At 63.7% G+C, this 57,671-nt stretch carries 37 protein-coding genes, 1 tRNA gene and 2 pseudogenes (1 of these 40 cut by a window edge); 9 read left to right on the top strand and 31 right to left on the bottom strand.

What is annotated here, in order from left to right:
• The 8 genes from SFHG_RS01925 to metG all read right to left on the bottom strand — a co-directional run.
• Nucleotides 1-87: the 5' end (the start) of a 6-pyruvoyl trahydropterin synthase family protein gene (locus tag SFHG_RS01925; protein ID WP_042432726.1), read on the bottom strand. 333 nt of this gene lie to the left of the window's left edge; only the first 87 of its 420 coding nucleotides appear in the window; the start codon lies at nucleotides 85-87; its stop codon lies off the left edge, out of view.
• 432 nt (nucleotides 88-519) lie between these two features.
• Nucleotides 520-1,173, bottom strand: a complete 654-nt coding sequence (locus tag SFHG_RS01920; RefSeq protein ID WP_042432724.1) for an HAD family hydrolase — start codon at nucleotides 1,171-1,173, stop codon at nucleotides 520-522.
• 210 nt (nucleotides 1,174-1,383) lie between these two features.
• Nucleotides 1,384-1,459, bottom strand: a tRNA-Ala gene (locus SFHG_RS01915).
• A gap of 102 nt (nucleotides 1,460-1,561) precedes the next feature.
• Nucleotides 1,562-1,894, bottom strand: coding sequence for a Veg family protein (locus SFHG_RS01910; protein ID WP_042432722.1), 333 nt, complete (start codon nucleotides 1,892-1,894; stop codon nucleotides 1,562-1,564).
• A 332-nt stretch (nucleotides 1,895-2,226) separates the two neighbouring features.
• On the bottom strand, nucleotides 2,227-3,132 hold the full coding sequence (rsmA, locus tag SFHG_RS01905; protein WP_042432720.1) for a 16S rRNA (adenine(1518)-N(6)/adenine(1519)-N(6))-dimethyltransferase RsmA: 906 nt from the start codon (nucleotides 3,130-3,132) through the stop codon (nucleotides 2,227-2,229).
• Entirely contained in the window at nucleotides 3,125-4,171 is a 1,047-nt protein-coding gene (locus SFHG_RS10560) for a flavodoxin family protein (protein WP_052297767.1), read from the bottom strand. The genes rsmA and SFHG_RS10560 overlap by 8 nt, the downstream gene beginning before the upstream one ends.
• A complete protein-coding gene (locus SFHG_RS10335; protein ID WP_081468879.1) occupies nucleotides 4,168-5,244 on the bottom strand; it encodes a TatD family hydrolase in 1,077 nt (358 codons plus the stop codon). Before SFHG_RS10335 ends, SFHG_RS10560 begins: the two co-directional genes overlap by 4 nt.
• Before the next feature lie 186 nt (nucleotides 5,245-5,430).
• A complete protein-coding gene (metG, locus tag SFHG_RS01890) occupies nucleotides 5,431-7,017 on the bottom strand; it encodes a methionine--tRNA ligase (protein ID WP_042432717.1) in 1,587 nt (528 codons plus the stop codon).
• A 240-nt stretch (nucleotides 7,018-7,257) separates the two neighbouring features.
• Here metG and SFHG_RS01885 point away from each other — a divergent pair, with 240 nt between their 5' ends.
• Nucleotides 7,258-8,418 carry a coiled-coil domain-containing protein gene (locus tag SFHG_RS01885; RefSeq protein WP_052297766.1) on the top strand — a complete coding sequence of 387 codons (1,161 nt, stop codon included), beginning with the start codon at nucleotides 7,258-7,260 and terminating at the stop codon, nucleotides 8,416-8,418.
• Nucleotides 8,419-8,662: 244 nt separating this feature from the next.
• Here SFHG_RS01885 and SFHG_RS01880 read toward each other — a convergent pair whose 3' ends face one another.
• The 5 genes from SFHG_RS01880 to SFHG_RS01860 form a co-directional block, all read right to left on the bottom strand.
• Nucleotides 8,663-10,150 carry a DHA2 family efflux MFS transporter permease subunit gene (locus SFHG_RS01880; protein ID WP_052297765.1) on the bottom strand — a complete coding sequence of 496 codons (1,488 nt, stop codon included), beginning with the start codon at nucleotides 10,148-10,150 and terminating at the stop codon, nucleotides 8,663-8,665.
• Between the two features lie 199 nt (nucleotides 10,151-10,349).
• On the bottom strand, nucleotides 10,350-11,147 hold the full coding sequence (locus SFHG_RS01875; protein ID WP_202898036.1) for a M48 family metallopeptidase: 798 nt from the start codon (nucleotides 11,145-11,147) through the stop codon (nucleotides 10,350-10,352).
• Between the two features lie 3 nt (nucleotides 11,148-11,150).
• Nucleotides 11,151-11,999, bottom strand: coding sequence for a 16S rRNA (cytidine(1402)-2'-O)-methyltransferase (rsmI, locus tag SFHG_RS01870; RefSeq protein WP_042432714.1), 849 nt, complete (start codon nucleotides 11,997-11,999; stop codon nucleotides 11,151-11,153).
• A complete protein-coding gene (locus SFHG_RS01865; RefSeq protein WP_042432712.1) occupies nucleotides 11,999-16,651 on the bottom strand; it encodes a 2-hydroxyacyl-CoA dehydratase in 4,653 nt (1,550 codons plus the stop codon). The genes rsmI and SFHG_RS01865 overlap by 1 nt, the downstream gene beginning before the upstream one ends.
• A 15-nt stretch (nucleotides 16,652-16,666) precedes the next feature.
• Nucleotides 16,667-17,401: a TetR/AcrR family transcriptional regulator gene (locus SFHG_RS01860; protein WP_081468878.1), complete on the bottom strand. Its 735-nt coding sequence runs from the start codon at nucleotides 17,399-17,401 to the stop codon at nucleotides 16,667-16,669.
• 452 nt (nucleotides 17,402-17,853) lie between these two features.
• Here SFHG_RS01860 and SFHG_RS01855 point away from each other — a divergent pair, with 452 nt between their 5' ends.
• Together SFHG_RS01855 and SFHG_RS01850 are read left to right on the top strand one after the other, a co-directional pair.
• The gene (locus tag SFHG_RS01855; RefSeq protein ID WP_042432709.1) at nucleotides 17,854-18,696 is read left to right on the top strand and encodes a MetQ/NlpA family ABC transporter substrate-binding protein; all 843 of its coding nucleotides are present in this window, start codon (nucleotides 17,854-17,856) and stop codon (nucleotides 18,694-18,696) included.
• Between the two features lie 136 nt (nucleotides 18,697-18,832).
• Nucleotides 18,833-20,197, top strand: coding sequence for a PFL family protein (locus SFHG_RS01850; RefSeq protein WP_042432706.1), 1,365 nt, complete (start codon nucleotides 18,833-18,835; stop codon nucleotides 20,195-20,197).
• Nucleotides 20,198-20,347: 150 nt separating this feature from the next.
• On the opposite strand, the gene ettA is transcribed toward SFHG_RS01850, so the two are convergent.
• Both ettA and SFHG_RS01840 read right to left on the bottom strand, forming a co-directional pair.
• Nucleotides 20,348-22,027, bottom strand: a complete 1,680-nt coding sequence (gene ettA / locus SFHG_RS01845; RefSeq protein ID WP_042432703.1) for an energy-dependent translational throttle protein EttA — start codon at nucleotides 22,025-22,027, stop codon at nucleotides 20,348-20,350.
• A 199-nt stretch (nucleotides 22,028-22,226) separates the two neighbouring features.
• Entirely contained in the window at nucleotides 22,227-23,078 is an 852-nt protein-coding gene (locus SFHG_RS01840) for an SDR family NAD(P)-dependent oxidoreductase (protein ID WP_052297764.1), read from the bottom strand.
• A 309-nt stretch (nucleotides 23,079-23,387) separates the two neighbouring features.
• Between SFHG_RS01840 and SFHG_RS01835 the strand changes: the two genes are divergently transcribed.
• A complete protein-coding gene (locus SFHG_RS01835) occupies nucleotides 23,388-24,038 on the top strand; it encodes a pyridoxamine 5'-phosphate oxidase family protein (RefSeq protein WP_238318242.1) in 651 nt (216 codons plus the stop codon).
• Between the two features lie 176 nt (nucleotides 24,039-24,214).
• On the opposite strand, the gene SFHG_RS01830 is transcribed toward SFHG_RS01835, so the two are convergent.
• The 7 genes and pseudogenes from SFHG_RS01830 to gltB all read right to left on the bottom strand — a co-directional run bounded on the left by SFHG_RS01830 (nucleotide 24,215) and on the right by gltB (nucleotide 36,518).
• A complete protein-coding gene (locus SFHG_RS01830; protein ID WP_042432700.1) occupies nucleotides 24,215-24,766 on the bottom strand; it encodes a low molecular weight protein-tyrosine-phosphatase in 552 nt (183 codons plus the stop codon).
• A 550-nt stretch (nucleotides 24,767-25,316) separates the two neighbouring features.
• Nucleotides 25,317-26,003: pseudogene (locus SFHG_RS01820) on the bottom strand (IS3 family transposase); the annotation flags it as partial.
• A gap of 157 nt (nucleotides 26,004-26,160) precedes the next feature.
• Nucleotides 26,161-26,451 carry a transposase gene (locus SFHG_RS01815; protein WP_042432695.1) on the bottom strand — a complete coding sequence of 97 codons (291 nt, stop codon included), beginning with the start codon at nucleotides 26,449-26,451 and terminating at the stop codon, nucleotides 26,161-26,163.
• A 242-nt stretch (nucleotides 26,452-26,693) separates the two neighbouring features.
• On the bottom strand, nucleotides 26,694-28,985 hold the full coding sequence (locus SFHG_RS01810; RefSeq protein ID WP_052297762.1) for a DGQHR domain-containing protein: 2,292 nt from the start codon (nucleotides 28,983-28,985) through the stop codon (nucleotides 26,694-26,696).
• The gene (locus SFHG_RS01805) at nucleotides 28,972-29,826 is read right to left on the bottom strand and encodes a DNA adenine methylase (protein ID WP_042432693.1); all 855 of its coding nucleotides are present in this window, start codon (nucleotides 29,824-29,826) and stop codon (nucleotides 28,972-28,974) included. Before SFHG_RS01805 ends, SFHG_RS01810 begins: the two co-directional genes overlap by 14 nt.
• A 479-nt stretch (nucleotides 29,827-30,305) precedes the next feature.
• A complete protein-coding gene (locus SFHG_RS01800) occupies nucleotides 30,306-31,796 on the bottom strand; it encodes a glutamate synthase subunit beta (RefSeq protein WP_042432690.1) in 1,491 nt (496 codons plus the stop codon).
• Nucleotides 31,797-31,799: 3 nt separating this feature from the next.
• Complete coding sequence (gene gltB / locus SFHG_RS01795; protein ID WP_081468877.1) at nucleotides 31,800-36,518, bottom strand: glutamate synthase large subunit; 4,719 nt, start codon at nucleotides 36,516-36,518, stop codon at nucleotides 31,800-31,802.
• 365 nt (nucleotides 36,519-36,883) lie between these two features.
• Between gltB and SFHG_RS01790 the strand changes: the two genes are divergently transcribed.
• Nucleotides 36,884-39,220, top strand: a complete 2,337-nt coding sequence (locus SFHG_RS01790; protein WP_042432687.1) for a hypothetical protein — start codon at nucleotides 36,884-36,886, stop codon at nucleotides 39,218-39,220.
• An 8-nt stretch (nucleotides 39,221-39,228) separates the two neighbouring features.
• Here the strand turns inward: SFHG_RS01790 and SFHG_RS01785 are convergent, their stop codons facing one another.
• Complete coding sequence (locus SFHG_RS01785; protein WP_042433564.1) at nucleotides 39,229-39,972, bottom strand: TlyA family RNA methyltransferase; 744 nt, start codon at nucleotides 39,970-39,972, stop codon at nucleotides 39,229-39,231.
• Between the two features lie 1,265 nt (nucleotides 39,973-41,237).
• Between SFHG_RS01785 and SFHG_RS11175 the strand changes: the two are divergent.
• A pseudogene (locus tag SFHG_RS11175) lies at nucleotides 41,238-41,348 on the top strand (hypothetical protein); the annotation flags it as partial.
• 62 nt (nucleotides 41,349-41,410) lie between these two features.
• Here SFHG_RS11175 and SFHG_RS11170 read toward each other — a convergent pair.
• The 5 genes from SFHG_RS11170 to SFHG_RS01760 form a co-directional block, all read right to left on the bottom strand.
• Nucleotides 41,411-41,719: an IS3 family transposase gene (locus SFHG_RS11170; RefSeq protein WP_262362172.1), complete on the bottom strand. Its 309-nt coding sequence runs from the start codon at nucleotides 41,717-41,719 to the stop codon at nucleotides 41,411-41,413.
• Nucleotides 41,638-42,693, bottom strand: a complete 1,056-nt coding sequence (locus tag SFHG_RS01775) for an aspartate-semialdehyde dehydrogenase (RefSeq protein ID WP_042432686.1) — start codon at nucleotides 42,691-42,693, stop codon at nucleotides 41,638-41,640. The genes SFHG_RS11170 and SFHG_RS01775 overlap by 82 nt, the downstream gene beginning before the upstream one ends.
• Before the next feature lie 270 nt (nucleotides 42,694-42,963).
• Nucleotides 42,964-44,244: an aspartate kinase gene (locus SFHG_RS01770; RefSeq protein WP_042432683.1), complete on the bottom strand. Its 1,281-nt coding sequence runs from the start codon at nucleotides 44,242-44,244 to the stop codon at nucleotides 42,964-42,966.
• A gap of 374 nt (nucleotides 44,245-44,618) precedes the next feature.
• Nucleotides 44,619-45,950: an NCS2 family permease gene (locus tag SFHG_RS01765; RefSeq protein WP_042432681.1), complete on the bottom strand. Its 1,332-nt coding sequence runs from the start codon at nucleotides 45,948-45,950 to the stop codon at nucleotides 44,619-44,621.
• Nucleotides 45,951-46,303: 353 nt separating this feature from the next.
• Nucleotides 46,304-47,542 (bottom strand): MFS transporter, encoded by a 1,239-nt coding sequence (locus tag SFHG_RS01760; protein WP_042432678.1) that lies wholly within the window; start codon nucleotides 47,540-47,542, stop codon nucleotides 46,304-46,306.
• Nucleotides 47,543-47,733: 191 nt separating this feature from the next.
• Between SFHG_RS01760 and SFHG_RS01755 the strand changes: the two genes are divergently transcribed.
• The 3 genes from SFHG_RS01755 to SFHG_RS01745 all read left to right on the top strand — a co-directional run bounded on the left by SFHG_RS01755 (nucleotide 47,734) and on the right by SFHG_RS01745 (nucleotide 50,720).
• Nucleotides 47,734-48,690 carry a zinc dependent phospholipase C family protein gene (locus SFHG_RS01755; RefSeq protein ID WP_042432676.1) on the top strand — a complete coding sequence of 319 codons (957 nt, stop codon included), beginning with the start codon at nucleotides 47,734-47,736 and terminating at the stop codon, nucleotides 48,688-48,690.
• 56 nt (nucleotides 48,691-48,746) lie between these two features.
• Nucleotides 48,747-49,688 carry a trimeric intracellular cation channel family protein gene (locus SFHG_RS01750; protein WP_081468875.1) on the top strand — a complete coding sequence of 314 codons (942 nt, stop codon included), beginning with the start codon at nucleotides 48,747-48,749 and terminating at the stop codon, nucleotides 49,686-49,688.
• 402 nt (nucleotides 49,689-50,090) lie between these two features.
• Nucleotides 50,091-50,720, top strand: a complete 630-nt coding sequence (locus tag SFHG_RS01745; RefSeq protein WP_042432672.1) for a DUF47 domain-containing protein — start codon at nucleotides 50,091-50,093, stop codon at nucleotides 50,718-50,720.
• 92 nt (nucleotides 50,721-50,812) lie between these two features.
• On the opposite strand, the gene SFHG_RS01740 is transcribed toward SFHG_RS01745, so the two are convergent.
• The 3 genes from SFHG_RS01740 to recJ all read right to left on the bottom strand — a co-directional run bounded on the left by SFHG_RS01740 (nucleotide 50,813) and on the right by recJ (nucleotide 57,461).
• Nucleotides 50,813-51,472, bottom strand: coding sequence for an MBL fold metallo-hydrolase (locus SFHG_RS01740; protein WP_042432670.1), 660 nt, complete (start codon nucleotides 51,470-51,472; stop codon nucleotides 50,813-50,815).
• Between the two features lie 228 nt (nucleotides 51,473-51,700).
• The gene (locus SFHG_RS01735; RefSeq protein ID WP_042432667.1) at nucleotides 51,701-54,112 is read right to left on the bottom strand and encodes a RelA/SpoT family protein; all 2,412 of its coding nucleotides are present in this window, start codon (nucleotides 54,110-54,112) and stop codon (nucleotides 51,701-51,703) included.
• Entirely contained in the window at nucleotides 54,096-57,461 is a 3,366-nt protein-coding gene (recJ, locus tag SFHG_RS01730) for a single-stranded-DNA-specific exonuclease RecJ (RefSeq protein ID WP_042432664.1), read from the bottom strand. Before recJ ends, SFHG_RS01735 begins: the two co-directional genes overlap by 17 nt.
• Nucleotides 57,462-57,671 lie beyond the last annotated feature (210 nt).

Below are 57,671 nucleotides of genomic sequence, written 5' to 3'. Positions count from 1 at the left end.
ATGACCGTGCAGGTTCTCGCACTTGCCGTGGTAATCGGTCAGGAAATGCGCAGCGTCGAAGCTGCTCTCCGTTTTCAGCCCATACATAGCAAAAGCCCTTCCATCAAGCGAAAACCGCCGTCGGAAAGGCCCTTCTCGAAATGCGCGACAACCTGCAACGATGCAGCGGAAGCTGTTCACCCCCGCCGATAAAATCGCGCCGTCGCGCAAAACGCCCGCCACGATCAGCGGGCAAGGTACCTAGTTTTGTTTACCGACAGGAGGTTTTCGAACTGTCCATCAATCACGCGGCAAGTATACCGCCCCAAAGCCGCAAACAACGCCGCATCCGCACTTCCGCACGATAACCGCAAGCGCTAGAGCAGCGCCACCAGACACTTCAGCGGACACTTAAGAGACGTAGCACTTAGGGGACGTAGCGTTAAGTGTCCGACCTCATGGCGCTACCGGATTGGACACTTAACGCTACGTCCCCAATGTGTCCGCCCGAAGTGTCCGATGCCCCGCAGATGCCGAAAGCTAGAGCAACGCCAGCGTGCTTGCGATCAGCTCGTCCCAGGTGTGCGAAACGAACGAGGGGCGCTCGGCTGTCAGGGTGGGCTCGTTGAACATGCCCCAGGTCACCGCCGCGGTGCTCGCACCTGCCGCGTTACCGGATTGCAGGTCGAACGGGGCGTCGCCGACGTACAGGCACTCGCTGGGATCGAACCCCAGCAGCTCGCAACCGCGGACCACCGGCTGGGGATCGGGCTTCGGACGTTCGATATCGTCCCAGCCCACGCAGCAATCCAGATACGACGCGGCGCCCACCACCTCGAGCCCGCGCCAGGCAACCGCATGGCGCTTCGACGTCACCACACCCAGCTTCAGGCCCGCGCTTGCGAGCTCCGCCAGCGCCTCAACCGTTCCGGGGAACGCCTTGATCATCTTATCGTGCACCGTTTTGTTGTGCGCTCGATACGCTTCGCAGAACCGCTCCTGCAGCACCGGGTCGTCCGTGTAGTCCTTGACCTGCACGGCCAGCGGCTGCCCCACCTTCTGCAGATATTCCTCGTCGCTAAGCTGGCGGCCCAGCACCGCAGGGCCCGCATAGTGAAAGCTTGCCAAAAGCAGCTCGCGAGAATCAACCAGCGTGCCATCGTTGTCGAACAAAACCGCCTTCAGACCAGCCATGATGCTCCTTCAGTAGTTAAATGGGCCTGCGCCGCAAACCGGCGGGCAGGCAGCAACGAAAGATACCGCCTTGCATTAGCGCTATCAAAACCGCTCTCGCCGATTCTCGTCGATTTGGACACTTAGTGCTACGTCCCCAAAGTGTCCGAGCCCACGCGCTTTTGGGAAAGAAAAAGGCCGCCGGTGGGACCGACGGCCTTTGCATTTCCATGGTGGAGATGATGGGATTCGAACCCACGACCCCTACGTTGCGAACGTAATGCTCTCCCAGCTGAGCTACATCCCCATGGGTATTGCGCTTTGCGCGAGAATGTATTTTCCTCGTTCAAACGCTGTTTGTCAAACACTTCTTCGCGGGCATCCGCAAAAAGTTCACGGTTGAAACCGCTTACGACAGGACACGTTCCTCCATGAGAGGAGACTCCACGCCCGGCTCGTCGCCTTCGGGAACGAAAGGCTCGAACAGCGGCTCGCCGTTCTGCGACAGCTCGACCATGCCGGTGAGCACGTCGACGTACTGGTACGACTGACGGGCGGTGCGGCCGCGCTTGCGATCCACTTCCATGATGAACAGCTGCGGGTGCACCTGCATGAGCGTGCCCTCGCTCTCGACGATCTTGGAGCGGCCCATGTTGGCGCGCACTTTCAGGCGTTGACCGACGAAATCGTGTAACGTATCATGAATGGAGTCGACGATTTGCGCTTGTTTCGCTAAGTCCATAGTTGCTCTTTCCTACATAACACACAGATAACAGCTCAAAATTGTATCATGCGGGTCAATGCACGCTTACTTCTCCATGTTTTGCACCTAATTCCATAGCAGTTCGCACACAATGGCCATACTCCAGGTGCGTTTTAGCTTGAAGACAGCGGTTTGACGGGGCACATGGCAACGCTAACCTTCCCGCGACCGCCGGCTTTAGAGCCGGAGAAGCGCTGCTACGGCAAACTAACCCGCACCTGCCAGACTGCTGCAGACTCGCTTTCCCAACCCTGCATCACGCAAAAAGGGCCGCTATGCACGCGGCCCAAGTAGCATATCGATTTCCATCGCTAACCCTGATGCAGCGCCAGCAGCGCCTTGCCCATGTTCACGAACTCGGCAAGAGACAACGTCTCGCCGCGTCGTTTGGGGTCGATGCCCGCTTGCTCGAACAACTCGGGCAGATGCGGGGCCACCGCAGCGCCGCCGGCCCCGCGGCCGGCGAAGTAGGTTTTGCATGAGTTCGACAGCGTTTTGCGGCGGCTGGCGAACGCAGCGTCGGCCATGGCGCAAGCAGCGCGCACCACTTCCCCGTCAAGCGGTTTGCCCTGCTCATCGAGCACGGGCGTGCGGTTCAGGCGGATGACCGCGCTGTCCACGCGCGGCGGCGGGAAGAAGTTGTTCGGGCTGACCGGGAAGCGCCCCGCCGGCTGCGCATACAGCCGCAGCTTCACGGTATAGGCGCCGTAGTTCTTCGTGCCCGGCTCGGCGGCCATACGGTCGGCCACCTCCTTCTGCACCATCACCGTTGCCGACTCAAGCGATTCGATGCGCTGGAAATAATCAAGCACCACCGTTGCGGCAACGGCGTACGGCAAGTTCGCCACCAGCTTGTTGGGGGCGTCTTGCCCGTCAAAATCGGAAAGCTGCAGGTCAAGCGCGTCTTTCTGGATAAGCGTGAACGAATCCCGCCACGGCTCCAGCGTTTCGGCCAGCACCGCAGGCAGGTCGGTATCGCGCTCGATGGACGTGACATGCTTCGCGTTTTGCAGCAGGGCCATGGTGAGCGTGCCGATGCCGGGGCCGATTTCAAGCACGTTGTCCGCGCCCTCGAGCTCGGCCAGCGCCACGATCTTCGCCACGATGGCCTCGTTGACCAGGAAGTTCTGCCCGAGCGAGTACTTCGCCGAAAGCCCGTGATCTGCCAGCACCTGCCGAGTGACCGAAAGGTTGGCCAACGACGATACGCTACCCACGGCGCTTCCCCTGCTTGCCGCGACCGCCGCCCTGCTTCGAGCCGCCCTTGCCGGACTTGCCCTGCCCGCCTTTGCCCTTGGGGGCATGCGGGTTCTCGTGCTTGGCCTGCACCGTGCCGTTCGTGCCGCGCTTGGCGTTGGCGTGCTTCTTCTGAGCCGAACGCTTGCGACCGTGCTGCGCCGCATCGATGCGACGGCCGTCCTCGTCAAGCTGGATGACCTGGCGCTCGGCGCCGTTCTCGCCCAGGTTCAGGCGCGCACGGTTCTGGCGGCGTTGCGCCTGAGAGGCCAGCTGAGCGGCGAAATCGTCCTCGGCAAACGTCTCGGGCTCGAACTCGTCGGCCTGCTCCGCCGGTTCATCTTCGGCAGGGAACCCCTGATCGCCAGCGCCCTGGTCGGCCATCTTGCCCCCGGCAAAGGCGCGCACCACGGGCCCCTCGACGGAATACTCGTCGGCCTCGTCGACGATCTCGCCGGATTCATCGATCTTGCCGACCCAATCCAGCACTCGCTCCAAACGGAAGCCCGCCACAGCGGCGGCAGAGCGGACGCACCCCACAAGCGGGTCGAAGCCGTGCGGATCGCCGCCCTCCCCCACCACGTGCAGCGTGCAGGGGCGCTTACGCGCACGGGTGCGCGTCCAGAAGTACGGCTGGAAACGATCGAGCATGCACTTGAGCTGCGAAGACGGGCCGGCGAAATACACCGGCGCCACGACGATCAGCTCGTCGGCATCCTCGAGCAGCGGGTAGACGTCGTCCATGTCGTCACGGATGGCGCATCGACGCGGCGCCTCGTCCTCGGCGCGCTGCTCCTCGAAGGCCTCATCCTCGGCGGCCTCCTGCTCGGTCATCGCGCCCTGCGCCTTGCGCTTGCAAAAATCGCAGGCGTTGCAGCCGGCCACGTCGAGCGTGGACACGGGCGCCAGGTACACCTCGTCTTCCGGGCACTCCTCGATGCAGCTTTCGAACAGGAGGTCCGCAAGCGCGCCGCTTCGCCCCTCAACGCGAGGCGAGCCGACGATGATCAGGCGTTTCATTCGCAATTCCTTTCAGTTGCGGCGGTTTGCGCATGTTCGATCTGCCAGGCCGTGGGCGGGCGGTCCAACAATGCGCGCGCGTTTTGCGCGATCTGGGCCAGCATCTCGTTTCTGGCCTTCTCGGTTTCGCACCCGAGCACCTCCGCCATGCACGCCGCGGTGAACACGGTGTGCGCGGGGCCGCACGGCACGCCGCGCATGGGCTCGGGCGTCATGTACGGCGAATCGGTTTCGGTGAGCAGCAGGTTGCGCGGCGTGCGCGCGACCGCATCGCGCGTGTCCTGGCAGCGCTTGAACGTGAGCGCGCCGCCTAAAGCAACGAAGCAACCGCGGTCGACCCAAGGCTCGAGCGTCTCCCAGTCCAGATCGAAGCAATGCAGCAACGTGCCCGCCTCGGGGAAGCCCTCCTCGCGCAAGATGGCGAACGCCTCGTCATGCGCCTCGCGCACATGCAGCGCTGCGGGAAGGCCCGTGGTATGCGCCAGGCGGATTTGACGGCGAAACGCCTGCCGCTGATCCTCGCGCGGTGACAGGTCGTAATGATAGTCCAGGCCGATTTCGCCCACGGCACATATGCGCGGGTCGGCCAGGCGATTGACCAGGCGAGATTCCATGGCGTCATCGTAAAAGCGCGCATTATGCGGATGCACGCCGGCCGCCAGGCGCAGGCGCGGCAGCGGACGCGATGCTGCATCGTCGGGCAGCGCGAAGCATGCGGGATCGGCACCGTCGGGCAGATGCGTCAGCTCGTCGCCGCCGGCTGTCAACACCTCGCGCGTGCGCTCCACCGCTTCCGGCAGACGCGACTGCGCTTGGGCGTACCAATCGCCGATGCAATCGAACACATCCGGGGCATCTTCCTGCACATCGATGATGTCGCAGACGAAATCCACGCCCCACGCCGCGCAGCGCGCGAACTCCAGTGCCGGATCGGCAAGCAGGTGCACATGCGCGTGCGTGTCCGCCACCGGACCGGCAAGCCGCGGCGGCTCCACCAGGCGAAACTTTCCATGCTTGCGTTTCTGCCGAAACAGCGCGTCGACGAAAACCGGTTGTTGCTCTTCCTCGGCCATGCATCCCTTCCCTATATGTACATGCAGCAGGGCGAAGGGTCTCCCCTTCGCCCTGACACTTAACGCTACGTCCCCGAAATGTCAGGACTTGAAGTGTCGCGATGTGCGGCGCGGCGAAGGAGGCTCCTTCGCCGCGATCCACCGCAGCATCAAGCGCTCCACCTGCCTTTAGCAGGCGGAACCCTTTTATTCCTCGATCTGGATCTCGTCCATGTTCAGACGCGGGAACAGCGGGTCGCCCACGGTGACCGTGTTGCCGGCGGGCAGCTGGCCCCACTTCGTGGCGTCCTCGACGTCCACCACGTCGGCGACCTTGCCCAGGCTCAGGCGATCGAAGACCTCGTTGGAGGTGTTCGGCATGAACGGGGCCATGTACAGCGCGATGATGCGGATGGCCTCGAGCGCGTTGTAGATGACGGCGGCCAGGTCGCCCTGCGTCTCCTCCTTCTTCGCCAGGTTCCACGGAGCGCTTTCCTCGACGTAGAGGTTCACGCGACCGGCAAGCTCCTGCACCGCGGCGGCGGCGCCGGTGAAGTCGACCTGGGACATGCAGGCGTCGTACTTCGCGTACAGTTGCTCGACGATGGGCAGCATGGGGTTGGCAACGCGCTCGGCGGCGTCGGCCGGCACGGCGGGCACCTTGCCGTCGAAGTACTTGTTCGTCATGTTGAACACGCGGCTGCACAGGTTGCCCCAGGTGTTGGCCAGGTCGGCGTTGTACACCTGCACCATGCGCTCCATGGAGATGTTGCCGTCATGGCCGAACTGTACGTCGGACATGAAGTAGTAGCGGTAGGCATCCACGCCGAAGATCTTCACCAGGTCGGCGGGCTTCATGCCGTTGCCCTTGGACTTCGACATCTTCTCGCCCTTGGTGAGCAGGAAGCCGTGGCCGAACACGGTGTGCGTGATAGGCAGGCCGGCGGCCATGAGCATGGCCGGCCAGATGACGCAGTGGAAACGCGTGATGTCCTTGCCCACGAAGTGGTACTGCATGGGCCAGCGCTGATCGAACTCGCCGGCGCGCTGCTCGTCGCCGTAGCCGATACCGGTCAGGTAGGCCAGCAGGGCGTCGGCCCACACGTAGGCCACGTGGCCCTCGTCGAAGGGCAGCGGCACGCCCCAGTCGAAGGTGGAACGGCTGATGGACAGGTCCTTCAGACCGCTCTTCACGAAGGTGACCACCTCGTTCTTGCGCGTTTCGGGGCGGATGAAGTCGGGATTCTCCTCGTAGAACTTCAGCAGCGGCTCCTGGAACTCGGAGAGCTTGAAGAACCAGTTCTCCTCGCCGCCGGCCTTCTGCACCGGGCGATGGCAGTCGGGGCACACCAGCTCGCCGTCCTCGTTCTTCTCAAGGTCGGACTCGGCGTAATAGGTTTCCTCGTGCACGCAGTACCAGCCCTCGTAGCTGCCCTTGTAGCACCAGCCCTTGTCGAACAGGTCCTGCCAGAACTTCTGCACGGTGCGGGTGTGGCGCGGCTGGGTGGTGCGCACGAAATCGGTGTAGGTGATGTCGAGCAGGTCCCACACGTTGCGGAACGCCGGCTCCATGGAATCGCACCAGGCCTGCGGGGTCATGCCCTTCGACTCGGCGGTATCGGCCACTTTCTGGCCATGCTCGTCCATGCCCGTGACAAACGCCACGTCGTAGCCGTTCATGCGCTGGTAACGCGCGACGGTGTCGGCGGCGACGGTGGTGTAAGCCGTGCCCAAATGGGGCTCGGCGTTCACGTAATAGATGGGCGTGGTGAACGAGTAGGTTCCCTTTGACATGGTGCTTCCTTTTGCTCGCGGCCGCAGTCGGGCGAATGATGCCCCGCCAACCTAGGTTTTCGCAGTGCCCCCGATTGTACCACGCGGGGACGGCGCGAAGCTTGCCCCCAAGTCCGCCACCACGCAATCATCGGGCGATCCGGCGGGCTCGAGCGCTTGTGCACGTTTAATGAGCGGCACGTTTTGAACATATCCGACCGGTATAATCAATGCTAATTGTTATAAATCGAAGGATGGCGGATGTTTTCTAACAAACTTCAAACGAACCCGAGCAGCCGCCCTCGCCACCGCTTGCCGCTGGCCGTCGCCTTGAGCGCGACGCTGGCCTTCGCAAGCGTGCCGGTCGCGGGCATGGCTCAGCGAACCGCATGGGCAGAGGACATCGACACGAACGTGCAGGCCGACGCCGCACAGCAAGAGGTCGAGCGCACTGCCGCCGAATACGACCAGGCCATAAGCCGCATCGACGACCTGAACCGGCAGATCGCCGACAACGAGGCGCGCATCGCTGAGATCGAGGAGACCCTTCCCACCCAGCAGGAGCGCAGCTCCGCTGCAGCGGTAAAGCTGTACAAGACCCAGGCTTCCACGCCCGGCTTGCTGGAAATGGTCCTCGGCTCCGATAATATCGTGGATTTCCTCACGTCGCTTGAGTATGTGTCCCACATCTACAGCAGCAACCAGGCCGAAATCAAGCGCCTTGGCGAACTGAAGGACGAGCTCGACCAGACGCATCGCGACCTATCGCAGGCGAAGAAGGACGCCGACGCCGAGGCGGCCAACGCCGAACAGGCGCTTTCCGCCGCCCAGCAGGCGCGCCAGGAAGCCCAGCGCAAAGCGCAGGAGGAAGCCGCCCGCCAGGCTGAAGAGGCCGCAAAGGCCGCCGAAGCCGAGGCCGCGAAGGCCGAAGCCTCTAAGGAGGCCGACAAGCAGGAGCAGGCAGATTCCGCCAGCGCCCCGGCTGCCGCCGAAACAGCGGGCGGCTCTTCCGCGGGCACCGTGGAGGCGCCCAGCGACGACGGCGCCGACTGGGCAAGCGAGCGCGACGTGTTCGTGGCGCAGTGGGCCGGCCGCATCGACGCATATCTGGCTGGTTCGCCCATGGCGGGCACGGGCAAGGTGTTCGCCGAGGCCGCTTGGGATTACGGCGTGGACCCGCGTTGGTCGCCCGCCATCTCCAACACCGAAAGCTCCAAGGGCCTGTACTGCTCCGGCAGCTGCAACGCCTGGGGCTGGGGCGGCTGCAGCTGGGGAAGCTGGGAAGAGGCTATCCGCGACCACGTTGCCGGCCTTGCCCGCGGCTACGGCTACACCATCTCGGTGGAAGCGGCCAAAAAGTACTGCCCGCCGAACTGGGAGCACTGGTACAACGCAACGCTTGCGCAGATGAATATGATCTAATAAGAAACCCGGCCACGAGCCGGGTTTCTTATTGCATGGCGCGACCGGCCCCGTCATACGCGCTGGGTTTTCCTTATTGGGCGCTGGGCTCTTCGGCACGGCACACCGCCCTGCCGCCATCGAGCCCTGAGCCATTTCGTCGCTGAATCTGCCAGGCACTCGCCATCACGTACCGGGGCTTTCGTGCCGAGGTTTCACCATCCGCCGCCAAACACCAGGCAACGGCAAGCCGGCCCGATTGCCTCTAGCGCTTCCCTTTCGCCGGCAAGACGAACATGCCCAGCACGAACGCCAGCACGGGGACTCCGCATTGCAGCCAGAAGCTGGAGTCGAAGCCGCCGAGGTCGACGCCCAGCGCGTTTTGCGAGGTCAACGCCATGGCGGCGATGAACACCGATGCCGAAAGGCTTCCGATGAGTTGTCGCGCGGACGTGATGATGGCCGACGCCTGCGCCAGCTCGTCGGGATCGAGCGTGGTGCACGCCCATGCCGTCAGCGGCATCATCAGGCACGCGATGCCCGTTACGCGAACGCCGTAGAGCACCGTGACAACCCATTCGGGGGCGCTGGCGGGAATAAGGGCAAACGCCACCGTGCCCGCAAGCACCGTGATGCAGCCTGCCACGATAAGCGGGCGCGGGCCGCGACGGTCCAGCAAGCGCCCGGTGATGGGGTTCATCACGCCCATCATGATGGCGCCGGGCAGAAGCGTCAGGCCCGACACCGTGGCCGAAAGCCCCTGGATATCCTGCACGAACAGCGGCACCATGATCGACGGCGCCATGAACATCATGTGCGCGCAGATGACGATGAGCGTGGAGACGGCGAACGTCTTGTCGCGAAAGCATTGCAGCCTCAGGAACGGTTCGGGAACGCACAGCTGACGGCGCGCGAACACGACAAGCCCGGCCACGCCCAGCAACAACGGGAGGATGAAGCCCGCGCCCACGGACCCGCCCGATTCCAGCATGGTGGCAGCGATCATCACCAGCACGAAGCCGCCGGAATATAGAAGCGCCGACACCAGGTCGAAATGGCCCGGATGGTCGGGGCGCCGCACCACGTCGTCGAGCAGCAGAACCGTCAGAACCATCACCGCAAGCGCGATGGCGCCGAGCATCCAGAACATGGAGCGCCAGCCCCACGCGTCGATGAGGAAGCCGCTGATGGTCGGGCCGATGGCGGGCGCGAACCCGATGATCATGCCCACGATGGCCGTGGCCTGGCCGTACTGGCTTTTCGGATAGATGTTCAGCGCCACCAGCTGCACAAGCGGCAGGCAGATACCGGCGCCGCCCGCCTGCAGCAGGCGCGCCGCCAGCAGGCAGGGATAGTTCGGCGCGAAGATGGCCGCAGCGCACCCGATGGCGAACGACGCCATGGACGCGAAGAACAGTTTCTTGGAGTCAAACCGGTTCATCAGATAACCCGTCATGGCGCTGATCAGGCCCAATACGAAAATGTATGCCGTGGTGAGCAGCTGGCCGGAGCTTGCGCCGATGCCGTACTCGTGCATGACCGCCGGCAGCGCGGCGATCATCATGCTTTGGGAGATGCACGCCGCCGTGGTACCCGACACCATGATGCCCAGCACCAGGCGACGCTGCCGCGGGGGCAAGCCGTCGCGCTCGGGTTCGGAATCGGGTTCGGGATCGGCTACAGCTGCCTGCGCAGCGGTTTTCAAACGAGACGCGTTCGCCGCGTCTCCGGAATAGGTTTCGTTCGTATCCATACCGCGATGGTAGCAGTTGCAGCGCACCCGCAACCATCCGCGCACGAAACGCGCACGGAAGGAGGCCTTCCAGGCAAACAAAGGACGGAGAGGGCGTCCAGGACGGATGCTCGGAAAACGGAAGCCTTCTCCCAAACGTCTCCCCCGCCCACGATCGCCTCGCACATCGCCAACGGGAGAGGTGCCGGAGCAGCGCCCCCTACCGCAGTTTGTCGCGACGCTGCTTCCAGTCGGGCATGAAGCGGTCCATGAGCTGGTGGAACCTTGGGCCGTGGCCGCGTTCCAACAGGTGGCAAAGCTCGTGCACCACCACGTATTCCAGGCATTCCGGAGGGTAGAGCGCCAAGCGCACGTTGATGCAGATGCGGCCCGTGGAAGGTTGGCAGCTGCCCCAGCGGCTGGTCATGTTGCGGTATGCCAGCTGGCCAGCCTTCACCCCCATGATGGGCTCCCATGCCGCCACCAACGCCGGCACGCAGGCCTGCACCACCGCGCGCCACTGCGCCACCTCGGCTTTCGACGCCTGCGAGGCCTGCGCCATGGGCGTGGCGGACACGCGCTCCATCTGGGCTTCTATCCAATCGTGCTTGCGACGCACGAAATCGGCCACATCGGCCGGCGACATCCAGGCGGGCGCGGATGCGTCCACATGGCCGCCGTCGCGGGCGATGCGCAGGTTGAGGTTCTTCACCTTTTTGCGTTGCAAGCGCACTTCGATGCCGTCAACGTAAAGCACCTCGGGCGCCATTGCGCGCGCGGGCTTGCGACGCACGATTTGCGAACCCGCCTTCCCTGCCCCGACCACCGTGCGCCCGGCACCCGACGAACGTTGTCGCGGCGCAACCTTCCCCGCATCGCCGCTCCCGCGACCGGAAGCGGCCGAACGCCGCTGCGACGCGGCGCCCCGCTCGCGCGAGCCGCCCGCCGCCTGACGCTTGAGCTCGCCCGGGTCCACGCGGCGCGTGCGCACCGGGCCGGAACGGTTATCGCTGGCCACGCCCTACGCCTCCAGCGCGATCTCGTACGCGGCGTTGCGCGGCAGGCCGAACTCGGCTGCCAGCGTTTTGGCGATGTCCTTGTTGCGCGCGCCCTCGGCCTTGAGCTGGGCGGCACGGACGCGGGCGGAATCCTCGGCGCTTTCCTGAGCGGCCTGCCCCTCCGCCTCGCTGGGCCCGTCGATCACGATGACGATCTCGCCCTTGATGCCGCCGGCCGCCTCGCGTGCGGCGAACTCGTCGCGCAGCGCGGGCAGCGTGTCGCGCACCACTTCCTCATGCAGCTTCGTGAGCTCGCGGCACACGGCCGCCTCGCGTAGCGGGAAGGCCTCGGCAAGCGCCGCCAGCGCCCCGGCGATGCGGTTCGGGCTTTCGTAATAGATAAGCGCCGCATCCAGCGTGCGCACCGCATCGAGCGCCGCCTTCTGCTCGCCGGCCTTGCGCGGGAAGAAGCCGCCGAAGTAGAAGCGCGGGTTCGTGCAACCGCTGGCCACATACGCCGTGGCCGTTGCCGTAGGCCCGGGCAGCACCTCCACCGGCGCGCCCGCCTCCCGGCATGCGCGCACCAGGCGCAGACCCGGGTCGGACACGCCCGGCATGCCGGCATCGCTGCAGTACGCGATGACCTCGCCCGCCTCCACGCGCGCCACGATACCGTCAGCGCGAGAGCCGATGAGCGCCTCGTCAAGACGTTCCAGGCGCTTGCCGATGCCGAACGCCGCCAACAGCTTGCCGGTGACGCGCGTATCCTCCGCGCACACCACATCGGCGCTGGTCAGCGCGTCAAGCGCGCGCTGCGGCATGTCGCCCAGGTTGCCGATGGGCGTCGGGCAGATGATCAGCTTGCCAGCCATCACGCCCTCGTTTCCTGCACATCGAGCGCGCCGGCTTCCTCGACCGCCGGCGTTGCAGCCGCCGTGCGGGCGGCGCGGGCCTCGGCCTCCTTGTCGGCCAGGTTGCTCTTCGCCACCGCGATCATGAGCTTGATGCGGTTGAGCTGGTTGACCTCGGACGCACCGGGGTCGTAGTCGACGGCCACGATGTTGCTCTCCGGGTAACGGCGGCGCAGCTCCTTGATGACCGCCTTGCCCACCACGTGGTTCGGCAAGCAGGCGAACGGCTGCGTGCACACCACGTTCGGCGCGCCCGTGCGGATGAGCTCCACCATCTCGGCCGTGAGCAGCCAACCTTCGCCCATGGAGTTGCACAGGCTCAAGATCTCGCTCGCGTACTCGGCCAGCTCGTAGATGCTCGCCGGCGGGTTGAAGCGCGTGGACTCCTCGAGCGCCTTGGTCACCGGCGCGCGCAGGGCCTTCACCACCTGCAGGGCGATCTTGCTGCCGAACGCGCCCTTGGCCGAACGGCCGAGCGGGTCCTTCTGGAAGATGCCGCCTGCCGCGCCGAACAGGAAGAACTCGATGAGCCCCGGCACCACGGCCTCGCAGCCCTCGCGCTCGATGACGTCGACGATCTGGTTGTTCGCCGTGGGGTGGAACTTCACCAAGATCTCACCGACCACGCCGACGCGCGGCTTGGTTCCCTCGCCCTGCAAGGGCAGCGTGTCGAAGTCCTCGACGATCTGCTTGACCGTGCGCTTGAACTCGCCGCGCTTCACGCCGCGCGCAAGCTGGCGCTTGCACTCGGTCATCCAGTGGTCGAACAGGGCGTTTGCGCTGCCGGGCTCAACCTCGTAGGGACGCGTGCGGTACAGGCACATCATGAGCAGGTCGCCGTACTGCAGCGCGGAAACCGCCTGGTAGAGCATGGCCGGCGTGATGGAGAAGCCGGGGTTGACCTCGCCCAAGTCCTTGAAGCTGATGGCGATGACCGGGATATGCGACAGGCCCACCGACTTGAGCGCCTTGCGGATGAGCGAGATGTAGTTCGTGGCACGGCAGCCGCCGCCGGTCTGCGTGATGAGCACGGCCAGCTTGTCGGTGTCGTACTTGCCGGACATGACCGCTTCCATGATCTGGCCCGTGACCAGGATGGACGGATAGCAGATGTCGTTGTTCACGTACTTCAGGCCCGCGTCCACCGCACCGTGGTCCACGGAGGGCAGCAGCTCCACGTTGTAGCCGAAGCGCTCGAAGATGGGCACGAGCAGCTCGAAGTGGTACGGCGCCATCTGCGGGGCCAGGATGGTGTAGCCCGCATCGCGCATCTCCTCGGTGAACTGGGCGCGCGGGAACTCCGTCGAGGCACCGCTTTCGCGCTGCTTGAACTCGGCCTGCACCTCGGGCGCGGCCTTTTCCGTGAAGCTTGCGGGCGGCTTGATGGCGGCCGCCGCGGCCTGCACGGCCTCGGCATCGGCGCCGCCGGCCTGCTTGCCCGCCGCGCGCTCCTCGGCCTCGGCCAGCAGCTGCTCCACGTCCAGGCTGCATGCGCCGCAGCCCGCGGCGTTGCGCGCCTGCTCGGCAGCCCGGGCCTCGGCCTCCTCATCGGCCTGGTCCTTCAGGGCCGCAAGCAGGCTGCGCACGCGGATGCGCGCGGCGCCGAGGTTCGACACCTCGTCGATCTTCAGCACGGTGTACACCTTGCCCGCCTGCTCCAAGATCTCCTGCACCTGGTCGGTGGTCAGCGCGTCAAGGCCGCAGCCGAAGCTGTTCAGCTGGATGAGGTCGAGGTCCTTGCGCTCCGACGCCACCTTCGCCGCGGCGTACAGGCGCGTGTGGTACATCCACTGGTCCACCAGGCGGATGGGGCGCTCAAGCGTGCCCAGGTGCGCGATGGAGTCCTCGGTGAGCACGGCCAGGCCGAAGCTTGTCAGAAGCTCGGGGATGGCGTGGTTGATCTCGGGGTCGTTGTGGTACGGGCGGCCGGCGAGCACGATGCCGTGCGTGTGGGTCTTCTCCATCCACAGCAGCGTCTCGGCGCCCTTCTCGCGGATATCGGCCTTGAACGCCTCGTCCTCGGCCCATGCGGCGTCGACCGCGGCGTCGACCTCGGCCTGCGTGGGCGCTGCCATGCCCTTGCCGCACAGTTCGGGATGCGCCTGGATCAGCTCCACGAACAGGCGCTTCTTCAGGTGCTCCTTCTTATCGTAGGGCAGCCACGGGTTCAGGAACTGCGTGTCGGAGTCGCGCAGCTCATCGATGTTGAGACGCAGCGCCTCGGCGTAGCTGGCCACGATGGGGCAGTTGAAGTGGTTGCCGGCGCCCTCGTCCTCCTGGCGCTCCCACTTGCTGCAGGGGAACCAGATGAAGTCGGGATGCTTGTCCAGCAGGTTCATGATGTGGCCGTGCGAGAGCTTCGCCGGGTAGCACACGCTCTCCGACGGCATGGACTCGATGCCGGCCTCATAGGTTTTCTTCGTGGACGGGTCCGAGAGCACCACGCGCCAGCCCAGCTTCGTGAAGAAAGTGAACCAGAACGGGTAGTTCTCGTACATGTTCAGCGCGCGCGGAATGCCCACGGTGCCGCGCGGCGCATCCTGCTCCGCCAGCGGCGTGTAGTGGTCGAACAGGCGCTTGGACTTGTACTCGAACAGGTTGGGGACCTTGTCGGCCTTCGTCGCCTGGCCAAGCGCGCCGGCGCCCTTCTCGCAGCGATTGCCCGTGATGAAGCGGCGATGCTTGCCCGTGGCCTCGTCGACGCCGAAGTCGTTGACGGTGAGCAGGCAGTGGTTCGAGCACGCCTTGCAACGCACGGTCCTGTGCGTGGGGGCGAGCGCCTCGAGCGCATCAAGGGACAGCAGGCCGCTAACCTGGAAATCCTGACGGCTGAAGCGGTCGCGGGCCAAAAGCGCCGCACCGAACGCGCCCATGTTGCCGGCGATGTCGGGACGCACGGCGTTCACGCCTGAGAGCTGCTCGAAGGCGCGCAGCACGGCGTCGTTGAGGAATGTGCCGCCCTGCACGATGACCTTGTTGCCCACGTCGTGCGGATCGCGGATCTTGATGACCTTGAACAGGGCGTTCTTGATGACCGAGATGGCCAGGCCCGCGGCGATGTCGCCGACGGTGGCGCCCTCCTTCTGCGCCTGCTTCACGCGGCTGTTCATGAACACGGTGCAGCGGCTGCCCAGGTCGACGGGGTTTTCCGCGCCGATGGCGGTCTTCGCGAACTCGGACACGTCCAGGTTCAGGCCGCTGGCGAAGCTTTCGATGAAGCTGCCGCAGCCCGAGGAGCACGCCTCGTTGAGCATGATGTGGTCGATGACGCCGTCTTTCACGCGCAGGCACTTCATGTCCTGGCCGCCGATGTCCAGGATGAACTCCACGCCCGGCAGCATCTCCTGCGCGCCGCGCAGGTGCGCGACCGTCTCGATCTCGCCCGAGTCCACGCGCAGTGCCTCAAGCAGCAGGTGCTCGCCGTAGCCCGTGACCGTGGAGTGGCCGATGGTCACCAGCGGGTTGCCGGCGGCGTCGCGCGGAAGCTCGCGGTAGAGTTTGGCGATGGCGGCCTTCGCGCAGCCGAGCACGTCGCCCTTGTTCGACACGTAATGGGTCCACAGCAGCTCGCCGTCCCGGCCGATAAGCGCGGCCTTGAACGTGGTGGAGCCGGCGTCGATGCCCAGGAAGGCGGTGCCGCGGTAGCCGGCAAGGTCGCCGCGGGGCACGCGCTCACCGGCGTGGCGGGCGTTGAACTCGTCCAACTCGGCCTGGTCGGCGAACAGCGGGGGCAGGCGCACGACCTCGCTGCCCTGGATGTCGCCGAGGTTCTTCAGGCGCTCGAGCACGTCGGAGAGCAGCTCGGCCTTCACCGTCTCGCTGGCCGCGCCGGCGATGGCGCAGCCGCCGGCCACGAACAGGTGGGCGTTTTGCGGGACGATGCGGTGCTCCTCGTCCAGATTCAGCGTTTCGTAGAAGCGTTTGCGCAGCTCAGGCAGGTACTGCAGCGGACCGCCCAGGAAGGCCACGTAGCCGCGGATGGGGCGGCCGCACGCCAGGCCGGAGATGGTCTGCGTGACCACGGACTGGAAGATGGACGCGGCGATGTCCTCGCGGCGCGCGCCTTCGTTAAGCAGCGGCTGCACGTCGGTTTTCGCGAACACGCCGCAGCGGCTGGCGATGGGATAGATGGTGGTGGCATGCTGCGCCAGCTCGTTGAGGCCACCGGCGTCAGTGTTCAAGAGCGCCGCCATCTGATCGATGAACGCGCCGGTGCCGCCGGCGCACGTGCCGTTCATGCGCTGCTCGATGCCGTTGTCGAAGTAGATGATCTTCGCGTCCTCGCCGCCCAGCTCGATGGCCACGTCGGTTTTCGGGATGAAGGTTTCGACGGCGGTTTTGCTGGCGATGACCTCCTGCACGAACTCGATGCCCAGCCATTGGGCCAGAAGCAGGCCGCCCGATCCGGTGATGGCGATGGTCATGCGCTTGTCTCCGAAGTCGCGCGCAGCCTCGGACAGCACCTCGACGATGGTGGCGCGCACGTCAGCGTGATGACGGCGGTACACCGCGTAGCGGATCTGGTCCGCGTCATCCAAGATGGCAAGTTTGACCGTGGTGGATCCCACGTCGATGCCGATATGCAGGTTCTCGTTCTGGTTGTTCTCGCTCATGTTCCGCCTAATTCCTTACAGTCGAATGGGGTCGCCGGGTTTGATGAAGAACAGGCGCATGGCCACAAGGGCCATCTCCTGCGAGCTTTCCTTCATGCCCGTTTCGATCCAATGGGTGATTACCCCTAGATACGCGCTGGCGTAGAACGCCACATAATATTGCACGAACGGCGAGGGGTCGTTGCGGTAACGCTCGTGCAGGATGGTTTGGATGATCTCGGTGCACACGGCGTCGCGCACGCGCGGGCCGAAGCTCGGGTCGCCTTTCGGGCCCATGATCGCGTGCAGGAAGTCGCCCTGTTCGCGCAGGTAGTCGAACAGGCCCACCAAAAACGGCATGGGCTTCTTGTTCACGCGGTAGCGCAGCACGTCCTTCAGGCTGAGCCGCTGCATGCATGACTGGAGGCTTTCCAAGTCGTCCATGATGTCGTCCTCAAGGGCGGCGAGCAGGCCCTCCATGTCGCCGAAGTTGTTGTACAGCGTGCCGCGGTTGAGGTCCGCGCGGGCGCACAGGTCGCTGGCGCTGAAGTTGGTCAGGCCGCGTTCCTCGATCAGCTCGACGAGCGCATCGCGCAGCGCGCGCTTCGAGCGCGTGATGCGCCGATCTTCGACGGCGAACGGCGCGGGCTTGGCCGCCTCAGGCTTCGCTTCCGAACAGGCTGCGGCGGGCGATGCGCCGGTTGCCGGCCTCGCTGCGGCAGGCTTTGCAGCCGTCGCCGAATCGGAAATCGAACTCCGTTGCGTGGGCATATGCCCCCCTTCCTTGCGTACGCGGGTTGCGAATGCGCGCAGGCTCGGATCGTGACGGCCGGCGGCGCTGTTTCACGTGTTTTAAACAACGCGAGCAATAATGGACAAAGTGTTCAATAGGATTATTTTACCGGCCGCGCAATCGGGAAGCAACGAGCGCAGCACGCCTGCAAACGAGTCCCGCAACCTCTACATATATATAGATGAACGGTATGGTTTTCAGTGCCGCGATGCCGATGGCGGTCGCCCTGCCACCGCTCACCCCGTTCTACATCATAGCCGACTGGGTTATCGTTTTCACAGATAGCTTCCGCCCGTCTTTTCGTATGAGCAAAGCTATTGCCCAAAAATCCCCGCTCGGTATACTAGGCGTCACGCAAAACAAGGCGTCACTGCCCGCCCGCAAACTCGCGGTGCAGCCCAGGCGCAAATCGATGGGAGGGAGACCCTACATGAAGAAGTCCGCACTGAAGAAGCTCGCGGCGTTCGCCGCCGCAGGCGTCCTGGCCGCCGGCGTCCTGGCCGGTTGCGCAGGCTCCGGTTCCAACTCCGGCTCCGACGACAAGACCATCACCGTCGCCGCAAGCCCCACCCCGCACGCCGAGATCCTCACCAACGCCGTGGCCGATCAGCTCAAGGAGCAGGGCTACACGCTCGAGGTGAAGGAGTTCACCGACTACATCCAGCCCAACACGGTCACCGAGGAGGGCGAGGTCGACGCCAACTACTTCCAGCATCAGCCCTACCTGGATTCCTTCAATGAGGAGAAGGGCACGCACCTGGTCTCCGTCGAGCCGATCCACTTCGAGCCCTTCGGCCTGTACGCCGGCAAGACCGCTTCCCTTGACGCCCTGGCCGACGGCGCAACCGTCGCCGTGCCCAACGACACCACCAACGAGGCTCGCGCCCTGCTCCTGCTGCAGCAGGAGGGCCTGATCAAGCTGGCCGACGGCGCAGGCATCACCGCTACCGCCAAGGACATCGTCGAGAACCCCAAGAACCTGCAGATCAAGGAGCTTGAGGCCGCCAACATCCCCAACGCCCTGAAGGATGTCGACATCGCCTGCATCAACGGCAACTACGCCCAGGCCGCCGGCCTGTCCGTCGAGAAGGACGCCCTGGCCGTCGAGGCCACCGACTCCCTGGCCGCCGAGACCTACGCCAACGTGCTGGTCGTCAAGGACGGCAACCAGGATTCCGAGAAGATCCAGGCTCTGGCCAAGGCCCTGAAGTCCGACGCCGTGCGCGACTTCATCAACAAGACCTACGAGGGCGCCGTCGTCCCGGTCTTCTAAGCCGCAACAACGAACCAATCGCGAAAGCGGGCCCACGGGCCCGCTTTTTCGTTGCCCAAAGGCTCCCCTGCCCGACCAATGCGGCTGCAATTTGCTATCCTGTTGCAAAAGAATCGCCCGTTAAAAGGACAGCATCATGCAAATCACCCCGGAAGAAATCGCCGAAACGCTTGCCATGGTCAGCAAGCAGCACCTGGATATCCGCACCATCACGTTGGGCCTGAACCTGCGCTCCTGCACGGATTCGGATATCAACACCATGGCGCGCAAGGTGTACGACAAGATGACGAAGGCCGCAGAGCAGCTGGTGCCCACCGCCGAGCAGCTCGAGCGCGAGTTCGGCATCCCGATCGTGAACAAGCGCATCTCCGTCACGCCCATCGCCGAGATTTGCGCCGCCGTGCCCGACACCGACCTGTCGCGCATCGCCGTGGCCATGGACAAGGCCGGCGCCGAGGTGGGCGTCGACTTCGTGGGCGGCTTCTCCGCGCTCGTGCACAAGGGCGCATCGGCCGCTGACAACAAGCTGATGGACTCCATCCCCAACGCGCTTGCCGCCACCGAGCGCGTGTGCTCGAGCGTCAACGTCGGCTCCACGCGCGCCGGCATCAACATGGACGCCGCGCTGAAGATGGCCGGCATCGTCAAGCAGTGCGCCGAGCTGACCGCCGACCGCGACTGCATCGCCGCCGGCAAGCTGGTGGTGTTCTGCAACGCCGTCGAGGACAACCCCTTCATGGCCGGCGCCTTCCACGGCTCGGGCGAGGCCGACGCCGTGGTCAACGTGGGCGTTTCCGGCCCGGGCGTCGTGCGTCAGGTGCTGGCGAACATGCCCAAGGACGCCGACATGACCGAGATCGCCGAGGCCATCAAGGCCACCGCGTTCAAGATCACCCGCGCCGGCGAGCTAATGGCCCGCGAGGCCAGCCGCCGCATGGGCGTGGCGAAGGGCATCCTGGACCTGTCGCTGGCCCCCACCCCGGCCGAGGGCGACTCCGTGGCCGAGATCCTGGAAGCCATCGGCGTTGGCCAGTGCGGCGGCCCGGGCACCACGGCCGCGCTCGCCATGCTCAACGACGCCGTGAAGAAGGGCGGCGTCATGGCCAGCTCCAGCGTCGGCGGCCTGTCCGGCGCGTTCATCCCCGTGTCCGAGGACGCCGGCATGATCCGCGCCGCCGAGTCCGGCGCGCTGTGCCTGGAGAAGCTCGAGGCCATGACCTGCGTCTGCAGCGTCGGCCTGGACATGATCGCCATTCCCGGCGACACGCCGGTCGAGGCCATCTTCGGCATCATCGCCGACGAGTGCGCCATCGGCATGATCAACAACAAGACCACCGCCGTGCGCGTCATCCCCGCAATCGGCAAGAAGGTCGGCGACAAGCTGGACTTCGGCGGCCTGCTCGGCTATGCGCCGGTCATGCCCGTGAACACCCACGCCGGCACCGTGTTCGCCCATCGTGGCGGCCGCATGCCCGCCCCCATCAACTCGCTGAAGAACTAACGGACGCGGCAAGCACCACCCGAACGCAAGCGGGGATTCCGAACACTCGGAATCCCCGCTTTTCTTTTGCCGCCGCTACAGCAACGCAAAAAAAGGCTCCCGCGGCCTTTGGGGTCGCGGGAGCCGTTCGTTCGCGTTTGCGCGCTTAACCTAGTCCCTGGTCAGCTTGCGGTGCAGGCGGTGGGGCTTTGCGGCCTCCTCGCCCAGGCGCTCGATGCGGTTCTTCTGGTAGCTCTCGAAGTTGCCCTCGAACCAGTGCCAGTTGCCCGGGTTCTCATCGGTGCCCTCCCACGCCAGGATGTGCGTGGCAACGCGGTCGAGGAACATACGGTCATGGCTGGTCACCACGGCGCAGCCCGGGAAGCGCAGCAGCGCCTCCTCAAGACTGGACAGCGTTTCCACGTCCAGGTCGTTGGTGGGCTCGTCGAGAAGCAGCAGGTTGCCGCCCTGCTTGAGCGTCAGCGCCAGGTTCAGGCGGTTGCGCTCGCCGCCGGAGAGCACGCCCGCGGGCTTCTGCTGGTCGGAGCCCTTGAAGCCGAAGCTGGCCACGTACGCGCGGCTGGGCACCTCGGTTTCGCAGACCATCATGTAGTCCAGGCCGCCGGAGACGACTTCCCACACGTTCTTGTCGCCGTCGATGCCCGCACGGCCCTGGTCGACGTAGGAAACTTTCACCGTCTCGCCGAGCTTCAGGCTGCCGGAGGTGGGCTGCTCGATGCCCATGATCATCTTGAACAGGGTGGACTTGCCCACGCCGTTGGGACCGATCACGCCGACGATGCCGTTGCGCGGCAGCTCGAAGGACAGGTCGTCCATGAGCACACGGTCGCCGAACTGCTTGTGCAGGTGCTCGACCTTGAGGACCTCGGCGCCCAGGCGCGGGCCGGCCGGGATCTGGATCTCGGTGAAGTCGAGCTTCTTGGACTGCGCGGCCTCGGCGGCCATCTGGTCGTAGCGCTCCAGACGGGCGCGGCTCTTCGCCTGACGCGCCTTCGGGGAGCTGCGGACCCACTCGAGCTCGCTGGCCAGGCGCTTCTGCAGCTTCTCATCGCGCTGCTTCTGGCCCGCCATACGCGCGGCCTTGGTCTCCAGGTACGTGGAATAGTTGCCCTTGTACGGGTACAGGCTGCCGCGATCGACCTCGCAGATCCACTCGGCCACGTTATCCAGGAAGTAACGGTCGTGCGTGACGGCCAGCACGGCGCCGGGGTACTTATGCAGGAACTTCTCCAGCCACAGCACGGATTCGGCGTCCAGGTGGTTGGTGGGCTCGTCGAGAAGCAGCAGGTCGGGGGCCTCGAGCAGCAGACGGCACAGCGCCACGCGACGACGCTCGCCGCCGGAGAGCACGTTCACCGGCATGTCGGGGTCGGGGCACTGCAGCGCGTCCATGGCCTGGGACAGCTGGCTGTCCAGGTCCCAGCCGTTGGCCGCGTCGATGGCGTCCTGCAGCTTGCCCATCTCCTCCATGAGCGCGTCGAAGTCGGCGTCGGGCTCGCCCATGAGCGTGCCGATCTCGTTGAAGCGGGCGATGTTGGCCTTCACGTCGGCGAACGCCATCTCGATGTTCTCCAGGACGGTCTTGTCCTCGTCCAGCGGCGGCTCCTGCTGCAGGATGCCCACCGAGTAGCCGGGGGTCAGGCGCGCGTCGCCGTTGCTGACCTCCTCGATGCCGGCCATGATCTTGAGCAGCGTGGACTTGCCCATGCCGTTCGGGCCCACCACGCCGATCTTCGCGCCGGGGTAGAACGACAGGGTGACATCATCGAGGATGACCTTGTCGCCGTGCGCCTTGCGCGCCTTGTACATTTGGTAGATGAACTCTGCCATGATGCTCCTTTATGTTTGACACGGCGGCATTGCCCGCCGAAAAAGCCGTTCCTTTGATTTAACCATATACTGGCGGAAAGGCATATCACCCTTCTCCAAATGCACGCGAACGCGGGCCCTTCTCCCCATGCGAGTTCGACGCCAGAAAACCCGAGTTCAAGAGTTCCTTTTGCTAAGCGCGCGAACCTGGACGACTCCGCTACTTTCCGGGTTTTTGCAGGGCGGACGCCGCGGCGGCGGCCCAAGTGCGCGGAACGAAGCGGCTGCCGAACACGATGACCTTCGCCAGCACGCCCGGGCAGCACAGCAGGCGGTTGCAGCCCAGGGCCCGGATAGCCGCGCGAGCCACGCGCGGGGCGCTGATGGTCATGCGCGCCAACGCTGTTCCGCCCGCGTCGGCGTTATCCCAAAACGGCGTGCGAACAGGCCCGGGGCACAACGCGGTCACATGCACGCCGTACGGGCGCAGCTCCATATGCAGCGCGCTTGAGAACGACTGGACGAACGCCTTCGAGGCGTAATACGTGGACATGTACGGCCCGGGGACGAACCCCGCCACGCTGGCCACGTTGAGGATGCCGCCATGCCCGCGCTCCGCCATGCCGGGCGCGAACGCGTGGCAAAGCTCCATGAGCGCCATGTCGTTGGTTTGCACAAGCGCGCGTTGGCGTTCCAGGCTGCTTTCCGCGAAGGGCGCATCGTAGCCGAAGCCGGCATTGTTCACGAGCGTCTCCACCTGCAGGTTCGCCGCCTGCACCTGCGACGCCAGCGCATCGACGGCGCCCGGCCGCGCGAAGTCGACAACGAAAACGTGCGTGTCAACGTCGAAGCGCTCGGCAAGGTCCTTCGCCAGCTCCTCGAGCTTGCCCCGATCGCGTCCCACCAGAGCCAATGTGCCGCATTCATGGGCGAGTTGCGCGCACAGCTCGCGGCCGATGCCGCCCGTCGCGCCCGTGACCAGCGCGCAAAGCGCAGGAGGCTCCCCTGCGGGAGCCGCCCCGCCGACGCCTGCCCCGCCATGGAGGCCTTCCATGTTCTCCGGCAACACCATCTGCGCCAACTCCTTCGCCACCTGCCGCCGCGCGGCCGTTCTCCATCATGTAGCAAAGCATAGCAGGTGCAGCGACTGGTTTTAGGGCTTCCGTGCGTTTGCGCGCTTTTAACGCGGGGCCGTTCACTTACCGTGGAAAAACCGCCAACGCACCGTTTCCCGATGTGCACGCCTTCGCAACCATGTGTTGTTGGCGCTTTGGGCGAACGCCGCGCACAACCGCCGCCATGGAACGTACTATGGTGAGAAACACAAGCGCCGCCCTTCGTGCGGCCGGCACAACGCAGGCGTTTCACCACAGGAGCACACATGAACTTGCAAAACATCCCCGCCGTCTATCCCGAGGGCGCAGCGGCGCAGCAGCAGGCCGCCGCCATGGCGCAAGCCGCGCAGGCACAGCAAATCGCCGGCATGGCCCAGGCCAGTGCCGCAGCGCAGGCCGCCATGCCCGTTTCGCATCGCCCCATGCGACAGGCGGGCCGTCAGCTTCGCAGCACCACGCAACTGCATTCGGTGGTCGAGGCTTGCCAGACGGTGCGCATCGCGTGCATGGACGAGGAGGGGCCGTTCATCGTGCCCATGAGTTTCGGCTACGACTGGGCCGACCCCGAGGAAATCGACGCCGACGCACCGCGCCTGGCGCTGTGGGTGCACTCGGCCGGCGTCGGCCGAAAGGTGGACGCGTTCAACCGGGAGCCGCGCGTGGCGATCGAGATGGATGTGCAGGATGGCCTGATCACAGGCACGTACGCCTGCGCATATTCGTACGCGTACCGTTCCATCATGGGCACGGGCACCATCCATCACATCCAGGGGATCGAAGCGAAGCGCTACGGCCTCACGCGCATCATGCAGCACCTGGCGCCCGAAGCCTCGACCGACTTCACCGACCAGGCGCTCGCCCGCGCAAACATCTACTGCATCGACGTCGACCGCTTCACCGGCAAGCAACGAGCATAGAAAGCGATTTCGCAGGAACGAGAACGGGGCCGCTGGCATATCTGCCGACGGCCCCGTTTCTACGGGAATTTCCCTTTACGCGCGATGGCTTTTGCGCCCAACCTTTTGGCCCCGTGTCTCCCCGCTTGCCAAAAGACCCCTTGCACGCAAGCCCTTCTGCGTATGCAAACTCCCCACTATTGCGCCCGGCACCAGGTCAGAAGGCCTTTGCAGCCGGCCAACACGTCGCGGTAGGTGTCGTCGAAGTTGCCGGTGAACCAGGGATCGGCCACGTCGGCGGCATTCGCGCCGGCTTGCGCGATCGCATGGGCGTCCTGCGCGTCGGGCAAGACCTTCCCGTCCTCGCCGACCAGCCCCGCACCGGGCGCGAACGCGAGCAGACGCACGCACTTCGCCTCCGGGTCGCTTCCGAAGATGCGACTCAGATGGCGCTCGTTCTCGTCATCCATATACACGAACAGGTCCCACTCGTCGTACTCGTCGGCGCGGACCTTGCGGGCGCGATGCGGCAGCACCGGCACGCCCACCTGCTTGAGCTTGTCGACCGTGCCATGATGCGGCGGATGCCCGATTTCATCGTTGGTGGTGGCGGCGGAATCGACGCGCAGAACGTCGGCCAGCCCTGCCTTGTTCACCAGGTCCTGCATCACGAACTGGGCCATGGTCGACCTGCAGATGTTGCCGTGGCAAATGAAGAGGATGCGTGAGATAGCTTGGCGACGAGACATGCGACTCCGATTTCGTTGTGATTAGCAGTAGCTGAATATGCTATTGCACGAATCAAGGAAGCGCAATAATGCATCCAATATTCGGCTAACTTCGTCACAGCTTAGGCATCTGTACCCGTCAACCATGACCCCGGCATTGGGGGGGATGCTGACGTTTTCCATACAAAAGCGCTCATGCCGCTGGATTGAGCGACCACCTGTACCGCAGCGGACTCATCTCTCCGAGCGATTCCTTGGATTTCGGATATCCGAGATGGCGGACGGCGCGGGCGAAGCATTGCCCCGCGATCGAAGAAGCGGTCGTCAACGGCTTTCTTCCGGAGATCATCATAGCGCTGGTGGCACCCTCGGCTCAAGCCCCCGTTTTCCTCGAGCTCCATGTACCACAGCCTGAGGGTTTGGCAGTTAGGATAGCCGAGCTCGTTTATGACCGCCGCCGTGCTCCGGTGGTATCTAAGGTAGAGCTCGTTCGCCCCCATCTTGTCCTCGTGCGAATACATGTGACGTCCTTGGAGTGGGAAGGATAAACTGGACTTTCTTTTAAGGATCCTCAAGCGTATTGCCGCTCGTATTCCACTGGAGACATGTAGCCCAAGGCGGAATGTATGCGCACCATATTGCAACAGGGCTCTATGTGCTTGAAGATGTCCTGCTCGGCCTCGTCCCTCGTCCCATAACCCCTCTCTTCCGCCAATTCCCTTTTCAGCGTCTTGAAGAACGGCTCGGCCACCGCGTTGCCCGGCGGCGTGCCGGGCCTTGATGCCGACTGGGCTATGCCATGCGAGTCCAGGCATCGCTGGAAGGAACGGGAGGCGTGCTGCGCGCCTTGGTCGTCATGGAAGACGAGGCCGCCGTCGTCTGGCGGACCCTCCCTGCCAACCGCCTGCCCTATCGCGTCGATCGCGACCTTCTCGGCGATGCGCCCGGACATCGACCAGCCCACGACCTTGCGGGAGAAGGCGTCTATCGCGGCTGCGAGATAGAGCCGCCCTTCTCTTGCGGGCATGTGGGCGATGCCGCCCGCCCGAAGCCTGTCGCGCCCGCCAGCGGAGAAAGCGCGCTCTGCCAGGTTCAGCCGAGGGTCTCCCGGCTCGACCTTCTTCTGGATGCGGCGTTTTCGGGCCGCGCCCCTTCCGGCGAGCCCGAGCTTCTGCATGATATGGAGCACGCGCTTCTCGCTCACGGCGATGCCGCTTTTTCGCAGTTCGCGGTCGATGCGCCGGCAGCCGTAGCGGCCCTTGTGCCGCTCGCTCTATCTGGGCGTTTGATTTCTTCCGGGAGAGATACTCGTAGAAACCGGATTCGAGACCTTCATCAGCCCGCATGCCTTCTTGATGGGGCCGATCTCGCCCCTATGCTCTTCGAGGAACCCGAACCTCGCGCATGGTCTTGACTCAAGAAAGCCCGGAGTTTTTTAGCATCTCGTTCTCGCGCTCGAGCTCCTCGACCTTCTTCTTGAGCTTCGCGATCTCGTAGTCCTTGTCGATCTTCGGAGAGCCGTTTCCAGGGAACGCGTCGTCTCCCATCTCCTCATATTCGCGGGCCCATCTTCTCAGCGTCGAGTCCTTTGTGCCGAGCTCCTCCGATAGGTCTTTGACCGTCATCTCCCCGGACAGGACCACCTTTGCCGCCGAGACCTTAAACTGCCTGTCGTATCGCTTTCTTCTTTGGGTCGTCTTGAACACCTTTCGCTCTTAACCTGGTGTCCAGTTCATCATGCCCACTCCACCTCCCTGACACCTAGTTGGTACGGAATTTTGTCAGCATCCCCCTTTGTTCATTGCCTGCTTGACATAAAACACCCCCGCATCAACGCGATGAGTCGCGAGCTGGTCTAAACGCAAATCAGGCGAGGCCGCAAGGCTCCGCCCGATTTATCCTCTACGACGCATGTCCCTAGTCCCTGGAAGCGAAAACGAAGCTTCACCTACAGAGCCATGATGTCCAATGACTGAAGCTTGTCATAGTAGTCGCATATAAGCTCATGTTGATCATGGCTCACGCTATAGTTTTTCGTGGTAAGCAGCTGCTTTCTTACTGTACTCAGGTTCGACATCCATTCAGTAGAATCGGTCTTGTTATGCGCCTTTCCGTCACCAATAAGTCGCTCGAAATAGATCTTAAACAGCCTGCTCCAATTCTGAGACCATGTTGCAACTTTGCGACATTCCTCCAGCGTCACCTCACGCCATGGCTCTTGTTTAACTCCCGTGTCGAATTCCCGATCAGACGCACGTTTGTTAAGCGCGCTAAAAACTGGCTTGTCGACACCGATACGCAACCAATCGGTGCCGTATTCCTGGCTCAGGAGCTTCTCAAAATCGTTAGCGATGCGTTCTTCAATTGCGGTCAATTTCGAAATCGAATCTTCGTTGTATTGCATGCTATTGTCTCTTATCCAGTCGCTTAGCCCCTCAGGCGCAAATTCTTCATGAGCATCATGCACGATTTTCCTGAATTTGAAATGGCAGTCCTTGGTAGCATTGCCTCCATATTTTTTTGTAAAAGAATCCCGCTGTTCGCAATCAAGATGTTCTATATGATTCACCAATGGCAACAAATAAAATGATGCATCCTCGACCAAATCATCTATTTCGGTATTCCTAATATCGATTGCATTGGAATCGCGAAGATGCTGCAGGATGTCCGCGCAGATACGAATGAGGGCATATATGCCTACATTAACAGTGAATACGGCCCCTTCCTTGTTCGAGCGCTCCCATTCATCAGGGCTAGCGTCTCTTACATACGCCAGGCAACCAATCAAATAATTGAAAATTCTCTTGTAAGACATGTCGATATTTCCGTATTCGAAAAGGCCATCTTGGAGCATGGACCCTTTTTGGTATTTACCCAGATATCCAGCTTTATCAATAGCGTTGTCAATAAACGGAAGTGTTATCGAACGATGGGGCCCTTTTGTATTTTCTCCAACAATGACTCTATCGTATAATGGAGAACGTTTAATTTCTCCAAGGTCTTGCGCAATTCGTGAGCGCAGTGCTTTTTGCCTATCGGAAACATCCTCTGCATCCCAAAGCAAATCAGCATTTAGCGTAGTCCGCAATGTCTGAGGAACGGCTTTCTGCTTTTCATTGATGTCCATAAACATCTTTATTTGCTCAGTATTATCCATATCGTAGAAAGCAACAACAGGAATAATGTCTGATTCAGCATGATCGCTATCTGCATATCCGTAAAGCCTATGCTGGCCATCGATAACGTAAATAGATCGATATTTCTTAGGAAGCTCCAATATTCCGATTCTCGAATCAGAGCCGTTTGGTTGATTCTTTTTCGGCGCTTGCTCAAAACGCGGCGATTCATTTGCGACATTGACAATGATGGAGTTCGGAAAAAAACCTCCGTCGTTAACGAATTTTTGAATATCCTTCAGGCGTCCCTTCTTGATAAGCCTTTGATATGTAGGCAAGACTTCATCAGGTTGAGCGCTATTTCGATGGAGGATGTATGACATCTTAAGAAGCTTGGAGGGCTCAATCGAAAACGAGTAGTAAGTACGCCCTCCCATTTTCCCTTTGATTGCTGCAACCCTTGTATCCATCCCGGTTATCTCTTGATTAGCGAATAGGTTACCTAGCAGCTGATATCTCGCTGCCTTTCCTAACGTTTTCCCAAGAGCCTCATAATATTCGATGGCGGTTTCATCAAAATGCTTGATGTTTTTTGCTGCAAGCAAGTCCTTGTTCTTGTCACCTAGCTCATAATTGCTTGTTGCGAATACACAAACCATTTTCTGGGTTGGAAATTTTTGCTTAAGCTGGTTAAACACATGTCGCCTGTAATCAGCGATTGCTTCGATATCGGTCTTAAAGTTACTCTGAGTACCTGGTCTGTTTGCGCATTTACACTCGATTAACAGAAGGATTTCGTTATCCGCTGCAAGGACATCAATCTGCTTGCTTGAAGATCTTCCGTTTTGGGAATAGTCAACAGAAAACAATCTGTCTCTGTTCATGTGAGAAAAGCCAAGCTTATACAGCATGGTCCAAACACGATTCTCAAAGATCTCATCAGCGGGTTTTTTCTTTTTTAGTTTTACTCGCCTTCTTGCGAGCGTTCGGTCAAATTCCCAGCCCTCCGACTCATATCGAGCTTGAGCTTCCTCGACCTGTGTTGTAAAAACATAGTCCTTTGTCCGTTCGCGTTTGGCGGAATCCAGCTCTTTCCCAGAGACGATTTCACTAAGCCAGTCCATCGATATCCCCTATCCTCGCTTGAGGAATATTAGTAAATATGTATTCCTGAGTGTTCCCTCGACGAGCATTACGACCGCCTAAAGTGCTGCTTCGAGAAACAGCCAGTTTGATACTGCCGGGAGAAAACAAGCCATCAATTACTTCATGATGGGCGTTCGTAAGAATATAGAAGGCGCCGAGCCCAGAAAGAACATCGATACAATTCTTCAATTTAAATTGATCTTCGAGAGAGAAGAGCTTTTTGTTGTATTCGATAAAGCCATTGTTGTTGTGCGCAACCGTATATGGCGGATCGAGAAATACAAGATCTCTGGCTTTTACATCCTTTAGCGACTCCTCAAAGGAACGCGTGAATAGCTTTGCCCCCTGAAGGGCCTCACTCGCATGACGAATTCGTTGAAAATCAAATCTATAGTCGTCATTTTTCCCGTAAGGCACGTTATATTGACCTTTACGGTTGACTCGATAAATGCCATTGAACGATGTTCTGTTCAGATAAATAAATCGGGCAGCTCTTTGTATCGCATCATCTGGTTCTTCCGACCGAATGGCGTAATACTGATCCTCATTTACGTCCCATCCGTCAATAATCTCGATTACGCTCTCAACGTTATCACGAACTTCCACGTATGCATTAATGAGCTCTTCGTTGATGTCGGAGAGGATTGCCTCATCTGGAGATAAAGCAAAGAACACAGAGCCACCGCCGAAAAACGGTTCATGGTAATTATTGAAATCAAGGTCTTTGATCAAATCCGGTAGGTATTTTATTAGCCAGTTCTTTCCGCCAGCCCACCGCAAGAACGGTTTGAAGCCTCTATTTAGGGAATGATCCGACATTTAACCTCTCGCGTTCAATTCTTTGTCATGGGTGATAATTGTATACGTATAAATCATTATATATTTCTCCATGCGTCTTTCGAGAAACAAACGATGGGCAAGCTAAATGATTCGACGAGAGACCATATGCATTAATTCAAGATTTGTCGTTAGTGGGACTCCACCGGCGTAAAAAAGTGTAGATTTCACTCAGAGAAGACCCGAAACCGCAATTGACCTGCTGATTCTCCGTCACCTGCAGATGTTGCCGTGGCAGATGAAGAGGATGCGTGAGGTGGCTTGGCGACGAGACATGCGACTCCGATTTCGTTGTGATTAACAGTAGCTGAATATGCTATTGCACGAATCAGGGAAGCGCAATAATGCATCCGATATTCGGCTAACTTCGCCACAGCTTAGGCACCGAACGGGGAAGCAGGGCAAACCGTCCGCTTCCCCGCAACTTGACCTCCAACGCCCGGCTCAGCCCTGCCCGCGCCCTACAACCCCAGGTCGCCAGCTACCTCGGCTGCGCACTTAAGGGCGTCGGCCATGGCGTTGACCACCAGGCTGCTGCCCGTGCGGGCATCGCCGGCAACGTACACGGCAGCGTCGTCCTTGCCCACGGCGGCGCGCATGGCGCGATGCGAATCACCGGCGGCCATCACCGGAAGCGGACGGCCCTGCGTTGCCAACGGCACGCCGAACGCATCGAACACGCCGTCTTCCGGACCCGCGAAACCGCAGGCCACCAGCACCAGCTGCGCATCGACCTCGCGCTCGGAGCCTTCCACAGGCTCGGGCTTGCCAGCGGACCAGTCGAACGAGCGCACCTGCAGACCGCGCACATGCCCGGCGCCATCCAGCAGCACCTTCTGCGTATCGGCGCACCATTCGCGCAGGTCATCGCCCTGCAACGCGATAGCTTCCTCCTGGCCGTAGTCCGTCTTGGCGACGTTGGGCCATTCAGGCCACAGGTTCGACGCCGCGCGCTCCTTCGGCGCACGCGGGCCATATTCCAGCTGGCGAACCGTGCGCGCGCCCTGGCGCACCGCAGTGCCCATGCAGTCGTTACCCGTATCGCCGCCGCCGATGACCACCACATCCTTGCCCTCGGCGCTGATGGCCGGCTTGCGGCCCTCGAGCAAGGCGCGCGTCTGCTCGGTCAGGTAATCCACCGCGTACACCACATCCCCCGCGGCAACGCCGGCGTCGAAGCCTTCCGCTCCCACGCCGCGAGCCTTGCAGGCGCCCGCGGCAACCACCACGGCGTCGAACTCCGCGACCAGCCCCGCGGCCACATCGGCATCGGCCGCGTCGACGCCCAGACGGAACTCGATACCCAGCTCAGCCATCAGGTCGGTGCGGCGCTTCACCACCGATTTGTCCAGCTTCATGTTCGGGATGCCGTACATGAGCAGGCCGCCGGCGCGGTCGTGGCGCTCGACCACGCACACGCGCGCTCCGCGGCGCGCCAGATCCCAAGCGGCCACCAGACCCGCCGGACCCGAACCGACCACGACGACGCTCGGCGCGTCCGGGACCGCCGGCTCGAAGCGGCGCGGGCCGCCATGGGCCCACTGCCAGTCGGAGATTGCGCGCTCGTTGTCGTGGATGGTCTCGGCCTCGTCGTTGCGGGCAAGGTTGCACGCCGCCTCGCACAAGGCCGGGCACACGCGGCTGGTGAACTCGGGCATGGGGCTGGTCAGCGCCAAGCGCTCGGCAGCCTGTTCCCACTGGCCGCGCCACACCAGATCGTTCCACTCGGGGATCAGGTTGTGCAGCGGGCAGCCGGAAGGCCTTGCCTTCCCAAACGGCGCTCCCGCCTGGCAAAACGCCACACCGCATGCCATGCAGCGGCTTGCCTGCTCACGCGTCCGCTCCTCCGGCACGGGCTCGTACAGCTCGTCGAAATCGCGGCTTCGCTCTTGCACGGGACGCAGGCTGTGGGCGCAGCGGCCGTGTTCCAAAAATGCTCCGGGCTTTCCCATCTCCTACTTCCCTTCCGTCATGGCATCGAATGCGATCTGCAGCGCATCGGTGCGCGATTTGCCTGCCGCCTCGGCCTCGGCCACCACGTTCATCACGCGCTCGTAATCGCGCGGGATGACCTTCACGAAGTGGCGCTTCAGCGTGTTGAACTGGTACAGCAGCTTGATGCCGCGCGGGCTTTGCGTGCGCTCGGCATGCTCCTCGATCAGGCCTCGGATCAGCTCGATCTCGTCGGCGGGCGGCTCGCACAGGCGCACCATGTCCAGGTTGCAGTTGGCCGCCAGCGTGCCGAACTTGTCGTACACGTACGCCACGCCGCCGGACATGCCGGCCGCGAAGTTCGGCCCGACCTCGCCCAAGATCAGCGCCACGCCGCCGGTCATGTACTCGCAGCCGTGGTTGCCCACGCCCTCCACCACCACGGTGGCGCCGGAGTTGCGCACGGCGAAACGCTGGCCGGACAGGCCGTTGACGAAGCCCTTGCCGCTGGTGGCGCCGTAGAACGCCACGTTGCCGACGACCACGTTCTCGTCGAACTTGTACGTGGCGGTCTCGGGCGGGCGCACCGTCAGGATGCCGCCGGAAAGGCCCTTGCCGAAGTAGTCGTTGGCGTCGCCGGTGATGTTGAGCGTCACGCCGCGGGGCAAAAAAGCGCCAAAGCTCTGGCCGCCGGAGCCGTCGCAGTCCACAGTGATGGACCCCTCAGGCAGGCCCTCGGGATGCTGACGCGTCACCTGGCTGCCCAGCATGGTACCCACGCAGCGGTTCACGTTGTCGATGTCGGCGCGGAAGCGGATAGGCTCCAGGTGCTCGCGCGCGTTGGCCGTGTACGGGATGAACAGCGTGGCGTCGAGCGACTTGTCAAGCTGGCAATCCGCCGCCATGGACGGCAGGAAGTGGCGACCGTCCGCGCCGGGGATGGCGCGGCCGAACTCGCAGGTCGCGGGCGCCAGCATGTCGGACAGGTCCATCTCGTTGGCCTTCCAGTTGCCGGGCACCTCCACCTGGCGCAGGCACTCGGGATGGCCGACCATCTCGTCGACGGTGCGGAAGCCCAGCTCGGCCATGATCTCGCGCAGCTCCTCGGCCACGAACATCATGAAGTTCACCACGTACTCGGGCTTACCGGCGAAGCAGCCGCGCAGCTTGCAGTTCTGCGTGGCGATGCCCACCGGGCAGGTATCCTGCTGGCAATCGCGCTGCATCATGCAGCCCATGGCCACCAGCGGCATAGTGGCGAAGCCGAACTCCTCGGCGCCGAGCAGGGCCGCCATGGCCACGTCGCGGCCGCACATGAGCTTGCCGTCGGTTTCCACCACCACGCGGCTGCGCAGGCCGTTGCGCAGAAGCGTCTGCTGGGTTTCCGCCAGGCCGATCTCGAACGGGATGCCCGCATGGTAGATGGAGTCGCGCGGGGCCGCGCCCGTGCCGCCGTTGTGGCCGGCGATGGTGATCTTGTCGGCACCGCCCTTCGCCACACCCGTGGCGATGGTGCCCACGCCCGCCAGCGCGCACAGCTTCACCGACACGCGCGCATCGGGGTTGGCGTTCTTCAGGTCGAAGATGAGCTCGGCCAGGTCCTCGATGGAGTAGATGTCATGGTGCGGCGGCGGGGAGATCAGGCCCACGCCCGGCGTGGAGCGGCGAACCTCCGCGATCCAGGGGTACACCTTCTTTCCGGGCAGGTGGCCGCCTTCGCCGGGCTTTGCGCCCTGGGCCATCTTGATCTGGATCTCGATGGCGCTCGACAGGTAGCGGCTGGTCACGCCGAAACGGCCCGACGCCACCTGCTTGATAGCGCTGCACTTGCTGTCGCCGTTGGCAAGCGGCGTCTCGCGCGCCGGGTCCTCGCCGCCCTCGCCGGTGTTGCTGCGTCCACCAAGGCGGTTCATGGCGATTGCTAGGCACTCGTGCGCTTCCTTGGAGATGGAGCCGTAGCTCATGGCGCCGGTGTTGAAGCGCTTGACGATCTCGCTCGCGGGCTCGACCTCGTCGAGCGGCACCGGCTGGCGCGTCGGCGCGAAGTCCATGAGATCGCGCAGCGTGACCGCACGCCCGGGCACGTGGCACGCGGCGCTGTATTCGCGGAACAGGTCGCAGTCGCCCTCGCGGCACGCGCGTTGCAACAGGTAGATGATTTGCGGGTTTATCAGGTGCTCCTCGCCGCCAAGCGGGCGCCATGCGGTAACGCCGAGCGTGGGAAGCTGCTCGGGCGAGGGGCTCTTCTCCAGGGCCAGGGCGCTGTCGTAGCGCTCGTTGAGCTCGCGCTGCACGCCGGCGGCATCCAGGCCGCCGATGCGGGTGGAGGTGTGCGTGAAGTACTTCTCCACCAGGGAATCGTCCAAGCCCAAGATCTCGAAAATCTGCGCGCTGTGGTAACCCTGCATCGTGGAGATGCCCATCTTCGACATGATGGAGGTGATGCCGGCCACAACGGCCCGATCATAGTTGGCCACGGCCTCATCGCCGGGGATCGAGATCTCGCCGCGCTCGCACAGGTCGCGGATGCACTCGTGCGCCGCATACGGGTAGATGCCCGACGCGGAATAACCCACCAAGCAGGCAAAATCGTGCGCGCGCATCGCGTCGCCGGTCTCGACGATCAGGTCGGCGTCGGTGCGCAGGCCCACGGCGATCAGATGGTTGTGCACGGCAGCCAACGACAGCAGGCTGGGGATGGGCACTTCGCCTTCCGCCGTGCAGTCGGTCAGCACGACCAGGTTCACGCCATCGCGCACCGCCTGCTCGACGTCGATGCACAGCTCGTCGAGCGCCGCCTCGAGCGCGCCCTCGGCGGCAACGCGGTCATAGGCGCACACGAAGCGCTGCGTCTTGAAGCCAACGCGATCGATGGCGCACAGGCGATCGAACTCGTCATGCGTGAGCATGGGGCTTTCCAGGCGCACCAGGCGGCACGTGTCGCGGCAGTCCTCGAGCATGTTGCCGTGGTTGCCCACGTACAGCACGCTGCTGGTGACGAAGCTTTCACGCAGCGCGTCGATCGGCGGGTTCGTGACCTGGGCGAACAGCTGGTTGAAGTAATCGAAGAAGCTGCGCTGGCGCTTCGACAGGCACGCCAGCGGGGCGTCGGTGCCCATGGATGCCAGGGGCACCTTGCCCTGCTCGGCCATGGGGCGCACTAGCTCCTGCACGTCGTCGTAATGGTAGCCCAGCTTCGCCAAACGGCGCGTGAAACCCACGTTCGCGTCGCGCTCGGCGGGCAGCTTGCCGGGCGCCGGGGCCTCCAGGTCGTCAACCGCCAGCGTCTCCTCGTCCAGCCAATCGCGGTACGGCTTCTCGTTGGCGTAACGGTTGCGGATCTCGTCGTTCCAGATGACGCGGCCCTGGCCCGGGTCCACCTCGAGCATCTCGCCGGGGCCCAGGCAACCGGCCTGCAGCACGTTTGCCGGGTCGACGTCGATGGTGCCGACCTCCGACGACAGGATCAGCCAGTCGTCACGGGTGACGTAGTAGCGCGCCGGGCGCAGGCCGTTTCGGTCGAGCGCCGCGCCGAGCATGCGGCCGTCGGTGAACGCGATGGCCGCCGGGCCGTCCCACGGCTCCATGAGCATGGACTGGTACGCGTCGTAGGCGCGGCGCTTGTCGGAGATACGGTCGTTGTGGTCCCACGGCTCGGGGATCATCATGGTGACGGCGCGGTCGAGCGGACGGCCGTTCATGGTCAGGAACTCCAGCACGTTGTCGAGGATCGCCGAGTCCGAGCCCTCGCGATTGATGATGGGCAGCACCTGTCGCAGGTCATCGCCCAGCGCTGGGCTGTACAGCTTCGGCTCGCGGGCGCGCGTCCAGCTGATGTTGCCGCGCAGCGTGTTGATCTCGCCGTTATGGATGATGTAGCGGTTCGGATGCGCGCGCTCCCAGCTGGGCGTGGTGTTCGTGGAATAGCGCGAATGCACGAGCGCCAGGCTGGTCTCCACCGCCGCGTCGTTGAGGTCGGTGAAGAAGCGGCGCATCTGCGTGGCCACCAACATGCCCTTGTACACGATGGTGCGCGACGACATGGAGCACACGTAGAAGATCTTGCCCGCAAGCGCCGGGTTGGCGTCGGCGGCGCGCTCGATGGTGCGGCGGCACACATATAGCTTGCGCTCGAACGCCTGACCTGCGTCGACGTCGGCGGGGCGGCGCAGGAACGCCTGCAGGATGGTGGGCATGCACGCCTGCGCGGTGGAACCGAGGTCGTGCGGGTCGACGGGCACCTCGCGCCAGAACATCAGCGGGATGCCGCACTTCGCGCAGCCCTCCTCGAACGTGCGCTTCGCATCGCGCACGCCCGTGGGGTCGTCGTGCGGGAAGAAGAGCATGGCCACGCCGTAATCGCCCTCGTCGGGCAGCAGCTGGCCTTCCTTCTGGGCTTCCTTACGGAAGAAACGGTGCGGGATTTGGAACAGCACGCCGGCGCCATCGCCGGTGTTGCGCTCCAAGCCGGTGCCGCCGCGATGCTCAAGGTTCACGAGCACGGAAAGCGCATCGTCGAGCATGGCATGGCTGCGCTGGCCCTTCAGGTGGGCCAGCGCGCCGATGCCGCACGCGTCGTGTTCGTAGCTGGATCGGTACAGGCCGGGCGTGCGCACTGCGGCTGCCGCGGGTGCGGCATGCGTGCAATCGGCCGTTTCGTTCGCGCATTGCGCGCCGGTGAAACCAGCGGCCGCCCCGGCTTCGCGGGCTGCCTCGGCTTGATCGGTAAGTTCAGCGTTCATATGCGGTCCTTCGTCTGGATGAAAAGGCCGCCGGAGAACGTAAGCGGCCCGCATTCAGTGTGCAGGCCGCGTGTTACGCGATTATTTCCGCCGCTGTGCTTAACCAGCTGGAAACAGCATCGTTCGAAGGTGGAAACATGAGGGCGCCAGGACCACCGCTGCCCGCTGCTGCCCGCTGCCCACCGTTCCCCGCCGCCGCCCAACACCGGGGAACGCGAGCGAACGGGCAAAGGCAGCGCCGCCCATCTTCGCGCCCGCCCAGCCACCGCCATCCGCCGCCGAAAAAGGCGGGCCTACCCCTTCCGAAAACGATCGCGCATGTCATATCATGTGCGCAACGTTTTCACCTTCGGGGAGGAGCCCCTATGGCAAGCTTCAACGCTCGACCCGCCGGGAACGGCATCACCCGTCGCACCATGATCAAAACGTCCGCCGTGCTCATCGGCTCGTGCGCGCTCGGTTTCACCGGCGTCACCTCGCTCGGATGCAGCGCGGACAACAACGGAGGCGGCGCTTCCTCAGGCGAGTCCGACCAGGTAACGCTGCACGTAGATGGCCAGCGCTTCTTCATCAACGGCGACGCCGCGGGAACCGCGTTCTCGGGCGCGGCGCTTTCCCTGGTCCCGAACCTTGCCGACGGCACCATAGCGCTCTGCTATCGCAATGGCGAAAACCCCGATCCCTGCTGCTTGACGTTGGCGCCGCTTGGGTCCCCTGTCATCGTGACGGGAACGCTGCGCATGCTCAACGTCGACGGCGTGAACTCCGACGGCGTCGTTTCCATCCAACCTGACGCGACCATCAGCGTATTGAGCCTCGGCTCGATCAAGACCGCCTATATCGAAGGGTCGATCGACCATCTCATCGTCGTCGGCAAAAGCGACGCCGTCGCGCACGACGGCGCGCGCATCGGACGGGCCACGCTGGGCGACTCGTGCGCCGACCTGGTCATCAACGCGAACAGCTCCGTGGGCGACGTCGACGCGCCCTTCGAGGCCCAGGTGTCCGGCGAAGGAGCCGGCGGCGCACACGTGGCCATTACCGGCGACGAAGGGGCCGCCGAGCAGCGCCACGGTACGCTGCTCGAGGCCGCGAACGACGATGCCGCCTGGGAAGACGCCATCGCCGCCCTAACCGGCGCCGCAACCACCCAGCAGGCGAAAGCGCCCGCCGGCAGCAGAACCGCCTCCGCAACCGCCGCCTCCACCAACCCCTTCGCCCCGCAAACCGCCTACGCAGACGAGACTGCAGGCAGCACCACCATCGACACGGAGGATACGGCCGACGATGACAGCGACGAGAACCTGCTGTCCTTCACGCCCGGGGAACCCCTGGAAAACGACGGCGAGCCCGACGTGTCATCCAATGATCAGCCCGCCGAAGACTTCCAACAAGACGTGGCCGCGCTGGGCGCGGAAGACCCTGCCCCCGAAGCCGACGTCGCGATCGAGGCCATCGACCTGTTGATCGCCGGCTTGAAATTCATCGGCGAGCAGACGGCGGGGCGCGCCTTCGATTACGGAAGCTCGTCTCTGCTCGATCTGGTGTTCGGCGGCAACGACGAATCGGCGCAGATCATTGCGAAACTTACCGAGATCCAAGGGCAGCTCGACGACATCGAGCGCAAGATCGCGCAGGTCATAGCCCAATTCGACAAGCAGGCCTGCTACCTGCAGGTGAACAATTACCTCAGCAAGTTCTCCGCCGAGATGCGATGGGACCTCTCGAAGCTCAACAGCATGGTGGAATCCATCGACGCGCTGCCCGATGGAAGCGAGAAGGAAGCCCGCCGCAAGGAGTTCGCCGAGAACCTGTACTCGAACCCCCGCTACCAGGTGTGCGGCAGATACGTTTACGACATGGCCGGCGTCCTGGGCAACGAGATTATGCAGTGCTACACCGGCACGAACAAGAACCTGTTCGGCGCGTTCGACGAGCTCATGGTGCTGAGCTACAAGTGGGAGCACCACGGATACGAGATGCGCGCCAACTTCCAAAGCTCAGTGTTGTCGAACTTCATGGCGCTCGTCAACTATTCGACGTTTTGCCTCAACGAGCACTACCTGGCCATCAAAGACGACCCCGAGAAGAAGACTGAGCTTGCCGAGTGGTTGGGCTTTTGGAAGGGCCTGTTCGGAACCGCCACGCTGCCCGAGACAGCGCTGACCTTGCTTGCCGAAGATGACGATGCCGACGGCGCCGCAACGGGCGTCGCCAACGAGGTTGCGGCGATGGCCACCGCGCAAAAGCTGGTGAAACGGGCCGATAACATCCGCTACTACCAGGTGCCGGGGCATCAGGTGCAAATCGCCGCCAACGCCGCGAACGTGCACACGACCAAGGACGGCGGCCTGACGCAAAAGCAGCTCATGAGAGATTCCGCAGGTCATTGCGTTCTCACGCAAGATCAGCTGGTCAACATGTACCTTGACTACGGCAAGAAGAATACGCTCACGGATATCCTGTTCGGCGAAGGCGAGGGCAACCTTGCCGCGCCGCGCAACACGGGGGCGCCCTTCGTTGCCTATCAGCTGCCGCTTATCGACGAACGTCAGATGAAGCATCCATCGCATCTCTATCGCCACAAATACTATGCGCCCATCGTGAACAACGACGGGACGACCGACCGCGCATATGTGGCGTTACACGACAACGGCAAGCGCATATTCAACTTCACGGGCATCGCCGTATACCGCGTATAGACAGATTGCTACCCCTGAAAAATCGCGCGGACCAGGTACTCCACGTTGCCTTCGTGGCCGGTGATGGGGCTTTCGGTGACGCCCGTGCATTCGAAGCCGGCGGCCTCCAAGGCCGCGCGCACCTCGTCGACCGTACGCAGGCGCACGGCCTCGTCGCGCACGATGCCGTGATCGGTTTCGTCGTGCTGGCTTTCGAACTGGGGCTTGATCAGGCCGATGAAGATGGTGCCCGCCTGCGCGAACCGCGCGAACGTGGGCGCCAGGGCCGCCAGACCGATAAAGCTCAGGTCAGCCACCAGCAAGTCGAACGGCGCACCCAGCTCGACGGGGTCCGCCAGCTTGATGTTGGTGCGCTCGAACACCGCCACGCGCGGGTCTTGACGCAGCTTCCACGCCAGCTGCCCGTAGTTCACGTCCACGCACGCCACGCTGCCGGCGCCGGCCTGCAGAAGGCAATCGGAGAATCCGCCCGTCGAGCTGCCGATATCCATGCAGCGCATGCCCGAGACGTCCTGCCCGAACGCGTTGAGCGCGCCCTGCAGCTTGTGCCCGCCGCGCGAGACGAACTTCTTGCGACCCTTCACTACGATATCGGCATCGGGCGCGACCTTGATGGCCGCGCTCGTGACGTATGCATCGTCCACCTTCACCTCGTGCGCCAAAACGGCGCGCAGCACGGTGCCGGCGTCGGGGAACACCCCCTGCTCGACCAGCAGCTCATCCAAGCGTATCTTTTTCGGTTTCTTAGTCATGCGGCCCATTATAGCGAAAGACCTCGTCAGCCCCGCAAGCAAACGCCCCGCCCCACAAGAAACGGGGAGCCGCGGCGTCGTGCTGCAGCGAGGCAAATCGAAAAAAGGCAAGAAGAAATGCACGGGCAACGCCGCGGCATGCCCTACGGAAGCAAACGCCAGCGCACAAAAGCACACGCCAGCACACAGAAGCAAACGCCAGTGCACAAAAGCACACGCCAGCGTAATTCTCTTAGCAGCATGTAAGCAACCGCCTTGACAAGACCGGCGCTCCCCACGTGCAGGCAAAGTCAAACGCGACTGCGAATAATCGTTCATTTTGGCCTCCCTCGGACAGAACGCGCGATTGTTCGCAACCAGCAGGCGCAAAAGCCCCTCAAACCATCTCCGAGCGTGGGGGAGTCGGACACTTTCGACGATATTTCGCACTTTTTAGTCCTGCACCATCTCTGCGAAGCCCTGAGCGTGCGAATAATCGTGCGTTTTGGCCGCCCTTGGACAGAACGAACGGTTATTCGCAATCAGCAGGTCCAAAAACCCCTCAAACCATCGCTGGGTGTCAGGGAATTGGACATTTTTGACGATGGTTTGCAATTTTGAGTCCCACACCGTCTTTACGAGGCCCTGAACATGCGATTAATCGTTCATTTTGTCCCCAGACGACCAAAACGCACGGTTATTCGCACCCGCCATGACCAATACCAGCCAATAGCCGATCACGCTCGGCCCATCGCAGGCAATAAAGCCCGTTCGGCTAGCGCAAGCAATAAAGCCCATTCGCCTTGCGCAAGCAATATAGCCCGTTCGCCTAGCGCAGAAGCGAAAGCACCGCCGACCGTGCGACCGACTGCCCCTTTGCGCACATCGCGCAAGGGAAACCGCCTCGACAACGGCGCCGCCAATCAGGTGTTGGGCCATTTGAAAGATACTGATAATGGGAATCGCGCTATCAACGAGGGTTATCGGCGAAAATGCGCATGAGCCGACGCGACGGCCCATTAAAGAACTGCCGTCGATTCCAGCGACTGGCCTCAACTCGAAGAGCCTCGCGTCGGCCCCGACCAAGGCCGGCCAATGACCTAATAGGAGCATGGGCTCGAGCGCGTGGACCTAGCAACCCGCATGGTACAGCCCCCATCAGTGTTCTGTCTAGCCAGCCTTCGGTTCGGATTGCATCGCAAGCGTTGATCTGAAGGGCTGCATATGAGCGAGTTGGAGAAAGACTTCAAGTCCTTCAGGGAAGGGCATCGCCCGACCTCGAGCTCCTAAAGGCGAACCTCGACACATATGTCGTCCATTGGAACACCCGGTGTCGCCAGGTTAAACCGAAGGGACTGGCCCCGGAGGAGTTCCGGAGCCAGTCCCTAGTGGCATAGTCTTTATTTAAGCCGTCCCAGTTTTGCAGGGAACCCCGTTTCCTGAACGGCAAAGAAGCGAATCAAGCGGCCCGGCTGAGCCTGTACTCGTCTGGGCTGCTTCCGTCTAGGCATCTCTTGATGCGCACGTTGCTATACCAGTCGATAAGCTCCTCCAAATCCCTCTCGAAGATATCGGGGTCGTCTCCCTCCCAATCGTAGTAAAGCTCGGTCTTAACCATCGAGAAGAAGCGTTCGGCCTTTGCGTTGTCGAGGCAATTTACTCCTGCGGAGACAGCAGCTGGGCGATTTACTCCTGCGGAAGCAGCAGCTGGGCGATCTGCACGGCGTTGAGCGCAGCGCCCTTGCGAATCTGGTCGGCGACAACCCACATGGCCAGGCCGTGCTTGACCGTGGGGTCGCGGCGGATGCGACCGACGTAGGTGTCGTTCGTGCCGGCCAGCAGGCCCGGCATGGGATACACGTCGTTAGCGGGGTCGTCCATGACGGTGACGCCCGGCGCGGCGGCAAGCGCCTCGCGAGCGGCCTCGGGCGGCACGTCGCCGACGAACTCGACGTTGATGGACTCGCCGTGGCAGCGCAGCACGGGCACGCGCACGCAGGTGGCGGCCACCCGCACGCCCTCGTCGCCCATGATCTTCTTCGTCTCCGCGACCATCTTCCACTCTTCCTTCGTGGAATCGTCGTCCAGGAACACGTCGATGTGCGGGATGGTGTTGAACGCGATGCGGTGCTTGAACGCCTTGATGGTCAGCTCGTCCTCGGGCTTGCCGTCCAAAAACTCGCGCGTCTGATCGTACAGCTCGGCCATGGCCGGGGCGCCGGCGCCGGATGCCGCCTGGTACGTGGAGACGACAACGCGGGTGATGCGAGCCAGGTCGTAGAGCGGCTTGAGCGCGACCACCATTTGGATAGTGGAGCAGTTCGGGTTGGCGATGACGCCGTTATGCCAGCTCACGTCACCGGGGTTCACCTCGGGCACCACCAGCGGCACGTCCTCGTCCATGCGGAACGCGCTGGAGTTGTCGATCATGACGGCGCCATGGGAGACCACGGCATCGCGCATGGCCTTCGACACGGAGCCGCCGGCGGAGAACAGCGCGATGTCGACGCCCTCGAACGACTCGGGGGCCATCTCCTGCACGGTCAGCTCGCCTGCGGGAACCTGGCCGCAACCCTTGAACGGCAGCTTCTTACCAGCGGAACGCGCGGAAGCCAGCGCGATGACCTTCGACGCGGGGAAATCCAGGTCGTGCAGCACATTCAAGAACTCGTTGCCGACGGCGCCCGTAGCGCCGCAAACCGCAACCACCGGGTTAGCCGGCATAACTTTCGTCCAAGCCATGAGGTCCTCCTCGTTCACGTTCCGGGTTGATATATCGTCAATGATGGGTGCTTTTGCGCCCCATATTGCCTTGAGGGACGCGCGCCGGCCCCTGCCTGCGCGCAATGGGAAAGGAGCCGCGGGATGCTTCGCACCCCCGCGGCTCCAAGCGGTGCGGCCACCGTATGACAGGCCTCGGTACGTGAGCCCTTGGGCTCGTGCGAAGGCGGGGTGCCACGGTCGGCCGCAACGTCGAGCAGTCCGGCTGCCGTCAGGCAGACGGAGCTACAGCTACCTGCCCTTGTTCATCTTGGCGGCGATCTCCTCCGCGGACAGCTGCGTCTCCTCGAACACGCTATCGGAGTCCAGGCCGAAGGCCGTGTGCAGGCAGCGCACCGCAGCAGCGGTCTGGGCGCCGTCGACCACCACGGACAGGCGGATGGGCGACGTGGAGATGGCCAGGATGTTGATGTTGTTCTCGCCGAGGGTCTGGAACGCCTTGGCGGCGATGCCGGGGCTGGACTTCATGCCCGTGCCCACGATGCTGACCTTGGCGATGTCCTCGTCGACCACATATTCGCGCGCGTTGACATCGGGAAGGATGCGCTCCACCGTCTCGCAGGCGCGCTTCTCGTCGGCGCCCGGGCAGGTGAAGCTGATGTCGGTGATGCCGTCCTCGGACACGTTCTGGATGATCATGTCCACGCTCACCTGGTTGCCCGCCAAGGCGCTGAACAGTTTGGCTGCGACGCCGGACATGTCGGGCACGCCGCGGATGGTGACCTTCACTTCCGACGTGTCGTGTGCGATGCCGGTGATGACGGCTTCCTCCATCATGTCGGTTTCCTCCTTGACATAGGTGCCCTCGGCGTCGGAGAACGCCGAACGGGAATGGATGACCACGTTGTACTTGCGGGCGAACTCGACGGCGCGCATCTGCAGGACGCCGGCGCCGGAGCCGGAAAGCTCCAGCATATCGTCGTAGTTGATGGCGTCGAGCTTCTTCGCGCGCGGGCAGATGCGCGGGTCGGCGGTGTAGACGCCGTCCACGTCGGAGTAGATCTCGCACACGTCGGCATTCAGGCCGTGCGCCACGGCCACGGCCGTGGTGTCGGAGCCGCCGCGGCCGAGCGTGGTGATGTCGCCATCGGCGTCGACGCCCTGAAAGCCGGCGACGACGGCGATGGCGCCGCGCTCGAGCGCATCGCGCACGCGCTCGCTGTGCACCATGACGATCTTCGCCTTGTTGTGGAACTTGTCGGTCTCAATGCCAGCCTGACGGCCGGTGAAGCTCATGGCCTTGTAGCCGCGCGCCTCGATGGCCATGGCCAGAAGCGACATGGACACTTGCTCGCCGGTGGAGAGCAGACGGTCCATCTCGCGCAGCGGCGGGTTGTCGTTGAGCGCGGCTGCCAGGCCCACCAGCTCGTCGGTGGTCTTGCCCATGGCGGACACCACGGCGACCACGTCATGGCCGGCCTGCTTCTTCGCGATCAGCTTCTTCGCAACCATTTGGATGCGCTCGGGGCTTGCAACGGACGTGCCCCCGAATTTGCATACGATTAGCGACATGCGTTTCCTTTTTCGGACGGGGTTTCGATTGTTTGCCACTATAGCAAACAACCTCGTAACCACCGCGTCAAACGATGGTTGCGAGGTTGTTTTTTCACAGCGAACGTATGGACGAGCTGGCGATATCGGGCCAAGCGGCAGCGCATTATCGGTTTGCGGGATAGCCGGGGGCCGGATGAGGGCTCGGAACGCGAGACTCGCACGACGAGCGCCGGCCGGGGGCGGGATCGACCAGCAAGCGCACGACGAGCGCCGGCCGGGGGGGCGCGATCGACCAGCAGGCGCCGTCCGAGACACGAGGAGGCCGCGCGATCTTCGCCGCCCCCTTCGCCACGCTCAGCCCAAGCCCTGCGACCCGGGCAACGCGCAACCGCCTACGAGAATGCGACGAACGTGAACAGGAACGCCGCGGACACGATCCACATGAGCGGCTTGACGTCGCGCCAATGGCCCTGCGTCACCTTCACCACCACGTAGGTGATGAAGCCGAAGCCGATGCCGTTGGTGATGGAATAGGTGAACGGGATGCCCATGATGGTGACGAACGCGGGGATGGCCGCCTTAAGGCTTCCCCAGTCGATCTTGCCGATGTCGCTCATCATAAGGTAGCCCACAACCACCAGCGCGCCGCAGGTGGCCGAGCTCGACACCATGCCGATGATGGGAGCTAAAAACGCGCAGACGAAGAACGCCAGGGCCACCACGATGTTGGACAGGCCCGTGCGCGCGCCGGCCGCCGCGCCCGAGGTGGACTCGGCGAACGACGTGATGGAGCTTGCGCCGACGAAGCCGCCGACGATAGCGCCCACGGAGTCGACCATGAGAATCTCACGCGTGTTCTCCACGTTGCCGTCCTCGTCGACGAAGCCGCCCTGCTGGCCCACCGCCATCATGGTGCCCATGGTGTCGAAGAAGTCGCTCATGAGCAGGCTGAACACGAACATGAGCAGCACGGGCTGCACGAACACCTGCACGATGGCCAGGCCGCTGCCGTCGGGCAGCTGCTGGAACGGGGCGCACAGCGCGCTGAAGTCGGGAACGAAATCGAACTCGGTGGGCAGCGCCGTCACGCCGAGCGGGATGCCCACGATGGTGGCCACCACGATGGAGATGAGCAGGCCGCCCTTCGTGCCGCGCACCGTCAATATGATGGCAAGCGCGATGGACACCACGGACACTGTGGCCGTGGGCTCGGTCAGGCTGCCCATGGTGACGAGCGTGGAGGAGTCGGGCGCCAGGATGCCGCCGCCCTTCAGACCGATGAACGCCACGAACAGGCCGATGCCGATGCCGATGGCCTGGCGCAGCGCCACGGGGATGGCGTCCATGACCGCCTCGCGCAAGCCCAGCATGACCAGCACCAGAATGATGACGCCCTCTAAGAACACCACGCCCATGGCGATGCGCCAGTCGAGCCCCATCGACCCGCACAGCGTGAAGGCCACGATGGCGTTGATGCCCATGCCCGATGCCAGCGCGATGGGCCGGTTGGCGATCAGGCCCATGGCCGCCGTCATGACAGCGGCGCCGAAGCACGTGGCCGTGAGCGCGGCGTTGAACGGGATGCCCGCCGCTTCCATCATGGCGGGGTTGACCGCCACGATATAGGCCATGGTCAGGAAGGTGGTAAGTCCCGCCATCACCTCCGTGCCCAACGAGCTGCCGCGCTCGCCCACCTTGAAGAAACGCTCGATAGCCGCTTCCATTGCGCCTTTCCCCTTCCCGGATGCGCGCATTGCGGCGCACCCCCTCTTCCACCCGCGCCCCCACAGCGCGGCGGCCGCCCGCGCAAGCGCACGAGCGGCCGGAGACAAATCATCATATGCGGAAAAACCGCAACCGCCAGATTAGCACACGCGGGGACGACGAGCTCGACGCAGGCGGTGGGAGGACCAGGCAAGAGGGCGAGCTGCGGGAGGCGGGCGGCGAACTGTGCAACGCAGGAAGCGAAGCGGCGTGGCAGGCGGCTAGCGGTGCAACGCAGGAGGCGAAGCAGCCTGGCGGGCGGCAAATGCGGACGGCGAAGCGCCTAAGCGGAGGGGCAAGCTGCGAGGGAGGGCTAGCGGGCGTCCTCCTCGGGCATCTTCCAAAGCAGGACGAAGCCGACGATGAACAGCACGGCCACGCTAAGGACGCCGTAGCTGCTTGAGCCCGTGAGCTGGGTGAACACGCTTACCAGCAGCGTCCCCATGATGGTGGCGTACTTGCCGAAGATATCGAAGAAGCCGTAGTACTCGTTGGCGTTCTCCTTCGGGATGAGCTTGCCGAACTCGCTGCGCGACAGCGCCTGGATGCCGCCCTGGAACAGGCCCACGCACACGGCCAGCACCCAGAACTCGGCGGCGGAGCGCAGGAAGAACGCGGCGAACAGCGTGATGCAGAAGTACGCGAACACCGCGATCAGCAGCATGCGCTTGGTGCCGAAGCGCCCGGCAAGACGCCCGTAGGCGATGGCGGACGGGAACGCCACGAACTGCGTCACCAGCAACGCCAACACCAGCTGCGTGGAGTCGATGCCCAGGTCGGTGCCGTAGCTGGTGGACATGGTGATGATGGTGTGCACGCCGTCGATGTAGAAAAAGAACGCCAGCATGAACATGAGCAGGCGCTTGTCGCGCGCGATCTTCTTGCACGTGCCCGCCAAGCCCTTGAGCGTATGGCGGAACAAGTGCTCCTCGCGCGCCTTGAAGTGCGTCTGGTGCACGTCGAGCAGCACCGGCACGGAGAACACCAGCCACCACGCCGCGGTGATGACGAACGAGATGCGGATGCCGTCAAGCTGCCCGATGCCGAAGCTGCTGCCGAACAGCACGATGACCAGGCACACGATGAACGGGATGCAAGATCCGATATAGCCCCACGCATAGCCTTGGGACGAAACCTCGTCGTAGCGATCCTGCTCGGTGGCGTCGACCAGGAACGCATCGTAGAACACCAGCGACGCGTTGAGCATGACCGACGAGAACACGTATATAGCCAGGAACACCATGGCGTTGCCGGGCACGCCCATGACCGCGAGCGACACCGCGCCCGTGCCGATGGTTCCCGCAAGGAACTTCTTCTTGTTGCCCTTCAGATCGGCCAGGCTGCCCAGAAACGGCATGAGCAGGGCAAGCGCCAGCGAGGCCACCGTAGTCGCATAGCCCCAGGCCACCACGGCGGACGACCCAGGTTCGGCGATGGCCGAGAAATAGATGGGGATGAGCGTTGCCGCCAGCATGACGTATGCGGAGTTTCCCACGTCGTACAAAACCCAGCTGCGCTCGCGTTTCGACAGGCTGCGAAGGCCCAATCCCATGGCTGCTCCTTGCTATCGGCAAGGCCCACGCCGCCCGCGGGAACCCGCCGACGCGCAGGCCCGTACGGTTCTGAACACCGAATCGTGCATGTACGTTGAACGCCGCCGAGCGGCGCGCAAACCATTGTATATGATGGCTATAATCGTCCACGTAAAATGAATGTCAGCCACACGAGAAACGGGGATACGGAATGCCAGCAATCATCACCCATGATTTCTTCGGACGCGACGTGTACGACGCGCTGTTCCAGACCATCGGCGGATCGCGCGACGAAGCCGACGCGTTCCTGCTGGGAAACCAAGGCCCCGACCCGCTGTTCTACGCGGTGGCCGACTTCCGCGCCACGGCGTACCACAAGCTGGGCAACACCATGCACAGCCGAAAGCCCGCCGAGCTGCTGGCGGCGCTGAAGGACTCCCTCGGCGTCCTGGACCCCGAGGAGAAGCCGCTCGGACGCGCCTACGCGCTGGGCTTCCTTTGCCACTACGCGCTCGATTCCACCGTGCACCCGCTGGTGTACTGCCACGAGCATGCGCTATGCGACGCAGGCGAGCCGGGCTTGACGCGCGATGACGGCAGCGAGGTGCACGGCGTCATTGAAAGCGAGCTCGACGAGATGGTGCTGTTCGCCAAGCGCGGCGACACCGTGGCCGTGTTCAACCCCTCGCGTGAGATCCTGCACGCAAGCGAGGCGGTGCTCGATGCCGTGTCGAAGATGTACGCCTACCTGGCCCTGAACGTGTACGGAGAAGTGGTCCCGCACAACCTGTTCCGCCTGTCGGTGCACGGGTTCCGCCTGGTGCAGCGCTTGTTCTGGTCGCCTACCGGCATCAAGCGCGACCTCATCGGCCGCATCGAGCGCCTGGCGCGCCCGCATTCGTTCTACCAGTCCATGAGCCATCGCCCGGTGGCCGCCGCCGAAAGCGTGTTCGACAACCACGAGCACGACGCCTGGACCAACCCCTTCACCGGCGACGTGCGCACCACCGGCTTCTGGGACCTCTACGATCAGGCGCAGTACAAGGCGAAGGACCTGATCGCAGCCTTCGACCAGCCGGGCTTCACCGTCGAGCGGACGCGCGAGCTGACCGGCGAGCTGGACTTCTCCGGCCGCCCCACGCAAGCCCAGCTGCTGGCGGTGGAATAGCGGGCTGCGGGCGGCAACCTCATCCTATATAACGACTCCCATATGAAAGGGTATTCATGCTGGAAGTAGCCCTGGCTATCCCCTATTGGCTCGAGCTCGCCGCAACCATTGCAGGCGCCATCTTCGGAGCGCTCAGCGCGGTACGGGCGAAATACGACATCTTCGGCGTGTGCTGCATCGCCATCGTGGTCGGCCTGGCCGGCGGCATCACGCGCGACATCCTGCTGCAGGATTACGGCATCTACGCCTTCCAGAAGCCGAACCTGATCCTCGCCTGCATCGCCGCCGGCATCGTGGCGTTCTACTTCGGCAAGCTCATGACGTACTTCGACCCGTTCATGGACCTCCTGGACAACCTGTCGGTGGCGCTGTGGGCCATCATCGGCACGGGCAAGGCGCTCTCCGCCGGTCTTGACCTGGTGCCCGCCGTCATCCTAGGCACCATCACCGCCAACGGCGGCGGCATCGTGCGCGACATCTGCATGAACCGGGAACCCGAGGCGTTCCAAGCGGGCACGGTGTACGTGAGCGCGGCGTTCATCGGCGCGCTTGCCTTCGCCGTCATGAAGCAAAACCACCTGCTCGATCAGTATGCGGCCATCACGTGCGTCGTGCTGGTCATGGGCATCCGCTACGCCTCGCTGGCGTTCGGCTGGCGAACTCGCCCGGCGCGCGACTACTCCGACGTGGTCACGCAAGCCGTCGCCCAGCCGGTCAAGCGCATGGCCAACCGCGTGCGCGCCCGTCGCCGCCCCACCGGCTTCCAGGCTCAGACCACCGGCCTGACCGGCCCCATCCCCCCGGTTACCGCCAAGGGCGTCACCGGCAGCATGCCGCCCATCGCCTCTCCGAGCGCCACCGGCAGCATAGCCCCTATCGCATCCGACGGCTCGTCGCCGGATAGCGCCTTGGGCAACGGCGTTACCAGCACCGACGGCGAGAATCGCTGCTATCCGGAAAGCGACGATCAGCCGCCGCGCCCCGAGAGCGAGACGTAAGGGGCCCCGCAGGCCCAGGCAACGCCCGACGCACGCAGCCCCATCTGCTGGGGCTTCCGCAGGTGGAAGCATGCGCGGCCGGCCTCCAACCAAGCATCCGGCCGCATCGGCCCGCCGGGGCATCCAACTCGTCCGCTAGCTGCCCCGTCAGCGAAAGCGCGCGGTTGGGCAGCATCGCCCCATCCGCCCCGGCTGGCGGGAGCCCCCATCCAACCGCGCCGCCAGCTGGGGCATCCGCCCCAGCTGTTGCGGAAACGGGGCATCCAAATATAACGGGATGTTGACGGTTCGCGTCTTTCGCAACGCCGCCGTGGATTCCCCGTTTCCAGCACGTTGACTTGCGTTACACTTTGGAATCGCACGTGCGAACGTGGTAGGTACTTGTTCTTAGAAGGAGACCCCATGGGCAGGAAGCACAAGTTCGACTATTTCGGCGCATTCGAGCAGCACTCGAAGCTTGCTGTCGCCGAGTCGGCATTGCTGGTTGAAACCATCGAGCAGTTCACGGAAGCATCCGCGCTCGAAGAGAACACGCAGAAGGCGCATGAGATCGAGCACGAGGGCGACACGATCAACCACAAGATCTTCAAGACGGTCGCCACCGACTTCATCACCCCCATCGACCGCGAGGACATCATCGAGATGTGCCAGGCGCTCGACGACATCGTCGACGACATCGAAGACGTCATGCTGCGCTTCTACATGTACGACATCCACTTCATGCACGACCAGGCCATCGAGTTCGCAAAGCTCATCCAGGGCAGCTGCGAGGCGCTCGATAAGGCCATGTGCGACTTCCGCAACTTCAAGAAGTCGAAGAACTTCGTGCACCTCATCGTGAAGGTCCACGACCTTGAGGAGCAGGCCGACCAGCTCTACACCAAGGTCATCCGCGACCTGCATGTAAACGACTATGACAACCCCATGCGCGTGCAAGTGTGGACGAACCTGTTCGACAGCATGGAAGCCTGCTGCGACGCATGCGAGCTTGCAGCCGACGTCATGAACACCATCATGCTGAAGAACGTGTAGGCACAGGCTGCACAAATCCATAGAATCGCGAAAGGCCCGCTCACGCGGGCCTTTCTCATGTGATTGCAAGTTTGCGGCCAGGCCGCTGCGCCTTATGCGTAGAAGGCGAACACGCGGCGACGCTCGCCGCCGATGGTGGTCAGGTTGCCGTGACCGGGCAGGACCACGGTGTCGTCGGGCAGAACCGCCAGGCGCTTGAGCGACTTGCGCATGGCCGACATGCTGCCGCCGCTGAAGTCGGTGCGGCCGATGGAGCCGAAGAACAGCGTGTCGCCGGCAATGAGGACCGGCTTGGCATCCAGGCGCTCGGTGAGCGAGGAATCCAGGAACAGGCACATGCTGCCCTCGGTGTGGCCGGGGGTGCTGATGACCTTCCACGGCATGTTGCCGATCTTCACCACGTCGCCATGGTTGACGCGCTGGTCGACCGGGCATGCGGGGAACTTCTGGTCGTCGCGCGGCACGGGCTTGTCGCCGCAGATCATGTCGGCGTCGATGGCCGAGGCGATGACGGTGGCGCCCGTGAGGCTGCGCAGCTCGGCAGCGGCCGCCACATGATCGGAGTGGCGATGCGTCAGCACGATGGCATCGAGCTTGCGCCCGCCCAAAGCCGCCGCGATCTTTTTCGCATCGCTTGCGGGGTCCACCACGAAGGTGGCGGAGCCGTCCGACACAACGTAGACGTTGGTTTGATACGGCCCCAGAACCAGGAACGACGCGTCGACACACGTTCCCTTCACCTTATATGCCATGTTGTCCTCCTACATCAGTATCTTCGAACGTCGAGGGCGGACGATATCGCCCCTCGACCCTGTAACGGGAATGGACCCCATCGAAGCGCCCATTCCCCCTATCCAACCAAGTCGACGCGGGAAAGCGGGCCGCCTCCGGGAGGTTTCCGGAGCCGGTCTCCCCGCATCCGATCGAGCACCGAAATCCGCCACCCGGGAAACCCGGGCGTCAGGCGCTCCGCCCATCCCCTACAAGAGGGCGGAATCCTTCCCTCCGCCGACCTTCGGCACCATGCGGCGGGCATCGAACACGCCCTCGAGCGCCTTGAGCTTGCTGAGGATGATGTCAATGTGCGTGATGTCGCTGACCTGGAACAGGAAGCGCATCTCGGCCATGCCGTCGCGGTGCGATACCGTGTTCGACGACAAGACGTTCGCCCCCATGCCCGACAGCACGAGCACGACGTCGGAAAGCAGCTGCAGGCGATCGAGCGCCTCGATGTAGACCTCCACCTTAAACGATGTGTTCTTCGGCAGGTCGCTTTCCCAGTGCACCTTCATGATGCGCTCGGGCTGGGCCATGAGCTCCTTGGCGTTCGGGCAGTCGCGCCGGTGCACCGACACGCCGCGACCGCGCGTGACGAAGCCGATGATTTCGTCGCCCGGCACGGGGTTGCAGCAGCGGGACAGGCGCACGAGCGCGCCTTCCACGCCTTCCACCACCACGCCGTTGGAGCTTTTCGTCTCGTGCTTCTTCGGCTTGTTCACCAGCGTGAGCATGGGCGGCAGCTTGCCGGTGGTCATGGCCGCCGTGCCCAGGTTCAGCGGATCGGGCTGCTGGTCGCCCTTGCGGCCCAGCTCGGCGAGCAGGCGGTTGGCAACGCTTTGCACGCTCTCCTTGCTGGTGCCGATGTTGACCAGCATGTCGTCGGCATCCTTGTAGCCCAGGTGCTCGGCGACGGTGCGCAGCGCGCGCTCGGAGCGGGTGTTGGAGATGCCAAGGCCGTGCTTGCGCATCTCGCGCGCCAGCTTGTCGCGGCCGCTGAGCAGGTCGTCGGCGCGGGTCACCTTGCTGAAATACGCGCGGATCTTGTTGCGCGCGCTGGGCGTCTTCACGATGTTGAGCCAGTCGCGGCTGGGGCTTGCCGACTTCTGCGTGAGGATCTCCACGCGGTCGCCCAGCTGCAGCTCGTAGGCCAGCGGCACGATGGCGCCGTTGACCTTCGCGCCCACGCAGTGGTTACCCACCTCGGTGTGGATGGCATAGGCGAAGTCAACGGGCGTGGATCCGGCGCGCAGGCTCATGGCCTCGCCCTTCGGCGTGAACACGAACACCTCGGTAGGTGCCAGGTCCACCTTCAGGTCCTTCAAGAACTCGCGCGAATCGTGCGTCTCGTCCTGCCAGTCCACCATCTCGCGCAGCCAGGCCAGCTGCTTGTCCATGGAGTCGTTGCTGCCGCGCCCGCCCTTCTCCTTATAGCGCCAGTGCGCCGCCACGCCATACTCGCTTTGGCGGTGCATCTCCTCGGTGCGGATCTGCACCTCCAGCGGCCTGCCGGCGGGCCCGATGACCGTGGTATGCAGGCTCTGGTACATGTTGAACTTCGGCATGGCGATGTAGTCTTTGAACCGCCCGGGCATGGGGTGCCACAGCGTGTGCACCGCGCCCAACGCCGAGTAGCAATCCTTCACCGACTTGACGATGATGCGCACGGCGATCAGGTCGTAGATCTCGGAGAAGCCCTTGCCCTTCTTCGCCATCTTCTGATAGATGCTGTACAGGTGCTTGGGGCGGCCCATGATCTGCGCCTGGATGCTCACCTTGTCCATCTCGCCGCGCAGCACGGAGATAACCTGGTCAAGGTACTCCTCGCGCTCAAAGCGGCTTTCGGTGACCATGCGCGAGACCTGCTTGAACTTGTTGGGCTCGAGGTAGTAGAAGCTCAGGTCCTCAAGCTCCCATTTGATGGAGTTGATGCCTAGGCGGTGCGCGATGGGCGCGTAGATCTCAAGCGTCTCGCGCGACTTGAAGATGCGGCGGTCCTCCTTGAGCGCCGCCAGGGTACGCATGTTGTGCAGGCGGTCGGCCAGCTTGATGACGATGACGCGGATGTCCTTGCTCATGGCGACGAACATCTTGCGGATGGTTGCCGCCTGCTCGTCGGTGAGCGTTTCCACCTCGATGCGCGTGATCTTGGTGACGCCGTCGACGAGCTGCGCCACGTGCGGGCCGAACTCCTGCTCGACCAGCTGGCTGGTCACGTCGGTGTCCTCCACCGTGTCGTGCAGAAGCGCCGCGCACAGCGTTTCCACGTCCATGCGCAGGTCGGCTAGGATGATGGCCACCTCCACCGGATGCGCGATGAACGGCTCGCCCGACTTGCGGCACGCGCCCTCATGGGCCGCAGCGGCGAAGCGAAAGGCCTTCTCGAGCTTGGCCTCCTCCTCATCGGTCAGGTAGCCGCGCGTCATATCCTGCAGGTCAGCAAAGCGCTCATCAGGGGTTTTCTCGCCCTTGGGCAGCACCTTGGTGGCCTCGGTGGAAAACGCCTTCTCCGCCACGTGCGGGCGGCCCAGCAGGCTATCGTCGACGGTTTGCCGGACAACGTCGGGCTGCGCCCCCAGCAGGCCCTGATCCGATCGGCTATTCGACTTGTTCATTTCCAGCCTCCTTTGCAACGGCGGTGGTGGGCAGGATGGGATGGGAGACGCGCCTCTGCAGGTCGCAGGCGTTGCTGCGCATGACCCAATCGCGGAACGCGTGGAAGATCTCACGCTCATCCATTCCCTCGCGATAGCGCACGCTGTCGGTGAGCTGCACCTTGTCCTGCGTGTCCTTCACGTGGATGGAGCGGACCAACCCGTCGGGACCGAACATGGCGTGCGCCTCGATAAGCCCCAGCTCGCGGAACACCGCCACGGCGCACGTGACCGACGCCGTGTTCACCGGGAAGATGTCGGTGGACACGTTCTTGGCCAGCTCGGCATCGCTGGTGGTGAAGAACAGCGTATCGGAGGCGCGCTGCATATCGCGCAGCTTGCGATACACCTGCGCCAAGCTGTCATGGCACGGCGTCATATCCGCCAGGATGCGCTCGTTAAGGGCGCAATCGTTGCGGCTGAACAGCAGGTGCACGCAGGCCGGCTTGCCGTCACGTCCGGCACGGCCCGACATCTGGTTGAATTCTATTTCATTGAACGGCATGTGGTACAGCACCACATGGCGGATGTTCGGGATATCCACGCCCTCGCCGAACGCGCTGGTGGCGATGAGCACCAAAAGCGCATCGGTGCGGAACAGCTGCTCAATGCGTTTGCGCTCGCTGCGCGACAGGCCGGCGTTGTAGAAGCCGATGAGCGGCGCCACCTGCGGCGCGTGCTTGCGCAGCGCGCGGGCGACGGCCACGGACTGCTCGCGGGAGTTCACGAACACCACCGTCTTCTCGCCGGTTGCCACCAGGTTGGCCAGGTAGTTGTCGCGGCTGGGCACGTTGCGGCGGTCGTCCAAGCGCAGATTCGGGCGATCGGAGGCGTCGAACACGCACGCGTCGATGGGAAGCTCGCGGCGCACCGCCTGCGCGCACTCGTCATCGGCCGTGGCGGTAAGCGCGAGCACCGTGGGGTTGCCCAACCTGCGTACCGCGGCGCCGATGGTGGCGTACGCCTCGCGCTGGCCGGCGCGCGCCAGGCCCACATGGTGCGCCTCGTCGACCACCACGAACTTCACGCGACCGGTATAGGCGAACGAGTCGGCGTGCCAGGCCAAAAACTCGGGCGTGGTCAGCGCGATGTCCACGCTGCCGTCGGCCAGGCCCGCGAACGCCTGACGGCGCTCGTCGACCGTGGACTCGCCGGTGAGCGTGACCACGGTGATGCCGAAAGGCGCCAGCGCCTCGCGCAGATGAAACGCCTGGTCGGCGATGAGGGCGCGCAGCGGATACACGAACAGGCTGGCCTCGCGGGCAGCCAGCGCGCGCAGCGTGGCATGCACCTGGAAGGTCAGCGATTTGCCGCGGCCCGTGACCATGACGCCGAGCACCGACCTGCCTTCGGCAAGGTTGTCCAAGATGTCGCGTTGCGCCTGGTGAAGCTGGCCGTCGCCGATGATGGCGCGCACGATGTGCTCGCGCAGGCGCTGCGGGTCCTGGCGCGCCATGGCCTCCCAATGGGCGCGGTTGACCTCCAGCTCGTTCTCGTATTCCTCGATGGCCTCGGGGTCGTGCGGCGCGTCGGCGCACAGCTCCTCGTCGCGCGTGGCGTACAGGTCGCTCACGAAGCTGAGGTTCTCCGGGTTCAAGCACGCCTCCAGGGCGACGCACGTGCGCGCCGGCGACAGCGACTTGAGCATGGCCTTCACGCTGCGGCGGTTCTTCCATTCGTCTATCTGCACCTCGAACGCGGCGTTGACCACGCTGTCGGTTTTCATGAGCGCCTCGATGTCGTTGCAGTGGAACATGATGCCGGCCACCGTGGTGCGCCCGTTGGAAAGCGAACACGAGAAGTGGTTGCGCTCGGCGCCCACCGCGCGGCTGTGCAGCAGCGTGACGTCGCGTGCCAGATACACGGGCACGGGATGCTCCTGGCCGAACGGGGCCAGCGCATCGAGCTGCGCCACGTTGCGCAGCGTGAGCTCGTCGAGGTTCACGCAGGCGTCGATGGTGACGAGGGGGTGGAACGCCCCCTCGGGCAGCGCGTCCATGTACTCGCACAGGCGGCGCTCGAACTCGGGCAGTTTCTCGGTGGGAAGCGTCACGCCCACGGCCGCCTCGTGCCCGCCGAAGCGCAGCAGCAGGTCGGAGCAGCTTTCCACGGCCTTGAACAGGTTGACCTGGCCCACGCTGCGGCCGCTGCCGCGCGCCTCGTCGCCGTCGATGGTGAACAGCAGGCAGGGCACGCCGTAGGTGTTCACCAGGCGGCTTGCCACGATGCCCTTCACGCCCTCGTGCCACCCTTCGCCGGCCACCACCAGGGCGCGCTGGCCCTTGTAGGTTTCGGCGGCCTGGGCCTTGGCGATCTCGGAGAGCTCCGCCTCGATGGCTCGGCGCTGGTCGTTGACGCCCTCGAGGCGCTGCGCCTGCTGGTTGGCCTGCTCGAAATCGTCGGTGAGCAGAAGGTCGAGCGCCAGCTGCGCGTCGCCCATGCGGCCGGCGGCGTTCAGGCGCGGGATGATGGAGAAGCTGAGGTTGGTGGCGGTGACCTGCTTGCCGGAGGCGCCGGAGGTGCCGAGCAGCGCGGCGATGCACGGGCGCGGGGCCTGGTTGATGCGGCGCAGGCCGTCGGCCACCAGGGCGCGGTTCTCATCGCGCATGGGCATGAGGTCGGCGATGGTGCCGAGCGTGGCGAAGTCGGTGTACTGGCGCCACAGGTGCGGCTTGCCGAAGCGCCCGCCCAGCGCCTGCACCATCTTGAGCGCCACGCCCACGCCGGCCAGGATGGCGCTGGGGCAGGCGGGGTCGCGCTTCGGGTCGGCCACGGGCACGCCCTCGGGCACCAGGTCGGAGGGCTCGTGATGATCGGTGACGGCCACTTCGATGCCGCGCTCCTGCAGCAGGCGCACCTCGGCCTTGCAGGCGATGCCGCAGTCGACGGTAACTAGGAAGTCAGGCTTGACCTGCGACAAGCGCTCGATGGCCGCCGGGGTGATGGCGTAGCCCTCCTCGAAGCGACGGGGGATGAACGGCGTGACGCGCGCGCCGAACTCGCGCAGGCCGCGCGTCATGACGGTGGTGGCGGAGATGCCGTCCAAGTCGAAATCGCCGAACACGAGGATGTGGTCGCCGCGGCGGATGGCGGCCTCAAGCGCATCGGCGGCCTCGGACAACCCGGGGATGATGTAAGGGTCGCGCCAGTCGCGGTCCAGCGACGGCGTGAGGAAACGATTCGCGGCTTCCGGGGTGTCGATGCCGCGCGAAACGAGCGTGGCCGCGATGAAGTGCGGCATGTGCAGCTCGCGCTGCAGGGATGCGACCGCCTCGGGCTCTGCCGCCTTGATGTTGAATCTGGCAGACATGGTGGGTACCTACTTATTGCAGTGCTTTCCTATAGTTCGCCTCTATTGTCGCACAAGTGCATGGCGGCGCCGCCGGGAAGTGCCGCGGTCGGCGGGCAACGTGGCAAGCTGTTCGGGCGACGCGCCCTGATGCGCTACGGAAGCGCACGAGAAGGCGCGACCACGCGATGCCGTCCCGGCTGCCGCGCCCGCGCCGTACCCGCTGCCGCG

This window comes from Senegalimassilia anaerobia JC110 (assembly GCF_000236865.1).
In the GTDB taxonomy this organism is placed as follows: domain Bacteria; phylum Actinomycetota; class Coriobacteriia; order Coriobacteriales; family Eggerthellaceae; genus Senegalimassilia; species Senegalimassilia anaerobia.
The sequence above is the reverse complement of the archived record's forward strand: the minus strand, read 5'-3'. Positions and strand labels throughout refer to the sequence as shown.

Excerpts from the sequence above, each read along its gene's own strand:
- SFHG_RS01920 (WP_042432724.1), bottom strand. The coding sequence starts at position 1,173 with ATGGCTGGTCTGAAGGCGGTTTTGTTCGACAACGATGGCACGCTGGTT.
- SFHG_RS01910 (WP_042432722.1), bottom strand. The coding sequence starts at position 1,894 with ATGGACTTAGCGAAACAAGCGCAAATCGTCGACTCCATTCATGATACG.
- SFHG_RS10560 (WP_052297767.1), bottom strand. The coding sequence starts at position 4,171 with ATGAAACGCCTGATCATCGTCGGCTCGCCTCGCGTTGAGGGGCGAAGC.
- SFHG_RS10335 (WP_081468879.1), bottom strand. The coding sequence starts at position 5,244 with ATGGCCGAGGAAGAGCAACAACCGGTTTTCGTCGACGCGCTGTTTCGG.
- metG (WP_042432717.1), bottom strand. The coding sequence starts at position 7,017 with ATGTCAAAGGGAACCTACTCGTTCACCACGCCCATCTATTACGTGAAC.
- SFHG_RS01885 (WP_052297766.1), top strand. The coding sequence starts at position 7,258 with ATGTTTTCTAACAAACTTCAAACGAACCCGAGCAGCCGCCCTCGCCAC.
- SFHG_RS01880 (WP_052297765.1), bottom strand. The coding sequence starts at position 10,150 with ATGGATACGAACGAAACCTATTCCGGAGACGCGGCGAACGCGTCTCGT.
- rsmI (WP_042432714.1), bottom strand. The coding sequence starts at position 11,999 with ATGGCTGGCAAGCTGATCATCTGCCCGACGCCCATCGGCAACCTGGGC.
- SFHG_RS01865 (WP_042432712.1), bottom strand. The coding sequence starts at position 16,651 with ATGAGCGAGAACAACCAGAACGAGAACCTGCATATCGGCATCGACGTG.
- SFHG_RS01860 (WP_081468878.1), bottom strand. The coding sequence starts at position 17,401 with ATGCCCACGCAACGGAGTTCGATTTCCGATTCGGCGACGGCTGCAAAG.
- SFHG_RS01855 (WP_042432709.1), top strand. The coding sequence starts at position 17,854 with ATGAAGAAGTCCGCACTGAAGAAGCTCGCGGCGTTCGCCGCCGCAGGC.
- SFHG_RS01850 (WP_042432706.1), top strand. The coding sequence starts at position 18,833 with ATGCAAATCACCCCGGAAGAAATCGCCGAAACGCTTGCCATGGTCAGC.
- ettA (WP_042432703.1), bottom strand. The coding sequence starts at position 22,027 with ATGGCAGAGTTCATCTACCAAATGTACAAGGCGCGCAAGGCGCACGGC.
- SFHG_RS01840 (WP_052297764.1), bottom strand. The coding sequence starts at position 23,078 with ATGGTGTTGCCGGAGAACATGGAAGGCCTCCATGGCGGGGCAGGCGTC.
- SFHG_RS01835 (WP_238318242.1), top strand. The coding sequence starts at position 23,388 with ATGAACTTGCAAAACATCCCCGCCGTCTATCCCGAGGGCGCAGCGGCG.
- SFHG_RS01830 (WP_042432700.1), bottom strand. The coding sequence starts at position 24,766 with ATGTCTCGTCGCCAAGCTATCTCACGCATCCTCTTCATTTGCCACGGC.
- SFHG_RS01810 (WP_052297762.1), bottom strand. The coding sequence starts at position 28,985 with ATGGACTGGCTTAGTGAAATCGTCTCTGGGAAAGAGCTGGATTCCGCC.
- SFHG_RS01805 (WP_042432693.1), bottom strand. The coding sequence starts at position 29,826 with ATGTCGGATCATTCCCTAAATAGAGGCTTCAAACCGTTCTTGCGGTGG.
- SFHG_RS01800 (WP_042432690.1), bottom strand. The coding sequence starts at position 31,796 with ATGGGAAAGCCCGGAGCATTTTTGGAACACGGCCGCTGCGCCCACAGC.
- gltB (WP_081468877.1), bottom strand. The coding sequence starts at position 36,518 with ATGAACGCTGAACTTACCGATCAAGCCGAGGCAGCCCGCGAAGCCGGG.
- SFHG_RS01790 (WP_042432687.1), top strand. The coding sequence starts at position 36,884 with ATGGCAAGCTTCAACGCTCGACCCGCCGGGAACGGCATCACCCGTCGC.
- SFHG_RS01785 (WP_042433564.1), bottom strand. The coding sequence starts at position 39,972 with ATGACTAAGAAACCGAAAAAGATACGCTTGGATGAGCTGCTGGTCGAG.
- SFHG_RS01775 (WP_042432686.1), bottom strand. The coding sequence starts at position 42,693 with ATGGCTTGGACGAAAGTTATGCCGGCTAACCCGGTGGTTGCGGTTTGC.
- SFHG_RS01770 (WP_042432683.1), bottom strand. The coding sequence starts at position 44,244 with ATGTCGCTAATCGTATGCAAATTCGGGGGCACGTCCGTTGCAAGCCCC.
- SFHG_RS01765 (WP_042432681.1), bottom strand. The coding sequence starts at position 45,950 with ATGGAAGCGGCTATCGAGCGTTTCTTCAAGGTGGGCGAGCGCGGCAGC.
- SFHG_RS01760 (WP_042432678.1), bottom strand. The coding sequence starts at position 47,542 with ATGGGATTGGGCCTTCGCAGCCTGTCGAAACGCGAGCGCAGCTGGGTT.
- SFHG_RS01755 (WP_042432676.1), top strand. The coding sequence starts at position 47,734 with ATGCCAGCAATCATCACCCATGATTTCTTCGGACGCGACGTGTACGAC.
- SFHG_RS01750 (WP_081468875.1), top strand. The coding sequence starts at position 48,747 with ATGCTGGAAGTAGCCCTGGCTATCCCCTATTGGCTCGAGCTCGCCGCA.
- SFHG_RS01745 (WP_042432672.1), top strand. The coding sequence starts at position 50,091 with ATGGGCAGGAAGCACAAGTTCGACTATTTCGGCGCATTCGAGCAGCAC.
- SFHG_RS01740 (WP_042432670.1), bottom strand. The coding sequence starts at position 51,472 with ATGGCATATAAGGTGAAGGGAACGTGTGTCGACGCGTCGTTCCTGGTT.
- SFHG_RS01735 (WP_042432667.1), bottom strand. The coding sequence starts at position 54,112 with ATGAACAAGTCGAATAGCCGATCGGATCAGGGCCTGCTGGGGGCGCAG.
- recJ (WP_042432664.1), bottom strand. The coding sequence starts at position 57,461 with ATGTCTGCCAGATTCAACATCAAGGCGGCAGAGCCCGAGGCGGTCGCA.